Origin of the sequence: Vibrio sp. 10N.247.311.14 (assembly GCF_041467715.1) — a bacterium.
Classification (GTDB): Bacteria; Pseudomonadota; Gammaproteobacteria; order Enterobacterales; family Vibrionaceae; genus Vibrio; species Vibrio crassostreae_C.
On record NZ_JBFSVE010000004.1, the window covers coordinates 57,672 to 115,342 of the forward strand.

The following is a 57,671-nucleotide window of genomic DNA, read 5'->3' on the forward strand; positions in this document are numbered from 1 at the left end:
AATAAGCCTTTCTTCACTAGCGGACTTGAACGTCTGTATTGGCTGTTAATTACCGTGTAACGCGCCTGAGCATTGTCGACATCCAGTTGATAATCGGTAGGGTCAAGCTCTGCAATGATGTCTCCTTGTGAAACACGCTCACCTTCTTTCACATCAAGCTTATTGATTTCACCAGCGACTCGAAAGCTGAGATGAGCCTTCTCGGCAGCGTTTGCAACCGCTGGGAAATAGAGTTTGTCGCTAAAGTCGATGACTGAAATCTCGATAGCTTTAACCAAGGGCGTGTTATTCACTTCTACAACTTGTTTATCTTCACAAGCCGTAAGTAAAGCCAAACACGACAGTCCAGCGGTCACTTTAAGTGTTTTCATGTTATAGCCCCCTTTCCTTGATCCACTCTCGAACTTTAATGCCCGACTCAAGACCATTGACGCCAGAAGTCACAATGCGATCGCCATCGTTCAATCCAGAGACGATATGGCGTTTTTCATCGATGACAATGGCAACATTTTCAACAATGCCGTCGCTATTCACACGCCATACAGAGACATCATCCCCATCGGTCATCATTGCTGACGTTGGTATTTTGGTGGCCGCCGCTAACGATGAAACGAGATTTACCGAGCCAGACATACCGGGCAAAATACCCACATCGGTTGGTCTTTCCATTACCATGGTGACTTTGTACGAACCTGTTTTCGGGTCAGCTTCGGTATCCACTTCTTGGAAGGTTAAAACGTAAGAGTTTTCAGGAAACGCATCAAAAACCATGGTTGCATCCATCTCGAACCCTGATGAAAAGCGCGTAATAAGTTGGTCGGGTAATAAGAAGACGACTTTAAGAATTTGATTGGTTTGAATATTCATCACGCCTTGTTTAGCCGCAATGTATTCATGGTTTTCAGCAGGAATGATGGAAATGGTTCCGTCATACGGCGCAACCAAAGTGGTGTAGCGAAGATTCGCGTTAGCTTGATTAAGCACCGCGCGAGCTGAATTGTGGTTCGCTTTCGCTTGGTCGAAATCTTGCTCTGATACCACACGATCTTTACGAAGTTTGATCGCACGTTGATATTGAACATCGGCTAGCTGAAAATTCGCTTTTGCTTGCTTCTCGAGTAGTTGATATTCATCGGGATTTAACTTAGCAAGCTCGTCGCCTTTAGACACGTGCTGCCCAGCGGTCACATCGATGCTCTGCAATAACCCAGGAACACGGAATGCGAGTACCGCTCTGTCACCAGCTTCTGTGGTAGCAGGGAAATTACGCTCAAAGGCATTATTACCGACGGAGACAGTGAAGAGTTTGGCGGGTCTGGACTCAGGTTCAGGCACGGGAGGAAGCTCCTTACCACACCCAGACAACCCAGCTAAGGCAGTCAATAGGACAAGGGAGGCTCTATACATTGGTGATCATCCATATCTATAAATATTTTTATAACATAGATTAATCACATGTAACTTACCAGTCAGCGGAAGATTTATTTAGAGAAAATTATTAAAAAAAATAACGGCTTGGAATAAATTTTCCTAAACCGTTATCTAATCCTTTTTAGGTTTTACCACTACATGTTCTTAAATTCACGATTCACTTTAAACGTGTCTGAGGTGACATAAGCTTCCATGTTGCGGACACTGGTCTCTAACTTCTGGAAATCACCCTCTAAAGTGTTCAATAGCGACTCTGCAGTTTGCCCTTTTTCCCAAGGCTTTTGCTTGAGCGTATGCTCTTGTTTCGCCTTCATTTGGTCGACATACTGAGGTGGTTGTTTTTCAAGCATAAATGTCAAAGCTAAATACGCTAATAACACCAGAAAACTACCACCAAGCAGTGCTGCTGAGATAACTAAGATGCGAACCAACCACACTTCAAGGCCAAAATAGTTCGCTAACCCTGCACACACACCAGACAATTTGCCGTTAATCGTGTCGCGATACAGTTCTCTACTCATAGTTTCGTCTCCAGTTAGGCGACTCCGCATCCAGTATTTTTTCTAGCGTTTTCACTCGGTCTTGCATGGATTCGGCTTGCGCAGAAAGCTTATGCAGACGTTGAAGATTCGTTTCAGAAAGACCATTGCTGGATTTCTTCTTGCTGCGGTAATGTAAGAATAACCATAGCGGTGCCACGAAGATTAAAAAGACAATCAGTGGACCTGCAATTAGAAATGTTGACATAGACAACTCCTAGATTATTTATCGCGGTTTTCAACTTGTTGCTTCAGTTTCGCTAGCTCTTTTTCGATTTCATCTTGAGCTTGTAGCTCGGCAAACTCTTGGTCTAAAGATTTTGCGTTGCCAGTCTTAGCGTAAACGTCCGCTTCAGCTTCTAATTCATCCACTTTACGCGAGAATTGCTCAAACTTCGCCATTGCTTCGTTGGTTTTGCTTGAGTGCAGGTGTTTTTGAACATCACGACGGTTGCTTGCCGCATTGTTACGAATCATTAATGCTTGTTGCTTTGCACGAGTTTCTGCGATCTTTGTTTCAAGTTTACCAATTTCACTCGTCAATTTTTCGATGGTTTCATGAACCAAGGTTTGTTCGGTGTGAAGGCTCTTGATGATGTCTTCCAGTTTTTGCTTTTCGATTAGCGCCGCTCTCGCCAAATCTTCGCGTTGTTTGGTCAGGGCAAGTGTCGCTTTATTTTGCCAATCTAGAATCTGTGTTTCGATAGCTTCTACTTTACGCGCTAGCTCTTTCTTGTCAGCAATTGCTTTTGCTGAGTTGGTACGAACTTCAACTAAGGTGTCTTCCATTTCTTGGATAATAAGACGAATCATCTTTTCTGGATCTTCAGCCTTATCTAATAGTGCACTGATGTTTGAATTTACAATGTCTGCAAAGCGAGAAAAAATACCCATGAGGAACTCCTTAATTACAATGATGGCAAATGCGTTTCAAATCGTTGTGCGACTTTATCAATCCACTTGCTCAAAAATTTACGTTTGTTGTTAAACCTACCATAAATAATCCAAGTAGCGTGCCAACTTTTAAGCCATTTATTATCAGTTACTTACAATAAAATGGTGATTAACTCGAACCATGCTATGATGAATTTAGCCAAGTATTGGTATTTTTCACCACTATGGCTCTTACATGACCTCTCCAGCGATTAATTCATACAAGGACCCGCTATGCAGCAGAACCTCATTGGTGAATCACCTAGCTTTCTCTCTGTGTTAGATAAAGTTTCCCAACTCGCACCAATAGAAAGACCCATTCTGATCATTGGCGAACGTGGCACAGGTAAAGAGTTGATCGCACAAAGACTGCATTACCTTTCAAGACGTTGGGATCAACCTTTGATCTCATTGAACTGCTCAACCTTAAGTGAAGGTTTGATTGATTCAGAACTGTTTGGTCATGAATCGGGATCCTTTACGGGTTCGAAAGGGCGTCATCAAGGTCGTTTTGAAAGAGCAGAAGGCGGAACGCTGTTTCTGGATGAGCTGGCGACCACTCCCCTTGCGGTTCAAGAGAAACTACTGCGCGTTATTGAATACGGGCAATATGAACGTGTCGGTGGGCAAAAGGCGCTAAGTGCCAATGTCAGACTGGTGTGTGCAACCAATGCCGACTTACCAGACATGGCATTAAAGGGCGAATTCCGAGCAGACCTATTAGATAGACTGGCGTTTGACGTCATTACTATCCCTCCTTTGCGTGAGCGAAAAGAAGACATCATGCTACTGGCAGAATATTACGCCATTAAGATGTGTCGTGAATTGGAATTGGAGTTGTTTGTTGGCTTTGCCCCCTCTGCCGTTGAATCGCTTTTGGATTATTCTTGGCCAGGGAATGTACGAGAACTCAAAAACGTCATTGAGCGAGCTATCTATCAGCACGGAAAAGATCCATATCCTATTGAATATTTGGTGTTTAACCCATTTAAACCCGCATGGAAAACAGAGCAAGATTCCTCTCCGGAAACTGGCAATGAGCCGTCTAACAGCCATACTTCATCAGAGAGCTTGTTTTCTTTGCCGCTTGATTACAAAGCATGGCAAGAACAACAAGACATCAAGCTACTCAACCAAGCCCTCAAACAGAGCAAATATAACCAGAAACAAGCCGCAGAATTACTTGGGTTAACCTACAACCAATTACGTGGAATGGTGAGGAAGTACGCGATTGTCGGACAAGCTAACGATAAATAGCTGTCCACGCTTGATTATTATTTGGAGCCGAATAAATAAAATGTTAAATTGTCCGGATCTTGAGGCTCCTCTAACGCCTCGTTTCGAAAAGTATTTCTTTTTATGAAAGCACTAATAAGACTATCACTGAGCATCTGTACGCTGAGCTTTCTCGCTGGATGTGGTGAGAGTGTGAATCACGAGCAAATCCGTGAAAAAGGCTTCATTTATTGCGGCCAAGGTAATCCTAGTACCTTCAACCCACAGCTGGTTGATAGTGGCATTGCCGCAGAATCGCTGAGTCCTCAAATTTTCGATACACTGCTCACTCTTGATCCGATGACGTACCGACCAAAACAGAACTTGGCGACAAGTTGGTCTGTTGATAAATCAGGTACAGAGTACACGTTCAAACTGCGCCCAAATGTTGCGTTCCAAACGACAGACTGGTTCACCCCTACTCGTAGCATGAATGCACAAGATGTGGTGTTTAGCTTTGAACGTGTCATTGATAGTTCAAACCCATTTCATTATGTGGGTGGCGGCCTATACCCGTGGTTTGCCGGAATCGACTTCAAGACCCTGATTGTCGATATCACCGCGGTTGACGACCTAACAGTGAAATTCCAATTAAGTCGCCCAGACAATTCATTTCTCAATAACATCGCCACCAGCTATGCGGTCATTCACTCTAAAGAGTATGCCAATCAGCTCATTGCAGCGGATGAGAAAAATCGAATCGATTCCAATCCAGTCGGCACTGGCCCTTTCTACTTGGATGAATACCAAATCAACGACCTAGTGCGCTTGAAAAAGAACAAGCACTACTGGAAGGGTGAAGTACAAATGGACCAAGTTGTGTTCGATACTTCGCAACGTGGAACAGGCACACTTGCCAAGCTTCTGCGTAGTGAGTGTGACGTGCTCAACTCACCAATTTCTAGCCAAATCCCTATTATTCAGGCTCATGAAGAGTTGAAGATTTCTGCTACTCCGGCGGTTAATGTCTCTTTCATCGCGCTGAATACTGAGCACCCTGCACTGCGTGACTCTCGAGTTCGTAAAGCGCTCAACTTAGCCATCAATCGTCAGAACATTCTTGATTCTGTGTATTACGGTACAGGAACCAAAGCCTACACCTTGCTTCCTCCGACTTCTTGGGCTCACCAAAAAGACAGCGTTCAAGTTCGCTACGACCGAAACTATGCGGTTGCGCTTCTCAAAGAAGCTGGCGTTGAACCTGGGTTAGAGCTTTCAATGTGGGTACCACTAGAGCCACGCGCATACAATCCAAGTCCAAGAAAAACGGCAGAACTTATCCAAGCAAACTTAGCCGATATTGGTATTGAATTGAAACTCTATACCGACGACCGATTTGACCGCACACAGTTGTCCTCTATTTCCTCAACAGACTTGTTGCTTACAGGCTGGATAGGCAATACCGGTGACCCGGACAACTTCTTACGTCCGCTGCTCTCATGCAGCTCTGAGCGTGCAGGGTTAAACGTCTCGATGTGGTGTAATTCAGACTTTGATTTCCTTCTCGACTTAGCATTAGAGATCAATCAACAAAGGCACCGTGTGAACTTGTACCGACAAGCCCAAAACATTCTCAATGAAGAAGTTCCTGTGATTCCTTTGGCTCATGGCGTGCAATTTCGCGTGCACGATCGTTCGCTAACAGGCTTTAAAGCAAGTCCTTTCAATGCCCAACCTTTTGATCAAGTCAGAAGAGAGGTGCAGTAATGTTTTGGTATACATTAAGACGTGTAAACTTATTCGTTATTACGCTAGGAATTCTGACCTTGGTAGGTTTTTCCCTGCTTCGATTAGACCAATCCTCACCTTGGGCAATTCAAGATTTTTGGCCCGGTTGGATTAGCTATATCACTGAATTATCGACGCTAAACTTTGGCCTAAGCAAACACGGTGTGCCTATCATCGATGAGTTGGTCCTGGTGTTCCCTGCAACGCTAGAGCTGTGCTTCTTTGCCTTTATGTTGGCACTCATCATCGGTATCCCTTTCGGCACCATTGCTGGTATGAGACAAGGTAAATTTGTTGATACCACCATATCGTTCACCTCAATGGCCGGTTACTCTGCGCCTATATTTTGGGTCGCGTTGCTGATGATCATGGTGTTTTCACTGCACTTTGAAATGTTCCCAGTTGGTGGCCGATACGACCTACTTTACGAGATTGAACACGTGACTGGATTCGCGATGATTGACGCCTTTTTTGCCGAGGGTCGCTACCGTGCGCACGCACTACAAAGTGTTATCGAGCACATGGCGTTGCCTTGTCTTGTTTTAGCACTGGCGCCAACGACTCAGGTCATCCGATTGATGAGAGCGTCAGTGGCTGAAGTAATGACGCAAAACTACATCCGCGCTGCGCGAATTAAAGGTCTTTCCACTAGAGAGATCATCACGCAGCACGTGCTAAGAAACGCGATACCTCCGATTATTCCTAAGGTCGGTGTTCAGCTATCGAGTATGTTAACGCTTGCTATTGTTACCGAGTCTATCTTTAACTGGCCGGGCATTGGCCGCTGGTTATTGGATGCCTTATCGAATCAAGATTACGTTTCAATTCAAGCTGGTGTAATTGTAGTGGCTACCTTAGTTTTGACCGCTAATATTCTGTCCGATCTACTGGGCGCGATGATCAATCCACTGGTAAGGAAGGAATGGTATGCTAACAAATAACGTCTACCAAGAAGAACAGATTCCAACCCAGTTCGAACGTTTCTGGCGCAGCTTCCGCAGCAATAATCTAGCTATGTTTGGCTTGTGGTGTTTGGTGCTTATCATTCTGGTCACCGTCACTTCACCGTGGCTAGCCCCGCATGATGCACAAGAACAAACCGGTCACCTATTAACGCCGCCCTCTTGGGATCCTGCGGGAACGGTAGAATACTTTTTGGGTACGGATGACTTAGGCAGAGATATTCTCTCTCGCCTAATAATTGGCTCTCAGTTAACCTTCGGCGCCGCGGTGGTGATTACCTTTATCGCAGCCGTCATTGGTTGTGTGATTGGCGTACTTGCTGGTATGACGCGCGGTTTACTATCAAGCACGCTAAACCACCTGCTTGATACTGTTATGTCGATTCCATCTCTTCTGCTGGCGATTATCTTCGTGGCATTCCTTGGCTTTGGGGAGTTTAATATCTTGCTCGCCTTGTGCTTGGCACTGATCCCGCGCTTTATACGCTCGGTGTACATTGCCGTGCATGCTGAAGTAGAAAAAGACTATATTCTGGCTTCTCGCCTTGATGGTGCGAACGATTTTTACCTGCTATGGAACTCAATCCTTCCGAACATCCTTACCGTGATCGCTCTTGAAGTTACGCTGGCACTGTCAGTCGCAATTCTTGACATCACGGCTTTAGGTTTCCTAGGGCTTGGCGCTCAAGCACCGAGTACCGAATGGGGCTCCATCTTGGGTGATTCGGTCGAGTTGATTTACCTTGCGCCATGGACAGTTACCCTACCCGGCTTAGCTATTATGTTTACAGTTATCGTGATTAACCTCGTCGGTGAAGGTGTTCGCCAAGCGCTAAATGCAGGAATCGAATAATGCCGTTACTTGATATTCGACATCTAACCATCGAGATTGAGACCCCTCAAGGGATGGTTAAAGCCGTAGATCGAATGAGTATTACCCTCAATGAAGGGGAAATTCGTGGCTTAGTAGGTGAATCAGGCTCAGGTAAGAGTTTGGTTGCAAAAGCGATCGTCGGAGTATGTAAAGAAAACTGGAAGGTTTCTGCAGACCGAATGCGCCTTGGTAATATCGACCTACTGCAACTGACGCCGAAAGAAAGACGCCGAGTGATCGCCCGCGATATCGCAATGATCTTCCAAGAGCCATCAACGTGTCTTGACCCTTCTGAAAAAGTAGGTAACCAGCTCGTTGAAGCGATCCCTTCCCATTCGTTTGAAGGTCGTTGGTGGCAACGATTTAAGTGGCGTAAGAAGCAAGCGATCGCATTACTACACAAAGTCGGCATCAAAGACCACTCTCGCCTAATGGACAGTTACTCTTATGAGTTGACCGATGGTGAGTGTCAAAAAGTCATGATCGCCATGGCGATCGCAGCCAAGCCAAAAGTCTTGATTGCTGACGAGCCAACCAACGATTTAGACCCAATTACACAGTCTCAAATATTGCGTCTTTTGAGTCGTATGAACCAGATCAATAACACCACCATCGTGTTGATCGGCCATGACTTAACCACCATTACCCAATGGGCGACTCGCATTACCGTGATGTACTGTGGTCAATCGGTAGAATCCGCTGATACACCGAAGCTGTTGGATGCACCAAAGCACCCGTACACCGTTGCTTTGTTAAAAGCGATGCCAGACTTTAACGACTGGATTCCCCACAAGGAGAAACTCCAGTCTTTGCCGGGGTCAATTCCACCGCTGCAACATCTTCCTATTGGTTGTCGATTAGGGCCTCGCTGCCCATACGCACAAAGGCAGTGTGTCGAGATCCCACATACGAAACGTATCAAGAACCATAAGTTCAACTGTCACTTCCCTCTGAATATGGAGAAGAAAAAGAAATCATGAGTGCATTATTAGAAGTCAGTGATTTGTCTAAAGACTTTACGACTCGCTCTGGTCTTTTCCGTAAAAAGATTCATCAGGCGGTGAAGCCAGTTAGCTTTTCTCTTGAAGCAGGCCAGACAATTGGTTTTATCGGCCAGAATGGTTCTGGCAAATCAACATTAGCCAGAATGCTCGCAGGCATGGTGGAGCCAACCGCAGGCGAGATCCGCGTGAATGGCGAAAAGCTAGAGCACAAAGACTACTCGACTCGTTGTAAGCTGATTCGAATGATCTTCCAAGATCCGAATACGTCACTTAACCCGCGCATTCAGATCGGTCGAATTCTTGAAGGTCCATTAAAGCGAAACACCAACATGCCTCCAGAAGCTCGTATGCGTCGTGTGAAAGACACACTACTGCGCGTAGGCCTTCTACCGGAACATGCGTATTTCTACCCTCAGATGCTTGCTGCAGGCCAGAAACAAAGGGTTTGTTTGGCTCGTGCCTTAATACTTCAGCCATCCATCATTGTTGCTGATGAAGCTTTAAATGGTTTGGACATGGCAATGCGCTCGCAAATCATCAATCTGTTCTTAGAGTTACAAGAAGAGATGGGCGTATCGTTCGTTTATGTATCTCAACACCTCGGTATTGTTAAGCACATTACCGACAAGATTATTGTCATGCATGAAGGCAATGTGGTTGAGAGTGGGGAAACAGATCAAGTGCTAACCAATCCAACTCACCAAATCACCCAAAGATTGGTTGAGAGCCATTTCTCCAAAGCGCCGAACCACTAACCTGGAATCACGCTACATTTAGCAGAGGGGAAAAGTATGTATCGAACAGCTTCAATGCTTCCCCTCTTGTTGGTGCTGTTGTCCTTTAACGCGACAAGCACACCGCTCACATGGCTAGATAGAAGCTTCGTCGAAACTGCCTTTTATAACGTCGCGCTTCAACACGAATACTCCCAAGGCAACAAACCGCTCGCCAAGTGGAAACAACCGATCAAGATTTGGATCGATCATCGAGTGGGCGATGAGGAACTGCATCAAGAGATCACAGAGCTTCATATCAAACACTTATCTGAAGTCACCCAACATCCAATAACAATCGTCAGTAAAGAGTCCGAAGCGAACGTTAAATGGATATACACAAGGCAGAGCCAGTGGGTATCTGAGGCGAAATCGGTGCTCAAGCTCAAATCAACTCAACATTTAAATAGCGCCATCTGCACGGCGGGCTATAGAACCAATTCTAAAGGCGAGATTGTATACGCTGGGATTGTAATCCCGGTTGATCAGGCAAGATCGCGAGGTAAGCTGGTCGCCTGTATCGTGGAAGAGATCACACAAGTTCTAGGCCTGCCGAATGATTCAGATAAAGCCTACCCTTCTATTTTCAACGACCACACGCCAGAAGACTTATTATCGCCGCTAGACGTAGTGCTACTGCAATTGCTGTATGAACCAGAATTGAAAGCTGGAATGACAAAATCTGAAGTAAAACCTATCGTTCGAAAGATACTCAAGAGATACAGCAAAACAGGTGTGCTTCAGCAAGCTTCTAAAGCCGCACAGCAAGCGCCTTTGTATCAGTTGATTGGGTATTGACGAATATACGTTGGAAGTAACTTAGATGGGATAATTGAATGATAGCGCTGCCTAAGAAAGGCAACGCTGACTTACGATGTTACTGTATTACGAAAGAACTAGCGCTTAGCTGCCTGCTTTTTCAATTCGAAGTCGAACTCATCCGGGAACAAGATAACGCCTTCTTCTTGCTCGTTCGGGAATACTACAACAGCAAGTTCGTCGTCTTCTAGACCGTTCGTCCAGCGACTGTGCCATTTGTTCAACGAAATAGACTCAGCTTTACACTCAGACCAATCACCCGTTGCCCATGATTCTGCGAACTCTTGGTTTGGCCATACTGGAACACAATCTTCATCTTCTGTGTTCAGCATTACACAACCGTGTTCATCGGTTAAGATCCATACTTCACGGTTTGCTACGATTTCTTTCACACAGTATTTCAGGCGTTGCTCGCCCGTATACTTGTTGATTTCAGCGATTTTTTTATCGTCTAGCTGTGTAGTCATCTTAATTTCCTACTTTAGTCAGTAACTTTGCTCTTAAAGCTATTTTATGCCGAGTGTTGTTAACTTCAAACATTATCGATGAAGAAGAAAGTCTACTTCAAAGAAAAACGCCTGCTAAATAAGCAGGCGTTTAATATTAAGCGACTTGATTAAACAAGCTCACCTTGTAGCCAAGGCCAGCCTTGCTTCTTACGGCTTAGTGTATTTTCCATCATTAATACGCCGCCTTTCTCGTGCTTAAACAATTTCTCAGCCCACTCACCTTTGTATAGAAGACGAGTTTGAGCAGTAGTGATATCTGTTAGCATTACCGCAGCGAACGCTAGACCGTCTTTCTCACAACGCTCTTCAAGATCAGCTTCTAGCGCTTCGATCATGCCGTCTACTTGCTCAAGAGTCGCAAGTTCAACTTGACCAACAACAACATCACGACCGTTGAATGGGTAGCCTTTAAGGTCTTTTTCTACTAGCTGTGCAGCAGATAGGCCTTCGATGTTTGTTTTTGCGATTAGAAGCGCTTTGATGAATGCATCAACGTCAGTTACGCCAGCAATTTCAGCAAGCTCAGCAACCGCGTCTTTGTCTTTTTGAGTACATGTTGGAGAAGCGAAACCAACTGTGTCTGAAAGAATTGCAGACATCATTAGTTTAGCGATTTGTTGAGAGATTGCGTGACCTTCAATCTTGAACATGTTGAAAAGTACAGTGTTTGTACAACCAACAGGCCAGATCCAAGCTTCCATTGGGTTTACTGTCATCACGTCGCCTAGACGGTGGTGATCAACAATACCTACGATCTCTGCATCAGCAACATCATCTGGTGCTTGTGCTAGATCTGAGTAGTCTACTAGCCAGATTTTCTCACCAGCAACAGAAGTACGAAGCTCTGGCTTTTCAGCACCAGCGACTTCTAGAATGTGTTGAGTTTCGCGGTTGATCTCGCCTTGTCGAATTGGTGTCGCTTCCTCGCCACGAGCCTTAAGAAGCTCAGTTGCAACTAACGCACTACAAATACTGTCACTATCAGGGTTTTTGTGACCAACAACTAAAATCATGTTTCTTCCTATTACACTAACAATTATGACTCTACCTTTAGAGCCTCTCTTTATTAGCCATACTTTACCTCATTTTTTTAGATTGGTCATGTTTCGTGGGTTTAGCCAATAGTAACAATAGATAAAAAAACAACAAATGCAATTGATAATTATTATCATTCGTATATATTTATCTTAAGCCACTAATTTTGAGTAACACCTATGGATCGACTAATCTCTTTTTTGCCAAGCAGTAGTGCTGCGAAAACAACTCAGTTTTCACTGTCATTTAAGCGCCTGCTTTTGCCTGTCTCACTTGCAGCTTTGGTTGCAGCCCCAGCTACACGAGAGCTGACGGTGACTACTTTGTCAGACGCGTTTTGGGCAGTGTCTTGTTATGTTGCTTTAACCTTGGCTATTTACCACTGGTTAAGTCTGTACATAAACAAAGATAACGTCTTCAATAAGCTCGTCCATCAATCTCGTTCAAACCAAGTGGTATTCGCGGCTCTCATGGGCGCGTTGCCCGGCTGTGGCGGTGCGATAGTGGTAACCACACAATTTATCTCGGGAAAACTCGGATTTGGTGCGGTAGTTGCGGTGCTCGTCTCAACCATGGGTGACGCGGCGTTCCTGCTCATAGCGAGCGAGCCTAAGACAGGTTTAGCCATGATGGCGATGGGCGTGATCGTGGGTACTGCGTCAGGCCGAATCATTAACTTGTTTCACGCAGACGACTTCTTACGCCCAAAAAAAGCAGAGAAAAATGAAGTGGTGAGCAGCTGTGCTTCTCAATCTCAAGACAAAGAATCGGTCTCTAAAAAAGCGATAAACCTGCAAGGTTACCTGTGGTCTGTACTGATTATTCCGGGTGCTGCCGTTGCCCTACTTGGCTCTTTTCAAGTCGATGTGAACGAGCTGCTCGCTTTGCCTGAAATGTCGATGGAATGGGCGGGGACAGTTTTGCTGATCAGCTCGATGTTTCTGTGGGGGCTAACCCGTGAAATTGAGGATTACAAATCAGCCGTGAGTGAGGACGAAAAGTGTATAGGCTCTCACCCATTGCAAAAGACCGCTCAAGATACAAACTTTGTCACCGCTTGGGTGGTGGTTGCCTTTCTTTTCTTTGAATTTGGCTCTGTGATAGCAAATGTTGATTTTGCGACGCTATTCTCAAGCTGGGGCATCATGCTCCCCCTGGCTGGCGTGTTGATGGGTTTGCTACCGGGCTGTGGACCGCAATTATTGGTCACTAGCTTATACCTTTCAGGCGCCCTGCCACTTTCGGCTCAGGTAGGTAACGCAATTTCAAATGATGGAGATGCGCTATTCCCTGCGATTGCGATGGCACCGAAAGCAGCACTGGTCGCAACCTTGTATTCAAGTGTGCCCGCTTTAATCTGTGCTTATGGCTATTGGTTTATGTTTGAGATCTAACTTGATCAGAGTTAACTACATAGGCTTCTGTAAGGTCTGTACTTTGTATCGGCCTTTTTGTTTCCGCCTGCTTAAGTCTTTCCACAGGTTCTTTTTACATTCCCTTCCTGCTTCACTGCTTCTACCACCTCTCTCAAACAGCGCGTTACAGCCTGTCTCAAAAACGCCCTCTATTAGCCCTGTATAATGCTTATTTAGAAACACCAACACTGATATCAAAAATACAAAAAGCCCCTGTAAGAGTGCTTACAGGGGCTTTAATTCAAGCTTTAATCTTGGTTCTTAAGACAAGACTTAAGAAACTTCGATTGGACCACCGAATGAAGTTACTGGAGGCAGTTTGCCTTGGAACTTCTCGAAATCAACCAAACATGTGTTTGCTGACGTTGCTTGAGCAAGTTCAGACGTACCGATATCTTGAGTCAGTGTGTTTGGATCGCCGTATGTATCTAGCGCGCCCACTTTCTCGTTGATCGGACCGTACCAAGCACCTTCTTCGATACGAACAACACCAGGAGCGTAGCTATCCATTAGAACAGCACCTGCTAGTAGTTGACCACGGTCGTTAAACACACGTACTACATCGCCATCTTTGATGCCTTTCTTCTTAGCATCTACTGGGTTGATGTAGATTGGCTCACGGCCTTGTACCGCGTAAGTCGCACGCCACTCTTCAGATTCACACATCTGAGAGTGAAGACGCTTGTCTGGGTGACAAGATTGTAGCCAGTACGGGTGCTTGTCAGAGCCTGGACCACCGTGTGAACGTTCAGATTTCTCGAACCACATTGGGTGTTCTTGACAGTGCTCGTAACCCATGTTGCCAACAGTACGGCTTGTGATTTCGATGAAACCAGAAGGCGTGCCTAGTGCGTTGATCTCTGGATCTTCACGGAATGAAGCGTGACGAGTCCATGGCTTACCTTTGCCGAAGTCTAGGAAACCTTTCTCCCAGAACTCAGCAAACTCAGGCATTTCGAAGCTACCTTCGTTTGATGCGCGACATTCGTCGTACAGAGATTTAACCCACTGCATTTCGTCCATACCACGCGTGTAATCGTCGTAACGACCCCAACGCTTAGTTAGGCTAGACATGATCTCGAAGTCAGTCTTAGACTGGAACAGAGGATCCACTAGCTTGTGCATTGCGATCAAACCACGGCCAGAGTACGCGCCGTAACCATCGATATCGTTACGTTCCCACTGAGTACAAGCTGGAAGAACAATATCAGAGTGACGACAAGTTGCAGTCCAAGCGAAATCAACAGCCACTACAGTTTGTAGGCTCTTGAATGCTTTACGCATCTTGTTGCGATCTTGGTGGTGGTGCCACGGGTTGTTACCACTGAATACCATCATCTTGATGTCAGGCAGTGTCACTGTTGCGCCGTTTGCTTTGATCTTCTTACCTGGCTCTAACAGGCTATCTACCCAACGAGCAACAGGGATTACGCGGCTGTAACCGTTGTAATCAGTGTTAGTGTGCTTAGGCGATTGACCTTTGTCGATGTTCAGCGGGAATGAACCCGGAGCAGCGAAGCCAGTTGAAGATACACCGATACCAGAGTAGTGGTGACCGTAAGAGATACCACCGCCCGGAAGACCAATTTGGCCAACCATTGCTGCGATAACTGCACACATCCAGTAAGGCTGTTCACCGTGCTCTTGACGTTGGATACTCCAACCCACAAGGATCTGCGTACGACCGTTAACCAGCATCTTAGCGAAGTCACGAATAGAGTCCGCGCTTGCGCCACAGATAGCAGAAGCCCATTCTGGCGTCTTCTCAACTCTGTCTTTCGTTTCACCTTGAACGTACTTGATGAAATCTTCAAAACCTAGACAGTAAGTTTCGATGAACTTCTTGTCGTATAGGCCTTCGTTGTAAAGAACGTGAGCAACACCAAGCATGAACGCCACATCAGTTTGTGGGTTGATGTACATTTGCTCGTTTTCTAGGTAACGACCTGTTTTGTTTTTAACAGGGTCAACAGAAACAACGTTGATCTCTTTCTTAGCAACTTTTTCTTTCAGCTGTTCTAGGTATGCGAACGACTCGTGAGTCTCACATGTCCAACCTACTTGAAGGTTTTTAACTGGATCGTTACCCCAAAGAACAATGTTGTCACTGTTTTCTAGGATAAGTTCCCAAGATGTACCTTGTGCGTAAACTTCAGTAGAACCTAGCACGTAAGGCATGATCGTTTGACCAGCACCTGTTGAGTAGTCACCGATTTTCTTCACAGAGTAACCGTGAAGTGCCATTGCACGTTGCATGTGGTTAGTACAGCTATGGAACTGACCTGTTTGTCTCCAACCAGTTTGACCTGTGTGAAGCGCCCATGGACCGTAATCTTTCTGTACGCGCTCTAGCTCGCGGTAAACAAGGTCTAGTGCCTCATCCCAAGTCACACGAATAAAGCGGTTGTTACCACGCGTGTCTGCGCTGTACTTATGCTTCTTCAACCAATCTAGGCGAACCATTGGGTAACGCACACGTGATGGGCTGTAGATAATACCTTTAATACCTTTCAGCATCTCTGTTGGGTGCTGATCGATTTCTAGAGGTTTAATTTCTTGTACTTTACCCGCGTAAACGCGAGCTCGGAATGCACCCCAGTGAGAACCAGAGACTTTCCACGCACCGTCTGTTTCTGCTGCAGACGCTGATGCCGACGCCAATAAGCTTGGACCGATAACCGATGCCGCACTTGTAGTAGCGACACCTTTCAGAAAACTTCTTCTTGTAATTGCCATTGTGTTACTCCAATTGACGTCTTATTAGTGATGGCCTTCAGAAAAATCTGATGAGTGCTTCTGTAGATACTTAAGAACCAGTGCTTCTGTATCTGTATCGAAGTTAACGAATGCAATCATACCATCTAGCATGCCTACCCAACCGTTAGCGCTGAAGTGAGCTTCATCTGGCTGTGAGTGACACGTTGAACAGTTAGATTGGTACGCTTGACCCGCTGCGTTCCAGATTGGAGCGAAGTTATCAACCATAGACTCTTTCTTCATCCAAAGTGCTAGGTTAACTTCTTCCCATGGAAGGCCAGTAAGCTCATCTTCTTTCTTCTCACCAACAGTGATAACGTCACTTTGAGATACTTCTTTCGTCAAGATTGCAGTTGAGATGTTCATACCGAAGTCTTCTTGGATTACACGTCCGAAGCCTTTCGCTTTACGCCAACCGTCGATTTGAATCTTGATCATATCGCCTTTTTCGTCGATAACCGCAACTTTACTTGCAGGGCTTAATAGACCCGCTTCAACTTCAGCTGTTTCATCTGTGTACATTGGTAGGTGACGAATAGAGATCACGTCTGAACCATTTGCGTAAGATGTGCTGCTTGCTACGTTTTCTAGCTCGCCAACAATACCGCTCGCTGATGCCATATCTAATGGAAGGTTGTGAGCAATACCTTTGTGACAGTCAACACAGCTTTGATCACGCTCTGCCGCGTTCTTCATCTGGATACGCGCTGTTGGGCGCATGTTTTCGAAATCCATTGAATCGTAGTTGTGGCAGTTTTTACACTCTAGAGATTTGTTCGAAGAGAAGCGATCCCATTCGTGTTTAGCCAGTTCGATACGACGAGCTTCGAATTTCTCAGGCGTATCTAGGTCACCAAATACTTGAGCGAATACTTCTTTAGAAGCTTGCATCTTACGAGCGATTTTTGCTGTCCATTCATGTGGAACGTGACAGTCAGGACAAGTAGCACGTACACCAGAAGTGTTTTTCCAGTGAACCGTTTCTTGTAGTTCTACGTATACGTTGTCACGCATGGTGTGACAGCTTACACAGAATTCTTCTGTATTTGTGTGCTCTAGAGCTGTGTTAAAACCGCCCCAGAAAATAACACCGGCGATAAAGCCACCCATAGTTAGTACACCAAGACTGATGTGTACTGCTGGGCGAGTCATTGTGCGCCATAATTTAACTAAAAATGATTTCATGTTTAGCTCTCTTAAATATTGATTTTAAAAAATGTTGTTACAAGAGGGCATTACATGCCGCCGTGAGCACCTGGAGGTCCGAATACAAACACTTGCAGTGCCCAAACTAGGAAGCCGTAACCGCCTACAAAAGCCACACTTAATATTGGGAAGAGAACCACCGCGATGAAGAGGAAAGACTTCCACTCCAGCGAATGTTTTTCGCTAGTTTCAATTTTATTAACATCACTCATACATTTTGCCTATTTTGTATTTAGTAATTTCGAGTAACCCATTCTATGGGGCTAAAGTTCTTAAGTATCTAACGACAAATTTTAGACCATACTCAAAGTAGGGTTCAATCAAATCTCCCGTTATAACCCTTGCTAATCAATACTTTTTTGAGCTCATCCAAAGTTGTTTTTAGTTAAACAAAGTTATTAAAAAGTATTAACAAATGTGAAGAATTAAGTATATTTCACAAATGTTAAATTCCAACACCTGCGCAACCTTATTGTAACCAATTTTAACGTTTTACCTACTAAGTAGTAGCCAAAAATGCCTCAAAAAACCAATATTTTGTGGTTTGATTGTTAAATTATTGAGTATTTTTTAAAGCAACGGCTGAGAAGCTGAAATGCATCATTTGGCACTTTCAGATATGATGGGGACCTACTTAAAAGGAAACATTATGCAAGACGTTATTGATATATCTTGGTGGCAGTTATTGTTCTTCAGCTCACTTCTCTTGCTACCCATTACCATCAACCACAAGTTAAAACTCGGCCTTGGCAAAGAGGCTTCTATCAGCATCATTCGTATGGTTATTCAGCTATTTCTGGTGGGACTTTACCTAGAATACTTGTTCACTTTGAATAGTTTGTGGGTCAATTTGCTGTGGTTATTTACTATGATTATCGTCGGTGCAAGCTCGATTGTTGAAAAATCTAGACTGCCAAGAAACCTACTTTTGGCTCCTGTCGCCGTTAGCCTTGCGGTAACTTGTGTACCTATTGTCTTGTTCATCTGCTTTTTCATCATTAAGCCGACACCGGTTTTTAACGCGCAGTACCTTATCCCAATCGCAGGGATGTTATTGGGTAATAGCTTAAGCAGTAATATCGTGGCATTGCAGAACCTGTTTGGTGCCTTTGAAACACAGAAATCAGAATATGAAGCAGCAATCGCGTTAGGCGCGTCTCCTACTTATGCTGCTGCGCCTTTTGTACGTAATGCAATACAGAAAGCGATGTCCCCTATCATGGCCTCTATGGCAACCACAGGCTTAGTAACGCTGCCGGGAATGATGACTGGACAGATCTTAGGTGGTGCTTCACCGATGATCGCGATTAAGTATCAACTGATGATCATGCTGGCGATTTTCGTGATGATGAGCTGCTCTTTAGCACTTGCACTTCACCTCTCATTGAAGACATCTTTAACCAAAGAAGGGCGAGTTCTCGCTCAAATACAGCCTTCGAAATAGCCTCCCTGCTCCACTTAGATCTGGTTACTCACTGAATTTGAGACAGGTTATCCACAGAAACTGTGGATAACCAAATCAATATAGATCCTTTTTTGTCCATTTCGACCCAAGGGAAGATCATCGCCTTTGATCTTTGGGTGATTTCAAAGACATATACACACATGGTAATCAGCGCTGTTGCGTACTCAGATGATCATTAGAGAGATGAAGAAGTAGGTTTTCCACAAATAAAAAACGGCCTGCAATGCAGACCGTCTTGTAAATGTCATAAGTCAGTTCAGTGTTTTCACTGCGCCTTAACTCATCTCGTCAACTGAGTTAGTCACGCCATCTTTGTCGATAGCGCCACCTTTATTAGTCACGTAGGTAGATCAACCAGTACCACATGCCAACAAAGATACCGCCGCCAATGATGTTACCGATGGTAACGGGCAGCAAGTTGTTCATCAAAAAGTCCGCCATGTTCAGATCAACATAGTCCGCTGGGTTAGCGCCTGTCATTGTCCAAAATTCAGCCGGAGCAAATGTTTTGATGCCGATAGCTAAAGGCACTTGGAACATATTCGCAATACAGTGCTCGAAACCAGCCGATACGAACATCGCAACAGGCAAAATCATTACCGCAATTTTGTCAGTCAGTGTGCGTCCACTAAACGTCATCCATACCGCGATACAAACCAATACATTACACATGATGCCGAGCGCGATAGCTTGGATAAAATCGTGGTGCATCTTATGTTGGGAGATCGCCATTGCATTCAAACCCACTTGACCGTGGTCGAACATGTACTGTTTGGTCAGTAACATACAAGCCACCAGCAGCAATGCGCCAATCAAGTTACCTACATAAACTGTAGCCCAGTTCTTAACGAGCGTGCGCCAACTAATCTTGCCACTTGCACGAGCAACCAGAGTCAGCACCGAACTGGTAAATAGCTCACCACCGGTAACAACAACGAGAATTAAACCCAAGCTAAATGCAAGGCCACCTAATAGGCGAGTAATACCCCAAGGCAAATCACCAGCACCAGTCGTTACGATGGTGTAGAACACAAACGCAATACCGATGTGTATGCCAGCGGAAATCGCTAGGAGAAAAGATTTGATTGGATCTTTGGTTGCTTTACCTACGCCAATATCTGCAGCGCGCTCAGCCATTTGTGGCGGTAATAATGAGTCAAATTGGTTTAGATTCATGATGATTTACATTTTGAAACATGTCGTCGGGAGCGCGATAATCCTCTCTTTCATTTCTGAATTCAAGAGCTATTTTAGGCACAAAATAGCTCTAACAGCCTTGTTGAAAGCAAATAGTCCGAGTTATTCCAAATTCATACGACTTTAGTAGTAAAAAGAAAACTCTGCTGAATGATTAGTTATCAGCATAGAAAATAACACACCTATAAATATCAACAAGTTACGTTAAAACCAAAAGAATAACGTACACTAAAATGGCTCACAGAGCGCTTTTATTTCTAGATTTTGACATAGATCAACAGAACGTAAAAAAGCGCCCTAAGGCGCTTTTAACTCAATCACAAATAAAGAAATTAGTGATGCTAAACCGAAGGTTCAATCACTTCTTCTGATGATTGTTCTAGGGTTGAATCCTCTAGAGTAGATTCAACAGCCGGGGACATCACACCAGAGTCACTTTCGTTGGCAACTTTGCCACCTAAGCTTTTCAAACTATCCACTAACTCTTCTAAGCTTTTAATGTGAGCATCACTCTTGGTAATCTGCTCACCGAGCAACTCACTGTGCTTGGTTGCTTCAGACAGTTGCTGCGCTTGCTTCTGGTTTTCAGACTCCAGCTTAGCCAATTGCTCAGTCAAAGTTTCAATCTCTGACTTTAAAAGCCCTGTCATATCAGAGCTTTTTAACGCCTTAACACTCGCTACTATCTTCTGTGATTGCTGACGTAAACCAACATCACGGTAATCTTCATCATTAACGATTTGTGAAATGCTCAGTAGCTGGTTCTCGGCATTCAAAACCGACTGTTCGAACTGGTCGCCTTTTACGCTCGCCAGCACTTTGACTTCATGAGCGACACTGCGCACGTGGTTCAATTCAAACTCTGCAGCGTGAACCGCGTCTTCAATGATCGACTTTTCACGAGGGCTAGCTTTCACTTGGCTTTCGGCCAACGCAATTTGAGATGCTGCCTTAGCAAAGGTAAGCGGAGCAACGTCATCAAAATCTTCATCTTCCAAGAACTCTAATTCGTTCTTCAAAGGTTCGATGTATTTCTTATGCGCCACTTTAACTTCTAATAAGCGAGCATTGTTAAGAAATTCCACCTGCGCTTCTTGAGCGTCTTCAAGCTCATCGACCAGCACATACTCGAACAACTCGCTGTATTCTGAATACAAACGTTTGTAGCTCGAGGTAAACATGGTATCTGCGCCAAGAAACTTCAGGTAATCCATTTGGACAATCGAATCCGCAAGTACTCGATCAGCCTTCTTCTTTAACACTAAGATCGAGTCATAGTTTGATTTGATCAAAGCGATTTTTTCATCGAAGGCTTCAGCGTAAGTTAGGCTCGAAAAAATGGAGTAACTCTTGGTTATCCGAGTTTCGTCTTTAAGTAAGTCCGCATAAATGCTTTCAGCATCATCCCATGCGTCTAATAGTTCATTGTAATTCTCTGGTGCATAGAGAGACAATTGATCATGATCTTCAAGCTTAACTTCCCATTCGGAGTAAACGCTTTGGACAGACTGAAATGAACGGACCTCTATTGTCGATTCATTATTGTTGTTTGTGGTTTGGTTCGCGTCTGTCTGCTCTGAGGGTGTGCTTTGACAACCTGAGATAGCAAATAGCATACTGATCGTTAATGCTACTTTGTTCGCTCTCACTTATGCATATCCTTTTTATACAATATTCGCTCAATGCAAATTATTTCTAGTCACAATATATTACAACCACTTAGCAATAAACATCACTGATGATTTAAGTGGGTGCAAATCACCCAATATAACCAAAATAAACTCATCACTCGATGATTAATCAATCAATTTGGTATCACTTATCAATTCTCTTTATTTGCTATTGCCTGAGCCGAGAATGCGCACTAAGGTGAAGGTAGAGAACGTTATGAATATATAGGTTAATTATGAAGTACAACGCTGAACATATTGCTGATTTAAACCTCCTTCTTCAATTTGATGTAAGTAGTGCAGCTACTGGAATTAAAGTCCATCAAGAGGCTGCTCAAGAAACTCAAGACGCTGTTAAGCGCCTATTCGAAAAAAACCTTTGTACTCAGCCAGACGGCGGTTACCTAACAGATGAAGGTATCGAGATGGCAGAGCGCGCAGACAAGCTTCTTCGCGTACTAAACTAAAGCTCCATTGTTCTAGTAAAAACTCCACTTGCTTCGGCCGTGGAGTTTTTTCATTTTTGGGCAAAGCTTTGTTAGGCTTATTGTAAATTCGTCATTTGCAGTTGTGAGGAACACATGGCTTCTATATTTATTGTCGGTGCAGGATGGGTAGGTGCACCTTTATCTGAACATTTAGAAAAACATGGTAACCGAGTAGTGGTCACGAAAACGACCCAAGCGGGAGCAGATGCCATTGGTAGCGAACAAATTCCATGTGAAGTGTTTAGCTTTGATTCATCCGATCCACAACAGACTATCGGGCGACTCTATTCATTGTTACTCGAAAACAACACTGAAATTGTGATTGGCAGCTTCCCTCCTGGCTTTAGAAAAGGAGCAGGACAAGAGTATGCCGACTACTGGCAGCAACTCACCAATGCATGCCAAAAGGCCAACATTAAAAAGCTCATTATGGTTAGTTCAACTACGGTATACCCAACTAAGCCGGGTGTGCTGAACGAGCTGGATGCATCACTCCCCCTTTCGACCTCAGATAACGAGCACGCGTCTTTATTTTCCGATAACGCACGAATCATGCTGCAAGCTGAACAGTCAGTGATTGATTCCGGTATCGACTACACCATTCTTCGCTTTAGTGGCTTAATCGGCCCAAGCCGTCACCCATCACGCTTCGCAAGCAAGTTAAAACAAGTCAGCACTCAAGCTCCAGCCAACATGCTGCACCTTGATGATGCAATTGGTGCTGTCGATTTCGCTATCAGTCAACTGCACAATGAAATAGTTAACGTGACCACACCAAATACAGTCAGTAAGGCGGAGTTTTATGCCGCGGCACTGAAAAGCGCCAACAGCAGTGAGCCTCTGCCCGCTGTTGTTGATACCCCAGACAAGTTAATCTCTTCGAAGAAGATTCTCGACTTAGGTTATTCATTTAAATTCGAATCCACACTGGACGCACTTCATGACTGAACAATCTATAGCTAACAAAGATCCCAACATAAAACTGCATCGCTCAGTCGACACCCTTTGGAACTTTATGTCTATGGGTCACAAGGTTACGCCTTCCGACTGTATCTTTGTATTGTGTAGCAACGATACTCGCGTCGCTGAATATGCAGCCGAGCTTTATCACCAAAAGGTCGCGCCTTACATCGTTTTTTCTGGCGGTGTTGGACGCTTTACCGAAGGAAGCTTTGAGCGCTCAGAAGCAGAAGCATTCGCTTCTATCGCACGAGATTGTGGTGTGCCTGACTCTGACATTATCATAGAGAAACACGCGACAAATACTGGGGAAAATGTACGATTCACTCATGAGTTGCTGACAGAAAAAGGGTTATCGCCGAAGAGGTTAACCTTAGTTCAGAAGCCCTTCATGGAGAAACGTACCTACGCCACCTTCAGTAAACAGTGGCCTGACGAAACTTCCGAGATTACCGTGACGTCACGATGGCAAACTTGGGATGATTACTTTAACGAAGAGCTACCGTTAGACATGGTGTTAGGCGCATTAATTGCTGATTATGAGCGAATCAAAATCTACCCAGCGAAAGGCTTTCAGATTGAGATGCCGATCCCCGACGACGTTGACCACGCCTATCAAGCATTGAAGAAGCTCGGTTTCGAATAAGCAAAAGTTAGACTTTGAACAAAGTAAAAGCTCGGCAGGAAATAAAACAAAAGCTCGGCTTGGAAGAAAGCAAAACACAGGCCCAATAAACAAAAACGGTGACACTTGGTCACCGTTTTTCGTTCTTTCGCGTTAGCAATGTCAGCATCTGTAGGTCAGCTTATTTACCTAACGCTTCTTTGTAGTGCAGACGGCAAACAGAAACGTATTTATCGTTACCACCAATAGCTACTTGGTCACCTTCAGCAATCGCCACACCATGCTCGTCGGTACGAATGACCATGTTCGCTTTACGGCCACAGTGACAAATTGTTTTAAGCTCAACAAGTTTATCTGCCCAAGACAGTAAGTAACGGCTACCTTCAAACAGTTCACCCAAGAAATCGGTACGTAGGCCGTAACAAAGTACTGGGATATGCAGCTTATCAACCACCTCTGTTAATTGGTACACCTGCTCCTTCGATAAAAATTGGCACTCATCGATCAACACACAATGACGCTTTTCTTCCTCATTGAGCTTTTTGATCGCATCAAACATGTTGGTGTCATTTTTAAACAGCTGAGCTTCAGATTGCAGACCAATTCGTGAGCTCACTTTACCGATACCATAGCGATCGTCCAACGCTGCCGTAAAGATCACTGGCGTCATGCCACGTTCTTGGTAGTTGAATGAAGATTGAAGAAGCGTTGTTGATTTACCCGCATTCATTGCCGAGTAATAAAAATACATCTGAGCCACAGAAATATTCCTGTTAATTAAAAGTTGAAGATAGAAAAGGTGAAAATAGAGAATTCGTGCTAGAAAAAAGGGCTGAAAATCAGCCCTTTTTATAAGATTTACTTACGACGCCAAGTCGTACCTTCTGGGCCATCTTCCAGAACAATACCCAACTCGTTTAGCTTATCACGTGCAAGATCGGCGTTTGCCCAATCCTTTGAAGCACGAGAATCGTTACGCAGTTTGATCAACGCTTCGATTTCAGCCACTTCGTCGCCGTTACCTGCCGCATCGCCTTGTAGGAAGGCTTCTGGCTCTTGGTGAAGAATACCGATGATGTCTGCTAGTTCACGCATCAGTGCACCAAGTCCGCTTGCTCTTTCAATGCTTTCAGGCTTGATACGGTTGATTTCACGAGCCATTTCAAACAGTACTGAATAAGCTTCAGGTGTGTTGAAATCATCGTTCATCGCTGTAGAGAATCGAGTCACGTACTCTTCGCCACCAGCAGGAGCTGCTGTAAGGTCTAGACCACGAAGTGACGTGTATAGACGCTCTAGTGATGCGCGAGCTTGGTTTAGGTTATCTTCGCTGTAGTTTAGCTGGCTACGGTAGTGACCAGACATTAGGAAGTAACGTACCGTTTCAGCATCGTAATGTGCTAGAACGTCACGGATAGTGAAGAAGTTACCTAGTGACTTAGACATCTTTTCTTTGTCTACCATCACCATACCACTGTGCATCCAAGTATTTACATACTGAGTGCCGTGCGCGCAGCAAGACTGTGCGATTTCGTTTTCGTGGTGAGGGAACTGCAGATCTGAACCACCACCGTGGATATCGAAGTGGTTACCAAGAATAGACGAGTTCATTGCTGAACATTCGATGTGCCAACCTGGACGACCCGGGCCCCATGGCGATTCCCATGTAGGTTCACCTGGTTTAGACATCTTCCAAAGAACGAAGTCTAATGGACTACGTTTTGCAGATTCAACATCAACGCGAGCACCCGCTTGAAGCTGATCAAGGTCTTGCTTAGAAAGCTTACCGTATTCGTCGAATTTCTTTACTTCAAACATCACGTCGCCGTTGCTTGCAACGTATGCGAAACCACGTTCAATCAGCTTTTCAACAAGCTCGATGATTTCAGTGATGTATTCTGTCGCACGAGGCTCAACATCTGGACGCTTCATGTTCAATGCATCAAAGTCAGCGTGCATCTCACCGATTAAACGCTCAGTCAGAGAGTCACAAGACTCACCGTTTTCGTTAGCGCGCTTGATGATTTTGTCATCGATATCTGTGATGTTACGAACGAAGTTCAAATCGTAACCAAGGTAACGAAGGTAACGAGTTACTACGTCGAAAGAAACGAACGTACGACCATGACCAATATGACAGAGATCGTATATGGTTACCCCACAGACATACATGCCGACTTTGCCAGCTGTAATTGGTTTGAATTCCTCTTTCTGTCTTGTGAGCGTGTTATATATCTTCAGCATGATCTCTATCTATTTTATGGATTAATCAAAATAAGCTCGCAGTATAACAAGTCATACCTTAATAGGTAATCCCCAAAAGCAGGAATTACTTTAAACATCTGAGTTAAGTGAATGATTTGATGATTTGAAAGTCCGCCAACATGCGCTAGAATTCGAACTTCATATTAAAAAGACAGTAAGGTAACAATCATGATCATCCTTCACACAAATTTTGGTGATATCAAAGTTCAACTTAACGAAGAAAAAGCACCAGAAACAAGCGCAAACTTTCTACAGTATTGCCGTGACGGTTTCTACGACAACACACTATTCCACCGTGTTATCGATGGTTTCATGATTCAAGGCGGCGGCATGACTTCTGGCCTTAAAGAAAAGGCAACTCGTGCAACGATCAAGAACGAAGCAAACAACGGTCTAGCGAACAAAGTTGGTACGCTAGCAATGGCTCGTACTATGGAACCGCATTCAGCCAGCTCTCAGTTCTTCATCAACGTTAACGACAACTCTTTCCTAAACTTCCGTAGCGAAAGCCTAGACGGTTGGGGCTACTGTGTATTCGCAGAAGTTGTTGAAGGCATGGACATCGTAAACAAGATTAAAGGTGTTAGCACTGGTTCTATGGGTATGCACCAAGATGTACCTCTAGAAGAAGTGATCATCACTGGTACTACAATCGAAGCTTAATTCATCGCTTTCGGTTAGTATTGATGAGCCGATAAAATCAGGATATAGGGAGCGAATCGCTCCCTTTTTTTAGACCTATGAAAACATATTTTATATCAGATCTGCACCTTTCTCCGTCACGACAAGACATCACAGACTGCTTCTTAACCTTTATGAAGAAAGAAGCCGTAGAAGCGGATGCACTTTACGTATTAGGTGACCTTTTCGAATTCTGGATTGGTGACGATGATAAGAGTGAATTCGCGACTTCTATCCGCCAAGCGTTTATCGACTTAGTGAAAACAGGCGTGCCTTGTTACTTTACTCAAGGGAACCGCGACTTCTTAGTCGGCAAAAAATTTGCTAAGCAAACGGGCGTACAACTTCTCGACGAAGTTTCTACGATCGATATCTACGGGCAAAAAGCGGTAGTATTGCATGGAGACACTCTATGTACTGAAGATGTAAAGTACCTCGCCTTTCGCGAAAAAGTGCATCAGCCATGGTTACAATGGGTCTTCAACCGAATTCCATTTTTCATCAAGAAGAAAATTGTTTCAAAGGTTCAATCAGATATCAAAGATGACAAGCAGACCAAGTCTCTCGACATCATGGATGTGACACAGCAAGAAGTCGAAGATGTGATGGAACGAAACAATGTCGATCTGATGATCCACGGCCATACTCACCGCCCAGACATCCATACATTTAATGCTAACAATTGCACTAAAACCCGTATCGTACTTGGCGATTGGTATACGCAAGGCTCAGTGCTGGTGTTCACGCCGCAAAGTTTTGAACTACAGAATCGAGCGTTTAGCAATAGCTTTTAACATCACGCTTAAACTTTCACTTTGATTATTATTGTCGGTCAGACTTTCTTAGAAAGTGTATGGTAATTTCTAGTGAATTAGCTATTATCTCTCTACCAGAAATAAACCGAACACAGTACCAAGTTGAAATATTCATACGTAGCGCGTCAACCAATACTCGACACAGGCAAGAAAACCATAGGTTACGAGTTGCTATTCAGGGATGGTCCTAAGAACACTTTCCCTGAAGTAGAGCCGGAGCTCGCTACTAGCCGTTTGCTTTCCGATCACTTCTTATCGACCCACTATAATACGTTGGGTGATAAGCTTGGGTTCGTGAACTTCCCATATGCAAGCCTAATCAACTTAGTCCCTACTCTGTTCCCCAAAGAAAGCCTCGTTGTTGAGGTTCTTGAAGACTGCGAACCAACAGACGAATTACTTGAAGCAATCAAAACCATCTTTGACGCGGGTTATACCATTGCGCTAGACGACTTTGTGCCAAGTAAAGCTTGGAAGCGCTTCTTACCCTACGTTTCAATTATCAAGTTCGATATCCGTTTGACGCCAATTGCCAAAGCAGCGATGTTTATGAACTCTCTCAAAGGGCTAGATATCAAGTTCCTTGCTGAGAAAGTAGAAACGTACGAAGAATACCAAGAAGCGAAAAAAGCAGGCTTCACCTACTTTCAAGGTTATTTCTTTAGCAAGCCAGAGATGATCCAAACGCGTGCGCTCAACCCGGCATTCCTGACGACTGTTCAGCTGTTAAAAGAGATTGCGCACGACCCTATCGACTTTGGTGAAGTAGAGCGTTTGATTACGCTCGATGTGACCATGTCGTATAAGCTACTTACCTACGTAAACTCCGCTGGCGGTTCACCAACAACGATTCGTTCATTCCGCCAAGCGCTTATTTACCTTGGTGAACAAAAGCTGCGTAAGTTCGTTTCACTTGTGGCGATCGCATCAGCGAAAGAAGACAAGCCGGACTCACTCTACGGTTTAGCGGTATTACGCGCGCGTCAATGTGAGCTCTTAGTCGAGAAGATGAATGTGAAGGTTGAGCCAGGACAAGCCTTTTTGACCGGTATGTTCTCGCTACTGGATTCACTGTTTGACCAACCGTTGAAGCAAGTACTGGACTCAGTGCCAATCGACGATGAGATTAAACAGGCCCTTATCCAACGTAAAGGCGTGTTAGGTGCTGTATTGGCGATGGTCGTTGCTTATGAACAAGCTCGTTGGGATGAAGCGACTCGTATTCGCCAGCTTCTCAAACTGAGTGAAGCTCAACTTGGTCAAGCTTATGACGAAGCGACAACTTGGGCCCAAGAGCTATTGGCTCCAGCCCTGAAATAACATACTTCGTACTATAGCTTTAATAGTTTCAATAGAAACTAAGCTTTGGTGAGCGATCGTTTCTTGGTAAACTCCCACGCATTCATTTATGGCCTCTTAATAGAGGCCATTTTTACAGGACCTGACTATGTCTTTATGCCCATGCGGTAGCAACAATACTTACCAACAGTGCTGTGAATCAGCGCACCTTAACCACAGTGCCGTTGAAACACCAGAGCAATTAATGCGCTCTCGTTATTCAGCACACGTGCTGGGTTTGGTTGACTATGTTGTTGCGACTTACCACCCTAGCTGCAATGCAGAAGCACAAAGAGAAGGCATTGCCGAATCTATCAACAGTGATTGGGCAGGACTAGAAGTCATCGATACTGCGGTAGGCTCGCACCAAGACGAAGGCTTTGTTGAGTTTAAAGCTTACTTCAATGAAGAAGGCGCACAATACTGCATGCAAGAACGCTCTCGCTTTATACGTGAAGACGGTCTTTGGTACTACATTGATGGTACCTTCCCAGAGCAGGAACAAACTACACAACCAGAAATTGACCCACGCTTAAATCAAACCGTTGAGAGCTTTAAAATCGGCCGTAATGATCCGTGTATTTGTGGCAGTGGTAAGAAATACAAGAAGTGCTGCGGGTAACTCGTTCGACTAAGAAGTCAGATTGAGAGAAGAGATTCCTGATGTCGCTTAGGCTCCTCGGAATGACGCAAAGTCAGAGGTTAGAAAAGTGACGTAGGGCTTAGAAATCTTGAAAATTAAAAAACTAAAAAGCCCCGTAAACATGTTTGTTTGCGGGGCTTTTGTCTGTCTTTTACGCGGTTCTATTAATCTAAAGAGAGCTTACTTATGACGCTCTTTCAGCTTGTTTACCACATCATCCATCGATAAGCCTTGGTCTTGAAGAAGAACCATTAGGTGGTAAATCAAATCTGCTGATTCACACACTAACTCCGCCTTATCGCCCGACGTCGCCGCAAGCGCGACTTCAACGCCTTCTTCGCCCACTTTTTGCGAAATACGCTTGGTGCCACGGGCATATAGACTGGCAGTATAAGAAGATTCAGGATCGGCGTCCTTGCGGGCAGCCAATAGCTGCTCAAGCTGATGAAGCCACACCATCTGAGACTCTTCTTGCTTGTCTCCATCCCAACACGTTGTTGTACCTGTGTGGCACGTTGGACCAATGGGATTAACTTTAACCAGTAAGGTGTCGCTGTCACAGTCCAAGGCGATGTTTTGCAGTTGCAATACATTGCCCGACGTTTCACCTTTCGTCCAAAGACGCTCTTTTGTGCGAGAGAAAAACGTCACATTGCCAGTTTCACCCGTTTTCTCAAGTGCGGCTGGGTTCATGTATCCCATCATTAGCACTTGGCTTGACTGGTAATCTTGAACAATCGCTGGCACTAAGCCATCTACTTTTTCCCAGTTAATACGCTCTGACAATGCGCCTACTTCTGTTTTTGATAAGCTTACGGGTTCAAAACTCATAGTCGCACCTCTACATCTTGTTGTTTTAAATACTGTTTAAGTTCACCAATATTGATGACTTGTTTGTGGAATACCGAAGCCGCAAGTGCTCCATCCACGTTGGTCTTTTTATAAGCTTCAGCAAAGTGCTCCATTGCACCAGCTCCACCAGAGGCAATCAATGGCACATTACACACTTCACGCACCATGTTTAACTGATCGATATCATAGCCGTTACGAACGCCATCTTGGTTCATCATGTTTAACACAATCTCACCTGCGCCACGCTTCTGTACTTCCTGCACCCAATCTTTGGTTTCCCATTTGGTTGCTTTAGTACGCGCTTCATCGCCTGTAAATTGGTAAACCTGATATTTACCGGTTTCTTTGTCGAAGTATGAATCGATACCGACAACGATACACTGAACGCCAAACTTATCAGCAAGGTCAGTAATCAGCTGTGGATTAGCCAATGCCGGTGAGTTGATTGACACTTTATCCGCACCAAACTCAAGAATGCGCGCTGCATCTTCTGCTGATTTAATACCACCAGCGACACAGAAAGGGATATCGATCACTTCAGCTACGCGTTTCACCCAGCTTTTATCGACCACACGGCCATCACTTGATGCGGTGATGTCATAAAATACCAATTCATCGGCGCCCTCTTCTGCATAGCGTTGTGCTAGCGGAACGATGTCACCAATAATTTCGTGGTTACGGAACTGAACGCCCTTAACCACTTGTCCGTCACGGACATCCAAACAAGGGATTATTCGCTTTGCCAACATGCAAATGCCTCCTCTGCGGTAAACTTGCCATCAAGTAGCGCACGACCCACAATCACACCCGCAACACCGCTGCCTTTAAGCGCTTCGATATCAGCTAGGCTGCCAATGCCGCCCGATGATTGGAATTGCACTTGTGGGTACTGTTTACAGAGATCAACATAGAGCTCTACGTTTGACCCTTCTAGCGTGCCATCACGTGAAATATCTGTACACAGAACGTGTTTAAGGCCAACCGTGAGGTAATCTTCAATTAGCGCTTCAATGGTCACGCCTGAATCTTCTTGCCAACCTGAAATCGCCACTTTACGTGTGCCGCTTTCGTCAATGTTGATGTCCAGAGCCAGCACGATTTTTTCCGCGCCGTACTTTTCCATCCAACCTTTAACCAACTCAGGTTGCTTAACTGCTGTAGAGCCAACCACAACGCGCTGTGCGCCAGCTTCTAGTAGATCAACAACATCTTGTTCGTTACGCACGCCACCACCAATCTGGATGTTCGCAGGCGTGCTAGCCAGTAGCTTAGCAATCAAGTCTAACTGACGAGCCGTTGTGTCTTTTGCACCTGTTAAGTCAACAAGGTGAAGCCAGCCAGCGCCAGCTTGGTGATACAGGTTGAACTGCTCTGCTGGATCGACTTTGTATTCTGTTACTTGCCCGTAGTCCCCTTGAAATAAGCGAACAACTTGGCCTTCAATTAAATCTAACGCGGGAATAATCATTTACATTCCTTATCTGGCAACGGTAGCCGCTGCCTAATCCTTATTACAATTCCAAGAAGTTCTGAATCAGCTTAGAGCCAGCTTTTGACGAACGTTCTGGGTGGAACTGAACACCATAATAGTTGCCACTTTGCACTGCGGCAGTAAACGGATTGCCGTAATCACACTGTGCGATTGTGTAGTCACCCACTGGCATTGCGAAGCTGTGTACAAAGTAGAAGTACTCGCCCTCTTCAATATCTTTGAATAGAGGGTGGTTAGGTGTCGCGGTTACTGTGTTCCAACCCATGTGTGGTAATGGCAAATCACCCGTTTCAAGTAAACGAACTTCGCCATCACACAATCCTAGGCATTCAACTAATTCGTCAGCTTTTTGGCCTTTCTCTTGAGACAGTTTACCTAACAGTTGCATACCTAAACAGATACCCAGCAGAGGCTTCTCTATTTGTTTCACAAGGCTAACAAGGTCACGCTCTTGCAAGTTCTTCATTGCCTCACTTGCTGTACCTACACCGGGTAGGAACAGCTTGTCCGCAGCAAGAACAACTTTTGGTTCTTTTGAAATTTCAACGGCATAACCCAGGCGTTCAATAGCAAACTTCACTGAGGAAACGTTGGCACAACCAGTATCAATAATAACGACTTTTTGATCTTTCATTGTTTTTCCTTGCTAACGTTAGCCTTACAGAACGCCTTTGCTGCTTGGTAACTCGTTACCTTCAACTTTGATTGCTTGGCGGAGAGTACGGCCAAACGCTTTGAACAGACTCTCAATAATGTGGTGATCATTATTACCAGCTGAAGAAAGGTGCAATGTACAAGCCAATGTATCGGTTAGAGAGCGGAAGAAGTGAACCACCATCTCGGTTGAAAGATCACCCACTTGCTCACGGCTGAATTTAGCATCGAACTTCAGGTATGGACGACCAGAAAGGTCTAACGCACACTGAGCCAAACACTCATCCATTGGTAGGCTGAAACCAAAACGGCCAATACCACGTTTGTCGCCTAGTGCATCTTTCAATGCTTGGCCTAAAGCCAGAGCGGTATCTTCGACTGTGTGGTGATCATCAATGTGCAGGTCGCCCTTCACAGTCAGGTTCATTTGGAAACCACCGTGTGTCGCGATTTGATCAAGCATGTGGTCGAAGAAACCCATGCCGGTATCGATCTTGTTGCCACCGGTTTCATCAAGGTTTACTGCAACCTTGATATCGGTTTCTTTAGTAGTACGAACTACTTCAGCAATACGCGCATTAACCGTCAGATCTTTAACGATTTGTGGCCAGTTAAGCGTGCCTTCAGTTTCCGCATCCGGGCCATATTGAATACCGCGGATAGCCATGTTCTCTGCCAGTTGAAGATCCGTCATTCGGTCGCCAATCACAACAGAGTGTTGGAAATCGACTTTACCGCCTTGTAGGTACTCTTTAACCATACCCAGTTTAGGCTTACGGCAAGAGCAGTTGTCTTCGTCAAAGTGAGGGCAAATAAGCACGTCGTCAAACTTAACGCCTTGAGATTCGAAGAACTCCATCATCATATTGTGTGGTGCATCGAAATCTTCTTGTGGGTAGCTATCGGTACCTAGACCATCTTGGTTAGTCACCATCACTAGACGGTAACCAGCGTCTTGCAGTGCAAGTAGGCTAGGAATTACTCGCGGTTCGAATTTTAGCTTGTCTAAACGATCTACTTGAAAGTCAACTGGCGGCTCTACAATTAAGGTGCCGTCACGGTCTATAAAAAGTATTTTCTGTTGTTTACTCACTTGAACTTCCTTTTAATTTTAAATCTGGTGGCCTAGCTAAAATCAAACGCTAACCCAAAATATTGGTTTCACTTGCCAATCTGCGATTAATCAACTCAAACTGGCAAATGTTATTACTGGTAAGCCTTTCGTTACTGATAAAAGTTACGAATGAATCCAAGTGTCTTTTCGCACTCTTCGCGGTTACCAATACTAATACGAACACAGTCTTCAATAGGTGAATTACGCAAAATAATGCCCGTATCCCAAGCCGCTTTAAATAACTCATCGCCGTTCGGGAATTTCACCAGTAAGTAGTTACCCCAGCCATCAAAAACCGTCACTTGAGGCATACCTAATAGACCCGCCTGCAAATACGCTCGGTTAGCACTTAAATCCAGAACTTGGAACTTAGCTCGCGCGAGTCCTTGCTCTGAAAGTGCTTGAACGGCAATGTCAGCAACAGGGATTGGCACTGGATAAGGAGCAATCACTTTCAACAGTACATCGATAAGCTCTTTGTTCGCTAGCGTAAAGCCACAACGTAAGCCCGCCAAAGCAAAGGCCTTCGACAAGGTGCGCAGAATCGCTAGGTTTGGATATTGCTCAAGCAAATCAACGGTTGACGCTTCTGGACAAAAATCGATATACGCTTCATCCATCACCACAATCGCTTTGTCTTGTGTCATTTCAAGCAACTTGATGATGTCTTTGCGATCAACCAAATTACCGGTTGGGTTATTTGGGCTACAAACAAACACCACTTTTACGTTGTCGAGCTGAGCTTCGATAGCTGGAAGATCCAATTGCCATTCAGAAGTCAGAGGCACAACCTTACGCTCAACACCAATCGTCTCTGCACTGATTGCGTACATACCGTAAGTGGGTGGGCAGTAAAGAATAGCGTCTTCGTTCGGCTCACAGAAAGCACGAATCAATAACTCAATGCCTTCGTCAGCACCACGCGTTGTCAGAGTTTGCTCTGATTTCACGCCTGCGTATTGAGCGTAAGCATCAATCAGCTCTTTTGGCTGACATTCGCTGTAACGGTTAAGACGAGACAAGTTCAGGTTGTACTCGTTATCAAACGGAGATTCGTTGGCGTTTAGCCATACATCACCAGTACCGCCTATGCGTCTTGCAGACAAGTAAGGTGTTAGAGCCTGAACTTGTTTTCTTGCTAACTTTTCCATGCCCTACCCTTATTTCGCTTTATTTAACTTTTCAACTCGGATAGTCACAGCGCGTTTGTGTGCATCCAAACCTTCGGCTTCCGCCATTGTTACTACTGTTGGCGCTAGGCCTTTCAACCCATCGGCTGTTAGCTCCTGCACCGTCATTCGCTTAGAGAAATCAGCCAAACCTAGGCTTGAATACGTCTTGGTATAACCGTAAGTCGGAAGAACGTGGTTTGTGCCGGATGCGTAGTCACCTGCAGATTCTGGAGACCAGTCACCAAGGAAAATTGAGCCTGCATTATCTAGCAATGGCAGCAATTCACGTGGGTTCTTGGTTTGAACGATCAAGTGCTCAGGACCGTAGAAATTCGAAATCGCAATCGCTTGAGTGATCGATTCAGCAATGATGATTAAGCTTGAAGCCAATGCTTGCTGAGCGATGTTCGCACGAGACAGTTCTTTCAGTTGCTTTTGAACCGCTTCTGTTACTTGGTCTGCAACCACTGGAGATGGAGTTACCAATACTACTTGAGAGTCAGGCCCGTGTTCCGCTTGGCTCAACAAATCCGCTGCAATGAAGTCTGCATCAGCCGTTTCATCAGCAATCACTAACACTTCAGATGGGCCAGCTGGCATATCAATAGCTGCTCCGCGGAAGTCATTACTCACTTGGCGCTTTGCTTCCGTAACGTAGGCATTACCTGGGCCGAAGATCTTATCGACTTTAGCCACACTCTCGGTACCGTAAGCCATTGCTGCAACCGCTTGACCACCACCAACGTTGTAAACTTCGTCGATCTTACAAAGCTTAGCGACATACAAGATTTCATCAGCGATTGGCGGAGGTGAACAAAGCACAACCTTACGACAACCTGCGATTTGAGCAGGAACACCTAACATAAGAACCGTTGACGGAAGTGGCGCACTGCCACCGGGAATATAAAGGCCAACAGTATTAATCGCGCGCGTCACTTGCTCACACACAACACCAGGCTGTGTCTCAACCTTAATTGGCTGCGGCTTTTGAGCTTCGTGAAACTTCGCAATGTTGCTATAAGCTTGCTCTAACGCTTGCTTCATCTCTGGTGTTAGACGAGCACACGCCTCTTCAATCTCACCCGAACTGACTCGGATAGATTCTGGAGTTACACCATCAAACTTTGCAGTCAGCTTTTTAAGCGCGGCATCGCCTTCATTTCGTACTTTTGCAATAACATCAGAAACAGTCGCTGTGATGTTTGCACCTTCAGTAATAGCTGGACGCTCTAATACCGAGTCTTGCTGTGATTCACTTAAAGATTGCCAAACAACGGTTCTCATCGTCACTACCCCATCATTTTTTCGATTGGTAATACTAGAATCGAGCTTGCACCCAACTCTTTCAGCTGTTCCATTGTTTCCCAGAACAAGTTCTCTGTACTTACTAGGTGCACGGCAACTTTGTCTTTGTCTGTAGATAGAGGAAGAACCGTTGGATCTTCAGCACCAGGCAGTAGTGCTTTGATTTGCTCTAGTTGAGAGGTTGGCGCGTGAAGCATGATGTACTTCGACTCTTTCGCTTGTTGAACACCCTGCATACGAGTCAGTAGTTTTTCAATCAGTGCGGTCTTGTCTGCGTCGAAGTCGCCAACACGTTGAATCAGTGTTGCTTTCGATTGGAAGATAGCTTCTGCTTCTTTTAGGCCGTTCGCTTCAAGCGTTGCACCTGTAGAAACTAAATCAGCGATAGCGTCTGCAAGGCCAGCGCGAGGCGCGACTTCAACCGAACCTGTTAGCATACAAGTGCTGAACTCAACACCCTGCTCGTCCATGTAGGCTTTAAGTAGTTGTGGGTAGGTTGTCGCAATACGTTTGCCCGCTAAGTCTTGTGGGCCGTTGTATTCTTCGTCTTTATTAATAGCGATTGAAAGGCGGCAACCACCGAAGTCTAAACGACGTAGTGTGCGGAACTCTGAAGGCTCTTTAAGAGCAACACGATCTAGACGAACTTCTTCTAGTTCATTTTCACCGATGAAACCAAGGTCAACTACACCATCCATGATAAGACCTGGGATGTCGTCATCACGAACGAGTAACAAGTCGATTGGCATATTTAGTGAGTGAACCACTAGGCGCTCACCCATGATATTAAATTTAACACCACATTTTTTAAGTAGGTCTTGGCACTCTTTACTTAAGCGACCTTTCTTTTGAATTGCGATTCTTAGGCGTTGTGTCTGCATTGCTGTATCCCTGTGCAAATATTTGAATTTATTGATTATTTAAAAGCGCTAAAACTAAAAAACCCTCGGGGACTTTGTCATCCCGAGGGTTTAAATCTAAATTCTTTTGACTTAACCTCCGGGAGTAATCTTGCTCCCGGGTATACGTAAATCTCCCCGAAAGACTAGATAGGGTGATGATGGTGATGAATGTTCATTACTAATTTACGCATACTTATCAGCTCTTAGGTTGTTTGCTGTCTTGTCTCCACACTAACTAAGCTGACATCCTTTTTCAACCATTTATTCGAACTTTTTTCACGAAACTTAAAATTAAATTAACAGGCACAAAAAAGGGAGGCAAACGCCTCCCTGATAGTTTACTGATTAACTTTCAATTTTAGCTTTTGCACGTCGCCATTTTGCAGCGAGAGAAGTAAGCCAATGCAAAACATACAGCAACAAACGTTAGAGACGCTGCGCCAAATGCGATGCCAATTGAAGATGTCATACCTAGAGTGATGAAACCAATGCACGATACGAACGCTACAGACAACGCGTATGGAAGCTGAGTCGAGACGTGGTCGATGTGGTTACAACGAGCACCAGTAGAAGACAGAATCGTCGTATCTGAGATTGGAGAACAGTGGTCACCAAATACTGCACCCGCTAGAACCGCACTTAGCATTGGAAGAATCAGTGCGATATCCGATGCTGCAGCCATATCACCCGCGATTGGTAGCATGATACCGAACGTACCCCAAGATGTACCTGTAGAGAACGCCATAACGCCCGCTAGAAGGAACAACATAACCGGTAACCAGTGGTAATCAATGCTGCCTGTTACTAGAGACGATAGGTAAGAACCCGTTTTCATGTCGCCGATAACAGAACCGATAGTCCATGCAAACACAAGAATCAGAATCGCGCCAAACATAGAGCTAGCACCGATCCACATTGTTCTTGCGATATCAGTCATAGATAGCTTTTGCTTGAATACTGTCGCTAGTGCTACTAGTAAGCCAATAACACCACCGTAAACAAGAGACTTACCTACATCCGTGTTTTCGAATGCGCCTAGAAGGTTGAATGCTTGGCCATCAGCAGCCAGCGCTTGGCCGCCTGTGTAAAGCATTGCAGCCACTGTCGCTACAATTAGCGATACGATTGGCATAACAAGATCAGAAACTGAACCGTTTTCGCTCTCTTCGATATCTAACTCTTCGTTTAGATCGTGAGCTTGCTTTTGATCGTTGTCACCTTCAAAGCCACGGCCTTGAGATGCTTCGATCTCATGCTCACGCATCTTACCAACGTCTAGACCGAACCATGCTACTGCGAACACCATTAGTAGTGCGAATACAGCGTAGAAGTTCATTGGGATAAGACGAACGTAAGCACCCAGTGCAGAATACTCTGTCACACCGTGTGTCACTAAGATGCCACCAATGATCGTGATGATGTAAGCACCCCAGCTAGAAGCAGGCATGATCACACACATAGGAGCAGCAGTTGAATCTAGGATATAAGCAAGCTTAGCGCGAGATACATAGAAGCGGTCTGTTACAGGACGAGAGATAGCACCAACCGCTAGGCTGTTAAAGTAGTCATCAACAAAGATGAATACACCTAAGAAAGCAGCAAGTAGTTTTGAACCACGTTTGCTCTTAACGCGAGACTGTGCCCACTCCGCGAATGCGCGAGTACCGCCAGACAGTGTTAATAATGCCGTTGTCATTCCAAGAATAATTAGGAATGCAATGATGCTCATGTTCCAAGTGTTGATGCCACCATCTTCGATGAAAACACCAGATGCTTTAGTAAACACGTAGCTAGCTGCGTTACCTACTGAGTAATCAGCAAGTAGAATCGCACCCATGATGATACCAACACCCAAAGAAACCAATACACGGCGGGTAACAATAGCAAGGCTCAAAGCCACAAGGGGCGGAAGCAAAGATAAAGGTGATGTTGCAAAATCTATTAAATTCATGATCTTCAAAAACCAGTTTTTTATTTGGCTAGAGATCTACTGCAGACAAACTTGATACGGCTGACCAAGCTCATGTTGAACTAAGCGAAAGGGAAGTGAACACTTCACCCAACCCTACAGTAGCGCTCCATAGTTTAAAATTAAGACTATGGCAGTGTTGTACCTATTGAGCACAACCCCAGCAAATTGCTTAGATATACAATTTACTTCGGCAATTACACCTTTCATTCCCGTTCATTGGCATCACCCCAACGGAAGTTACTTTTTATAATTGCACCTCTACGTGCGATAACATTATTAACCGTGCAAACCAGAGTTTAACAACAAATTAACCAACACCTCGCATCAGGTAGCCGCAATTGTACTCATCAAGAGCAACAATGCAACATATCATTCCGAGAAAAATAGCTTTTTGTTAATGAACTAATCAATAGAAGAATAGTCTACATAAGTTGACTACTCCACCTGTCACATATCATTTTTTAAGATATTCTTAATAATTATTATAAATTCAATAGAAATACTGCTCTGAATTTTCAACTATTCATCTCACTTTTATATTTAAATATGTAATAGAAGAAATACTATTTGTTTTATTCCTAGGCTCTGTTTATTATTAGGAAGATTATTTAGTTTACCTTGATGGAAAATATCATGTCTGAATTAACAAAAACTCTATTAAATATCCGCAGCCTTCGTGCGTTCTCACGTGAATTAACTCTTGAGCAACTTGAAGAAGCGCTAGACAAGCTGACTATTGTTGTACAAGAGCGTCAAGAGTCTGAAGCTGAAGAGCGTGCTGCTAAAGCAGAGCAAGAAGCTAAGCTTTCTGCTATTGCTGAACAAATTGCAAAAGACGGAATTGATGTTGCCGATCTTATTGCTGCACTTTCTGGTGAAGCAAAATCTAAGACAACAAAAGCTAAACGCGCTCCTCGCCCAGCGAAATACAAATACGTAGACGCAAACGGCGACGAGAAGACTTGGACAGGTCAAGGCCGTACGCCTTCAGCTATCCAAGAACAGCTAGATGCTGGTAAATCTCTAGAAGAGTTTGCTATCTAAACATTTAGTTTACTTAGTGAGTAATCAATTACACGCTAAGCGATAGAATTAATATTTAAGTCGACCAAAGTATTATTTACGACTTCAATATATTCAGAAACAAAAAAGGCTCCTTTCGGAGCCTTTTTTATATTTGTACTATCAGTATTAGAAACCAACTGATACTGATAGTACTACTGATTAAAGAAAGTAACTTATCTTTCCCAGTACGCTTCTTCTAGGCTATCTTCTCTTTCAGGAAGGCCACGAGATAAACGTGGAGAGTGTTGAACCAACACTTCATAGCTAGCACGGTTAGAATATTTACAAACTTGTGAGAACGAAGAGTACGTCAAGAATGAATGTTGGTGTTTACTTGAGTTTGGCACGTTTTCTTTGTGGTACTTATTAGCAGCCATATCATGTAATAAAGCTGATAACGCAGCATCACCTGCACCATTGGTATTTTTGATCTTTTCTGGTCCACCCATGTATGGCGCAATGTGCGAATACACTTTAGTTGGGTTTTCACATAAATCTTTATGCGCAGGACGGCTAAATTCAAAACGGTTGAATTCCGCAATTGAACCTGGAAGTAAAGGCAGTGACGTTTCACGCTTAGCTGCATCTTCTGTATAACCAGCCATAAATAGGCCAACAGGTCCCGCAGTACATAGAACAAGGTCTACCCAGTCTAGCGCTTTATCTGATGCAGCCAGTGGATCGCTTTCACCCGTTAACGCTTCAGCTTCGTCTTCATTCATTGCAACAACCGTTACGTGTTGCTCAAGGAAATCTTTCCAGAATTCTGGATCATCTTGAATAACGAACTTAGTACCTAGTGTAAGAACGACTGGCACATCGTATTTCTTCGCGTATTCGATCGCTTTCATTGTTGCTTCAGGCATCGGGTCGCCTGGCTTACAGCGAACTAAATAAGCCGTTAAAACTAAAGCAGAAGCACTTTTGAAGATTTTTTCAGGAATGCTTTCTGGTTTTAATTGGTTCATTTGTCCTTCGCTAATTGCGAAAGTACGTTCACCGTCTTCTGTAATTAATGCAAAGCAGCGACCAATTGCGCCATCTACCCCTTGTAAATGGTTCAGATCCATTCTGCTTGATGTATTACATAAATAGCGGTAACCGTAACTACCAATCTTAATATCTTGGCTCATTACACCAAGCAGTGTTGAACGGTCATCCGCCAATACTGAGTAATTGTGTAATGTGTTACCAATTGTGCCACCAGCGTATTCATTGGTAATCAGGCACTGCTCTTTTAATTCTTGATACAAAGATTCAGCGGCTGCGTCGCCAATAACCAGTGAATGTCCCTTGCTCAAACCATACTTCTCAATAAGTTCAGAACTCACCTTTGCTTCAATATCCACCAATGTTTGGTCAATACCGATAATATGAGTGCGTGACATTCTTTTACTGCTTTGAGCTTGGCTCACTAGAGGATCACGAGCGTGAACCGGAAAGTAGTGCTTTGATTTACGTTGTCCAGGGAATTTCATAAGGCTAGTCTAAGTCAAGGGGAAATAGGTGGCGGATTCTACCGCGCTATATTTAACGCGGCAATCTTTCAAACTATAGCAAACGTTTGCTGAAGGTTTTTTTTATTCGCCTTCCATAAAGCTTAAATCAGGCAGCATGCCCAAATGCTCCGCGTAACGTTTTTGATTAAACTCCGCGCCGTTTTTCATAACGTCAAATACTTCAATTGCCAGTGCACATGCCATAGCCGCAATTGCTTCTTCACGTGGAGTGCCTGTCATCATTAAACGCATCAACGTCTCTTTCACTTTCACTGGTTCGCCATCTTCAAGCTGGTTCTCGATGATCTCAATCAGCTCTTCTTCTTGCATAAATTCATTTTGTTCAGACATTTTTTTATCTCAGGTCTTGGATTTCGAGCGACTATGCCACATATACTTCTGACATCCTAGCGACTCACCTCGCTCTCATGCGATTCTCTAACAAAGTCAGCGCACTATTTGTGCAAATGAAACTGTGATTCCGGTCTCGGATCTGTCACGGCGTTTCTCTTTCTGTTAGAATCTGCGACCAAGTAATAGTAACGGTGTTTAGACATGTCAGATATCAGCTCTGGAAACAGCGAAAAGAAAGTAATTGTCGGTATGTCCGGCGGTGTAGATTCGTCAGTATCGGCGTATCTTCTTCAGCAACAAGGCTATCAGGTAGAAGGCCTTTTCATGAAAAACTGGGAAGAAGACGATAACGAAGAATACTGCACGGCAGCTGAAGATCTTGCTGATGCTCAAGCGGTATGTGACAAACTAGGTATCCACCTTCACACTATCAACTTTGCTGCAGAATACTGGGACAACGTATTCGAATACTTCCTTGAAGAGTACAAAGCAGGTCGTACACCTAACCCAGATATTCTTTGTAACAAAGAAATCAAATTTAAAGCATTCTTAGAGTTTGCGGATGAAGTGCTAGACGCAGACTACATTGCGATGGGTCACTACGTTCGTCGTACTTTCCCAACTCAAGAAGAGCTTGATGCTGGCGTAAAACCAGAAATGCTACGCGGTCTAGACAGCAACAAAGACCAAAGTTATTTCCTATACACGCTAAGCTCAGATCAAGTGGCACGCAGCCTATTCCCTGTCGGTGAATTAGAGAAGCCAGAAGTGCGACGTATTGCTGAAGAGCAAGACTTGATCACAGCTAAGAAGAAAGATTCAACAGGCATCTGCTTTATCGGTGAGCGCAAGTTCACTGAGTTCCTAGGCAAATACCTACCAGCACAACCGGGTAACATCGAAACACCTGAAGGCCAAGTGATTGGTCAACACCAAGGTTTGATGTACCACACGCTAGGTCAGCGTAAAGGCCTTCATATTGGCGGCACTAAAGGTGGGGGCGGTAACGAAGAACCATGGTTTGTTGGTGAAAAAGACCTTAAGCGTAATGTACTTATCGCAGTACAAGGTAAAGACCACCCTCTTCTGAAATCAGAAGGCTTGATCGCATCTCAACTTCATTGGGTAAATCGCACACCAATTACTGAAGTTATGACATGCACGGTAAAAACACGTTACCGTCAAACAGATATTCCTTGTACAATCATCCCAATTGATGATGAGAACATTAAGGTTATTTTTGATGAGCCACAAATCGCAGTGACCCCAGGTCAATCTGCAGTGTTCTACCAAGGCGAAGTATGTCTTGGTGGTGGTATCATCGAAAAGCGCATCTAATCAATCAAACGACAAACGATAGAAGACAACTAGGAGTTACTACGTGGCTAATACACTTTATGACCGTACTATTGCTTTCGCCGGAATTTGCCAAGCTGTGGCTTTGGTTCAACAAGTAGCGAAAGACGGCCATTGTGATAAAGATGCCTTTGAAGCTTCACTCAGTGCCATTTTAAATACCAACCCATCGAATACCGTGGGCGTATTTGGACGTGAAGCGAACCTAAAGCTTGGCCTTGAGTGCTTAGTAAAAGGTATCGATAGTACTCCAGCAGGTAGCGATATCACGCGTTACATCATCAGCTTGATGGCGCTTGAGCGTAAGCTATCTTCTCGCAACGACTCTATGTCTCAGCTTGGTGACCGCATTCAAACTGCAGAGCGCCAAACTGAACACTTTGATCTGTTTGACGAGCAAATGATCAGCAACCTTGCAAGTATCTACCTTGATGTCGTCAGCCCTATCGGCCCTCGCATTCAGGTTTCTGGTACTCCGTCTGTACTTCAGCAGACATCGAGCCAACATAAGGTTCGCGCACTGCTTCTATCAGGGATTCGAAGCGCTGTGTTATGGCGTCAAGTTGGCGGTAAACGTCGCCACCTTATCTTCGGTCGTAAGAAGATGATCGAGCAGGCTCAAATCCTACTAGCTCGAATGTAGTTTATTAGCTCGCGCCTCGTCGCGAGCTTGTTTTTTGTATCAACACAACTCTCACGCAAACGATTGCGCAATGTGCGTGACAATTGAGATTGTTACTGGTATAAACCTCTCAAAATTTAGAAAACTCAATTCAGGAGAACACCATGGAACTGTCAGCATTGACTGCTGTTTCACCAGTAGACGGCCGTTACGGAAGTAAGACTATTGCATTACGCAGCATCTTTAGTGAGTTTGGACTACTAAAGTACCGCTCTATCGTTGAAATTCGTTGGTTACAAAAGCTTGCAGCAACTGATGCAATCAAAGAAGTACCAGCGTTCAGTGCAGAAGCTAACCAGTTTCTTGATGAACTAGCCGCTAACTTCAGCGAAGAAGATGCTCTACGTATCAAAGAGATCGAGCGCACGACTAACCACGACGTTAAAGCGGTTGAGTACTTCTTGAAAGAGAAAGTTGCGGGCGTTCCTGAGCTTCACGCAGTTAACGAATTCATTCACTTTGCATGTACTTCTGAAGACATCAACAACACCTCTCACGCGCTTATGCTTAAAGAAGCTCGTGACACAGTGATTCTTCCAGAAATTCGTAACGTAATCGATGCTATCAAAGCACTTGCGAACGAGTACCGTGATATTCCTCTTCTTTCTCGTACACACGGTCAGCCAGCTTCTCCTTCGACTATGGGTAAAGAGATGGCGAACGTTGCGTACCGTATGGAACGTCAATTCAAGCAAATCGAAAGCGTTGAGATCCTAGCGAAAATCAACGGCGCTGTAGGTAACTACAACGCTCACCTTTCTGCATACCCTGAAGTTGAATGGCACCAATTCAGCGAAGAGTTCATCACTGAATCTCTTGGCGTAACTTGGAACCCGTACACAACTCAAATCGAACCTCACGATTACATCGCTGAGCTATTCGACGCTGTTGCTCGTTTCAATACAATTCTTCTAGACTTCGACCGTGACGTTTGGGGCTACATCGCTCTTGGTCACTTCAAGCAGAAGACTATTGCTGGCGAAATCGGTTCTTCGACAATGCCGCATAAAGTAAACCCAATTGACTTCGAAAACTCTGAAGGCAACCTTGGCCTAGCTAACGCAGTATTTAGCCACCTTGCACAAAAGCTTCCAGTTTCTCGCTGGCAACGTGACCTAACTGACTCTACGGTTCTTCGTAACCTAGGTGTTGGTGTTGGCTACGCAATCATTGCATACACTTCAACTCTGAAAGGTATTAGCAAGCTAGAAGTTAACCGTGAAGCGCTACTTGCTGAACTAGACAAGAACTGGGAAGTACTAGCTGAACCAGTACAAACAGTGATGCGTCGCTACGGTATCGAGAAGCCATACGAGAAGCTAAAAGAGCTAACTCGCGGTAAGCGTGTAGATGGCGAAGGCATGCGTGCATTCATCGACGGTCTTGAAATCCCTGCAGACGAGAAAGTTCGCCTGAAAGAGATGACACCAGCGAACTACATTGGTCAAGCAATCGAGCTGACTGACAAACTGTAAGGTTCGAATTTCGAATCACAGAATAGACTAAGGCTTCCCATGTGGAAGCCTTTTTGTTGAGCGGAACAAAGTGTATTGAGCACAAGAGACGTCAGCAAAATAATACAAAGCAACCCAGTATCATTACCCTACTCATCTCAATCCGTGCGATATCAACCAATCAATATCGTAATGCTTCATCACCAGTAACCCTCTATCGCCAGACACCTATTCCTCGAATACTTACTGTCTTAGATGCCAAGATCAAAAAAGACCTCCCGAAGGAAGCCTTTCAAATGTATCTTGTCGAATAGCGACTGAAGAATACGTAGCGATTACATGTTACGTAGAGAAGCAATACGCTTGTCTAGCGGCGGGTGGCTCATTAGAAGCTCTGTTAGAGACTTCTTACCGTTGATACCAAATGCCATCATAGAACCTTCTAGTTGTGGCTCATGGCTCACCTTTAGGCGCTCTAGCGCTGCAATCATCTTCTCTTTACCTACTAGGTTCGCTGCACCTGCATCGGCATGGAATTCACGATGACGGCTGTACCACATCGTAATGAAGCTTGCTAAGAAACCAAATACCAATTCCAACACCATAGACACACCGAAGTACACCATCATGTTGCTGCCACCCTCTTCTTCGTTGTCATTCGACGCAACAATGTTGGCGATGAAACGAGATAGGAAGATAACGAACGTGTTCACTACACCTTGCATTAACGTCATGGTCACCATATCACCGTTCGCGATGTGGCTCACTTCATGCGCTAATACTGCTTCAGCTTCATCACGCGTCATGTTGTGCAGCAGGCCTGTTGATACTGCTACCAATGAATCGTCACGCTTAGCACCTGTCGCGAATGCGTTGATGTCTGGCGAGTCGTAGATCGCCACTGTTGGCATACCAATACCAACTTGTTGAGATTGACGGCTTACCGTCTCCATCAACCAATGTTCTGTTTCGTTACGTGGGCTTTCAATGACCATGCCGCCTACCGAGCGTAGCGCCATTTTCTTCGACATCATTAATGAAATGAATGAGCCGCCAAAACCAAATACCGCAGCCATCACCAATAAACCTGAGAGGCTACCGGGTTGCATACCTGTAACTGCGTATACAACATTAAGAACAACACTTAGTACCAATACAACCGCTAGGTTAGTTGCAAGGAACAACATTACTCGCTTCATTACTTATCTCCGCATGAAAGCTGTTTTTATAAAACTTATTGTTATAGACAAGGCAGACAGCAATAGATTCCAACCTTGAAGACTTATACTTACTTATACATATAGTCTTAGATTAAGAAAACAAGGTTAAGCATTAAATTGCAACATTTGATTACGAGACCATATCCGAATTAAATCCACTCTATTAGACCTAAGTCGTATGGTGTCGATATAACAATCCGTTTACAGTGACTTCAGATGATTTATTGGCTAGTCCATGTACAAAAAGGAAAGGATCATGGTTGAAGGTACTAACACTCAAATGGCTATCGATTTACTGTGCTGTCACCTAGGGATTACTGAAGAAGAAGCGAAAAAGCAGGTTGGAATCCTAACACCGCAAACGGCACAGACAAAAATCACAGAAACTCAGCAAGCTTTAATGGGACTGACTAAAGAACATTAGTTCTAAGCTTGTTTATTAAAAGACCGGTTGTTTATCAACTCAAGGTCTAAAGGCTTAAAATAGCAAAAGGGCTGCAATCGCAGCCCTTTTCTTATTTAGTACATAACGTGGTAATTAAAGCGCAAGCAAAGGCTGCACATCAATGTACTTACCAATGTTTTTAGACTTCGCTTTTGGGACGTAAGGGATTTCACCTAACTTAGGTGCACCTAACTTATCTTCAAGCATCGCAATAATATCTGCGTAGTGCTCAGTACCTGGATTGATACGGTTTGCGACCCAACCTACTAGGTTTAGGCCATCAGCACGAATCGCTTCTGCCGTTAATAGAGCGTGGCTCAAACAACCAAGTTTAATACCCACAGTCAGTACCACTGGCAGTTGCTCTTTTTTAACCCAGCTAGAAAGATATTCATCGTCTGAAACCGGGACTCGCCAACCACCAGCACCTTCAACTAACACGATGTCAGAGTTTTTCTTATGCTCTTCTAGCTTCGCTGATAATACCGCCTCATCAATTACAACACCATCATGCTTAGCAGCGATGTGAGGCGATGATGGTAGCAACAATGCGTATGGATTGACGTCTTCGTAAGCAATATCTTGCGTCGCCGCTTCTTGAAGATGCAGTGCATCACTATTACGTAGTCCTTCAGGGGATTTTTCACTCCCTGCAGCAACTGGCTTGTAACCAATTGTTGATAAATCTTGTGCGGCCAAAGCTTGAAGAATCGCTTTTGAAACCACAGTTTTTCCCACTTCGGTATCCGTACCTGCAATGAATAATGCATCAATCATAATTGAATAACCCCTAAACAAACTTGATATGTTGCTGGTAAGAAACCTTGATGGTTCTTAAACTCTCGATATTCCCGATCAACAAGCTGCAACATGCGACGACTTGTTAAACCTTGTGAGCGACCACTTACGTGATTAGCGCCGATACCTTTAAGGTCGCGCATCAGTTCAAACGCAGTGTCGTACCAAACGGTGATGGTGGGCAAGTCTAGTTGATGAACGGTACAGCTAGATTGCGCTAACGCAATTTTTACCTTATTGATTGTAATAAAATGGTTAACGTGTTGATGTGCGTCAATTTTGGACCACGACTTTTTCAGTTCAAACAGCGACCCATCAAGCAAAGTTGAGAAAATAACACGCCCACCAGCCGCTGTAACACGCTTCATCTCTCTCAAAGGCGACGACAAATCGTCACACCATTGCAACGCAAGGCTAGAGAAAACGATGTCAAAGCACCCATCTTCAAACGGCAATTGTTCGGCATCGGCTTGTTGATATAAAGATACAGATGCACCACACCGCTTCTCTGCTGTTGCTAGCATTCCAACAGAAAGATCAGCGCAAACCACTTCGGCGCCTCGTTTTACAAGTTGCTCGGAGAAATAGCCAGTACCACAACCTAGATCCAGCACCTTAAAGCCTGACAGATCGCTGGGTAATTTATCCAGTAATCGGTGGCCAACATCGCGTTGAAATTCAGCGTGTTTGTCATAGGTTGTTGCCGCTTTACCAAAGGCTTCGGCAATCGCACTCTTATCTTGGCCAACGTAATTATGCACTACTGCTTCTTGTGACATTTACTGAGCCTCTTTATTTGATTCAAAGCTTGGATGGATACCCGGTTCAGTGCTTAAGTCGATGTTTCGTTCAATGGCTTGATGCAACGACCTGGTTAACTGGAGAATCTGTTTTGGGCTATGGTTAGCTGTTAACGTGATTCGTAATCGAGCAGTTCCAGCAGGTATGGCTGGCGGCCTTATTGCGGTCACCCAAACTTGGTTTTGCTTTAACTCTTCAGCTATTGATAATGCCGCTTGTGCTTCACCTATCACAAATGGCTTAATCGGAGTCTGAGTATCCACAAAGCCTTTCAAGCCGCTCACCTGCTCTGCATAGAGAGACCCTAACTCAGTCAGCTTTTCTCGGCGCCACTCTTGAGTTTGAGTCATCTTACAGGCATGAGATAAAGCCACCGCTTGTGAAGGTGGCATCGCCGTCGAGTACACATGATGACGAGCAAACTGAGTTAAGTAATCACCCACTTCTGACGAACAAAGAATCGCAGCACCAGAAACGCCAAATGCTTTGCCAAAGGTCACCACCAAAATATCGGGGGAGATTTGTGCTGCACTGCAACTCCCAGCTCCTTTATCACCTAATACGCCGATACCGTGGGCATCATCAACCGCCAACCAACTGTCGTATTGATGAGTCAGGTTAGATATCTGGCTGAGAGGCGCTTGATCGCCGTCCATGCTGAATACGCCCTCAGTGACGACCAAGGATTGTAGAGATCGGCTTAATAGAGACTCTAGATGCTGCGTGTCGTTGTGTTTAAAGCGTTTCATTGCTGCAGGACAAAGCATCCCCGCTTCCATCAAAGAGGCGTGGTTAAGTTTGTCTTGCAGCAGAGAGTCGTCTTTTTCGAGCAGAGAAAACAACAAGGCTTGGTTCGCACTGAAACCAGAACTAAAGAGAATGGCACGTTCAAAGCCCAACCATTCACAGAGTTGAGCTTCTAAATTTCGATGGGCAGGACTAAAACCCGTGACCAATGGCGATGCCGCACTGCCAGCACCATAAAGGGAAAGCCCCGCTTGCCACGCCTCTACCAATTCAGGGTCGTTCGCCAAGCCTAGGTAATCATTACTCGAAAAATTAATAAAGCGAGAACCTTCGCAATTAAGCAAAGGACCATTACTGTTTTCGAGCACTTTAAGTTGACGAGTTAGCCCCTGCTCACGGCGTTGAACAAGGGCATCTTTGATACGGGATTTAAACAGTGGCATCGTAGAACATGTCATCTTTCGTTGGACGAGCAGCAACGCGCTCCACTACTTGATCTAACAGTTCGTTTTCTTGAATTTCATCAGGCTTCTGAGCCACTTGTTGGCTGTTGATGCCTAACTTCTTAAACAGCTGCATGTCCGTGTCTTCATCTGGGTTTGGCGTAGTCAGTAGCTTACAACCGTAGAAGATAGAGTTCGCGCCAGCCATGAAGCACATCGCCTGCATCTGTTCATTCATATTCTCGCGACCTGCAGATAGACGAACCGCTGACATTGGCATCATGATACGAGCAATCGCAATCAACTTAATGAAGTCAAAAGATTCAACATCATCGACGTTTTCCATCGGTGTGCCTTTCACTTTCACGAGCATGTTGATTGGCACACTCTCAGGGTGTACCGGAAGGTTCGCTAGCTCTACCAGCAGGCCTGCACGGTCATTGGTACTTTCGCCCATACCAATAATGCCACCAGAACAGATCTTCATACCGGCATCACGTACGTGAGATAGCGTATCTAAACGATCTTGGTAAGTACGAGTGGTGATGATGCTGCCGTAAAACTCGGGAGACGTATCAAGGTTATGGTTGTAGTAATCCAAGCCTGCACCCGCTAACTCGCCAGCTTGATCAGGGGTTAACATGCCTAGTGTCATACAGGTTTCTAGACCCATACCTTTCACACCTTTGATCATATCAGTCAAGTGAGGCATATCGCGTTCTTTCGGGTTTTTCCACGCCGCGCCCATACAGAAACGAGTCGAGCCCGCGTTCTTGGCTTTTTGCGCCGCATCCAAAACACGCTCTACTTCCATTAGGCGTTCTTTGTCGACATCCGTTCGGTAGTGAGCACTTTGAGGACAATACTTACAGTCTTCAGGACAAGCACCAGTCTTAATCGATAGAAGCGTACTCACCTGCACGTGGTTGTGCTCTTGGTACTGTCTATGAACCACTTGAGCTTCAAACATTAAATCCATAAACGGTTTTTCAAGCAGTGCTGTTACTTCAGCAACTGTCCAGTCATGACGAACTTCCACGTGTCGATCCTTTTTTATTATTTGATGTTTCATCTCTATCAATAGAGATTGCATTTATGCTTGGCTAGTCTACCGACAAGCTTTAGACTGTCAACACATTGATAATATCAAAAGTTTACATCTGGTTATTTTTTAATCACACCAAGAATGGAAGTTACTATGGATCTCGCCTTTGATCGCCAGCATATCTGGCATCCCTACACATCAACGTTAACACCTCTGACCTGCTACCCAGTCACCAACGCAGACGGTGTTTACCTAGAATTAGAAGGCGGAAAACGAATTATTGATGGTATGTCATCTTGGTGGTCAACCATTCACGGCTACAATCATCCAGAGCTAAACGCTGCAGCTCATAGTCAAATCGATAAGGTTTCACACGTTATGTTTGGTGGCATCACCCACCAGCCCGCTATCGATCTATGTAAGAAGCTTTTGAATCTCGCGCCAAGTAATCTTGAGCATGTATTTTTGGCCGATTCAGGTTCAGTTGCCGTAGAGGTTAGCCTCAAGATGGCATTGCAATATTGGCACGCTAAAGGACAACCTCGTTCAAAGTTCCTCACACTAAGAGATGGCTACCACGGTGATACCTTTGCGGCGATGTCAGTGACCGACCCTGACAATTCGATGCACAGCCTCTACAAAGGCTTTTTGCCGGAACATATTTTCGCTGATTCGCCAAAAACAGGCTTTTGGGATGAGTGGAACTCAAGTGACATCGATAGTTTTCGAGAAAAGCTGGCAGCACACCATCAAGAAGTCGCAGCGGTGATCTTAGAGCCTATCGTTCAAGGGGCTGGCGGCATGCGCATCTACCACCCTGAGTTCCTAAAACAAGTTAGCTTGCTGTGTGATGAATTCAACGTATTGCTGATCTTGGATGAGATTGCGACCGGATTTGGCCGCACAGGGGAACTGTTCGCTTGTGAGCATGCCGATGTTCAACCGGACATATTATGCGTAGGCAAAGCTTTAACTGGTGGCTATATGACATTGTCAGCGACGCTTGCGAGTAAGGAAGTTGCTGACACGGTATGTGGTGGTGAAGCAGGCTGCTTTATGCATGGGCCAACCTTTATGGGCAACCCATTGGCTTGCGCAGTCGGTGCGGCAAGTTTATCCATCATCGAGCAAGGCCATTGGAAAAATCAGACTCAACAGATTGAACAGCTCTTTTCTGAGTTGTTACCACCGTTGCGAGAACATGAACTGGTTAAAGACGTGCGTTGGTTAGGCGCTATTGGCGTCGTTGAAACTCACACACCCGTCGATATGGAAGCCATTCAAGCTCACTTTGTAGAGCAAGGCGTTTGGATCCGTCCGTTTGGTAAGCTAATTTATATGATGCCTCCGTTTATTATCAAACCACAACATATTGAGCAATTGGTCGCTGCTATCGACACTGCATTACAAAATACTCATTGCTTTAAATAAGGCGTTTATTGCTCTAAACAAGAGCGACGATTATTTCTATATATCTTCATTAATAAATCATTTAATTAAACTAAAAGGCCTTACATAAAAGTAAGGCCTTAACTGCTTGAAGGTAACCGTCAGTTTAACGTAATTGGCTATCTTTACTTGCTCGACGGTTAAACAATGAATGTCGATGTGCGTCATGCTCTAATATTGACTGACATTCTATACACAAACGAACGCCTTTGATCGCGCGTCGTCTTTGTTCCGGAATCTCATCACCACACTCATCACAATAACGCAAACCCTCACCACCTCGAAGGTTTCCTCTTACACGAGAGATCTCATCATCAATGGTATTTTGTATTTGCTGGCTGACACTATCGTCACCAGCCCATCCTACGGCCATAAGCCCTCCTCAGTATTTGAACGAGAAAATCTATACCTACCGCGGTAAGAGCATATTATAGCCACATTTAAGGATTGTAATAATTATCAAAATCAATAAAACACTATTACACATAGGTAACAAAAATTATTTATTTCTCGCCACTGCACTATTCTATAGGCAATAAAAAACCCAGCCTGTTGGCTGGGTTTTATAAGTAACCTAATGCTTAATCAATCTAATTAACCGATGTGCGTTACGCCGCCCATGTATGGTTGAAGTACTTCTGGGATAGCAATACGGCCATCTGCTTCTTGGTTGTTCTCAAGGATAGCAACCATAGTACGACCAACAGCAAGACCAGAACCGTTTAGTGTGTGTACAAGTTCAGGTTTTTTCTCGCCTTTACGACGGAAACGAGCTTGCATACGACGCGCTTGGAAATCCCACATGTTTGAACAAGAAGAAATCTCACGGTAAGTCTCTTGTGCTGGAACCCATACTTCTAAGTCGTAAGTTTTCGCAGAACCGAAGCCCATGTCACCTGTACATAGAATCACTTTACGGTAAGGAAGCTCTAGAAGTTGAAGTACTTTCTCAGCGTGGCCAGTTAGCTCTTCAAGCGCTGCCATTGAGTCTTCTGGCTTAGTGATTTGTACTAATTCAACTTTATCGAATTGGTGCATACGGATAAGACCACGAGTGTCACGACCATAAGAACCCGCTTCAGAACGGAAACACGGCGTGTGAGCTGTCATCTTAAGTGGCAGTTCAGCTTCATCAGTGATCGTGTCACGAACCATGTTCGTTACCGGTACTTCCGCAGTAGGGATAAGCGATAGAGTCTTAAGAGGTACGTCACTTACTTGCTCAGTTAGCGGGCTTGTGTGGAACAAGTCTTCGCCGAACTTAGGAAGTTGACCAGTACCGTAAAGGCTATCGTGGTTCACTAGATACGGTACGTACATTTCTGTGTAGCCGTGCTCATCAGTGTGAAGGTCCAGCATGAACTGAGCAATAGCACGGTGTAGACGTGCAAATTTGCCTTTCATCACGATGAAACGAGAACCCGAGATTTTAACTGCGCTAGCAAAATCAAGACCGCCAGACATTTCGCCAAGATCGACGTGATCTTTCACTTCAAAGTCGTAAGTCTTAGGTTGACCCCAACGAGAAACTTCTACGTTATCGTCTTCATCTTTACCATCTGGCACTTCTGCATCAGGTAGGTTAGGAATAGACATTGTGATCGTTTCTAGCTCAGATTGAAGATCAGCCAATGCTACTTTAGCTTGGTCTAGTTCTGCGCCTAAGTTGCCTACTTCTGCAAGGATACGCTCAGCTTCTTCATGGTCGCCTTTTGCTTTCGCTTGACCAATGGACTTCGATCGAGAGTTACGTAACGCTTGTAGCTCTTCAGTTTTCATCTGAAGGGACTTACGTTTTTCTTCAAGTTCACGAATTGTCTCTACATCAAGGGTGAAGCCTCGACGTGCTAATTTTGCCGCTGTTTCATCCAGCTCAGCTCGAAGTAATTTAGAATCCAGCATTGCTAATCCTATGCTTTAGTTATTTGAATATTCAGTAGCTTGCTACTGAATCACTGCTAAACCCCTAAAACTGGTGTTATTTCGACCAATTTATAACGATTTAATTGAAATTTTATGACTAGGTAACGATATCCAAAAAAGACTACTTTTCATAGCGTTTTTGTGGGCTTTTTGCGTCCAAATCCGCCAGATAATCTAGCTTCTCGCCAATTTTGGTCTCTAAGCCTCGTTTTGTTGGGAAATAGTATTGCTTCTCTCCCATTTCAGGAGGCAGATACTTTTCACCAGCGGCGTAGGCTCCTGGTTCGTCATGAGCATAACGGTATTCTTGCCCGTAGCCCATGTCCTTCATCAAAGTTGTCGGTGCATTTCGCAAATGATGCGGCACTTCATATTCAGGAAGATTGTGAGCATCTGTTAACGCTTGCTTCCACGCGGTGTAAACGGCGTTACTCTTTGGTGCACATGCGAGATAAACAACCGCCTGAGCAATCGCACGCTCCCCTTCAGCAGGGCCAATGCGCGTGAAGCAATCCCAAGCCGACATCGCTACCTGCATGGCGCGAGGATCAGCGTTACCGATATCTTCAGAAGCAATCGCCAGCAAGCGTCTAACGATATACAAAGGATCACAACCCGCAGCAATCATTCGTGCTGACCAGTACAAGGCCGCATCAGGGTTTGAGCCACGAATTGACTTATGAACCGCGGAGATTAGGTCGTACCAAATATCACCCTTGTTATCGAAACGAGCGACTTTCTCACCAGCCACTTCAGCCAACAACTGCAAGGTTATCGCTTTCTCGCCTTTATCGTTGTCTTCTGCCATGTCATACAGCAGTTCAAGGTAGTTAAGCGACATACGCGCGTCGCCGTTAACCAGTTCTGCAAGGCGATCTAAAACATTATCAGCAAAATCAACAGGCACATCACCTAACCCACGTTGCTTATCTTCAATCGCTTGGCGAATGACAAGAGAAATATCATCTGTGTTCAGGGACGTCAGTTTGTAGACACGCGCACGTGACAACAAAGCGTTGTTCAGTTCAAAAGATGGGTTTTCTGTCGTCGCACCAATAAAGGTCACGGTGCCATCTTCGATATGAGGCAGAAAAGCATCTTGCTGACTTTTGTTAAAGCGATGGACTTCGTCCACAAACAGGATGGTCCTGCGCCCTGCTTGCTTGTTCTCGCGCGCTTTTTCAATTGCAATACGAATGTCTTTTACGCCCGAGGTTACCGCCGATACGCGTTCCACTTCAGCATTCGCATAGTTTGCTGCAACTTCGGCTAACGTCGTTTTACCGGTGCCCGGAGGCCCCCACAAAATCATCGAGTGGATATGGCCCGCTTCCAACGCTCTGCGAAGTGGTTTACCTGGGCCTAATATATGCTGCTGACCGATGTACTGTTCGACAGTTTCCGGTCTCATACGAGCAGCAAGGGGACGAAAATCTTCGTCCCCCGCAAAATCTAAGCTGTAATTACTCAATTGCAATCTCTTGATTCGTTGATGGCATTAATGCCTATCGACGTACTACCAAACGATCTGCTTGTTTAGATCAGTTTCTTTGGTCGTCGACCTCGACACCTTCCGGTGCCACAAAAGTAAAGCGGTCTGCTGCAGGTTTACCCAAATCAACATTGCTAAAGGTAAACTCACCTTTTTGACCGTCTTGTTCAATCACATTAAAGCCCTGAACAATGCCCTTTTCGGTGATATTAATCTGGAAGTCGCCCTGATTAGAATCGACAGCAGTTGGCGTTAGCGTGAATTGGTTACCCGTTTGCGCCACATTATAGTTATCCCAATCACTTTCTTGGTTACGTGTAAGCAGGACAAAAGGTGTCTGTGATGTCGCTTGCTCTTGCCAATAAATGCTCACTTGCTCAATGAACGGGCTGTAGTACCACAAGCTTTGGCCATCAGATACCAACAAGTTTTCATCAGGGAACGTGGTCTCCCAGCGGAACAGGCTTGGGCGTGCAATCTCTACCGTGCCCTCACCTTCCATAACAACATCACCATCAGGGCTGGTCACGACTTGTTTAAAGTCAGCGCTGAAGCCTGCGTTTAATGCCAAGCGGCTACTCAACTCTTCTTTCGGAGAAGCAAACACTGAGAAGCTCATAAATAAAAGTGCGAATACTTTTTTCATCAATAATCCTGTTAGAACATAAGTCGGTCATATTTTCGATTTGACCGACTGAATAGTTATGAGTTCCTACCGGAACTAATCTTTTGGTGGCGCTGGTGCTAAGACTTCTCGGTTACCGTTATGACCTGGAGCACTTACGATACCTTGAGCTTCAAGTTGCTCGACAATACGTGCAGCACGGTTGTAGCCAATCTTGAATCGACGCTGTACGCCTGAAACTGAGCCACGACGTGAATGAACAACGTGCTCTACCACTTGATCAAACAGAGGGTCGACCTCTTCATCACCTTCCATCTTCTCACCCGGAAGCAAGGTTTCTGGGGTTTGTTCGCCGTTGGTGATTTCATCAATATAGTTTGGCTTACCACGCGCTTTCCAGTTATTCACGACTGCGTGTACATCGTCATCAGATGCAAAGGCACCGTGAACACGAGTTGTATGGCTAGAACCAGGAGGCAAGTAAAGCATATCACCCATGCCCAATAGTGATTCCGCACCACCTTGGTCAAGGATAGTTCGTGAATCCGTTTTAGTTGATACCGTAAAGGCCACACGGGTTGGAATGTTCGCTTTAATAAGACCAGTAATAACATCCACTGATGGACGTTGCGTCGCTAGGATCAAGTGAACACCCGCCGCACGTGCTTTTTGTGCCAAACGTGCAATCAGTTCTTCAACCTTCTTACCAACCACCATGATTAGGTCGGCAAATTCATCAACGATAACCACAATGTAAGGCAGTTTCTCAAGCAATGGCGCTTCTGGGTCCATGCTGTCGCCCGGCTTCCACAGTGGATCGTGAATTGGGTGACCCGCTTCCGCTGCCATCTTAAGCTTATCGTTGTAACCTTTAATGTTACGAACGCCTAATGCTGACATCAGCTTATAACGTCGTTCCATCTCGCCAACACACCAACGAAGGGCGTTCGACGCATCTTTCATGTCGGTTACCACTTCAGACAATAGATGAGGAATACCCTCATAAACCGATAGCTCAAGCATTTTCGGGTCGATCATGATGAAGCGAACATCTTCCGGTGATGCTTTGTAAAGCATACTCAGAATCATTACGTTCACACCTACCGACTTACCAGAACCGGTTGTACCTGCAACCAGAACGTGAGGCATTTTCGATAGATCAGCAATAACGGCTTCACCAGCGATGTCTTGTCCTAGAACCACTGTCGTTGGCGATTTCGCTTCTTGGAACTGAGGGCTAGCAACCACGTCTGAGAAGAATACCGTTTGGCGACTCATATTCGGCAGTTCTAAGCCAACATAAGGTTTACCCGGAATCACTTCTACGACACGTACTGCCAATGCAGAGAGCGAACGCGCTAAGTCCATAGAAAGGCCAGAAATACGGCTTACTTTCACACCTG

At 44.8% G+C, this 57,671-nt stretch carries 57 protein-coding genes, 1 riboswitch and 1 other annotated feature (2 of these 59 cut by a window edge); of the genes, 22 read left to right on the forward strand and 35 right to left on the reverse strand.

Annotated elements, in window-relative coordinates; genetic code table 11:
* From AB6F11_RS02635 to pspA, 5 genes are all read right to left on the reverse strand, one after another.
* Positions 1–371 carry the start of an efflux RND transporter periplasmic adaptor subunit gene (locus AB6F11_RS02635; protein ID WP_102393827.1) on the reverse strand. The gene continues 715 nt to the left of window position 1, outside the view, so only the first 371 of its 1,086 coding nucleotides appear in the window; its start codon is at positions 369–371; its stop codon lies off the left edge, out of view.
* 1 nt (position 372) lies between these two features.
* Positions 373–1,407, reverse strand: a complete 1,035-nt coding sequence (locus AB6F11_RS02640; protein ID WP_029236444.1) for an efflux RND transporter periplasmic adaptor subunit — start codon at positions 1,405–1,407, stop codon at positions 373–375.
* Between the two features lie 158 nt (positions 1,408–1,565).
* A complete protein-coding gene (pspC, locus tag AB6F11_RS02645; protein WP_017065334.1) occupies positions 1,566–1,952 on the reverse strand; it encodes an envelope stress response membrane protein PspC in 387 nt (128 codons plus the stop codon).
* Positions 1,945–2,178: an envelope stress response membrane protein PspB gene (gene pspB, locus AB6F11_RS02650; protein WP_102393828.1), complete on the reverse strand. Its 234-nt coding sequence runs from the start codon at positions 2,176–2,178 to the stop codon at positions 1,945–1,947. The genes pspC and pspB overlap by 8 nt, the downstream gene beginning before the upstream one ends.
* Before the next feature lie 14 nt (positions 2,179–2,192).
* Positions 2,193–2,864, reverse strand: coding sequence for a phage shock protein PspA (gene pspA / locus AB6F11_RS02655; RefSeq protein ID WP_010440091.1), 672 nt, complete (start codon positions 2,862–2,864; stop codon positions 2,193–2,195).
* 273 nt (positions 2,865–3,137) lie between these two features.
* Between pspA and pspF the strand changes: the two genes are divergently transcribed.
* From pspF to AB6F11_RS02690, 7 genes are all read left to right on the forward strand, one after another.
* On the forward strand, positions 3,138–4,160 hold the full coding sequence (pspF, locus tag AB6F11_RS02660; RefSeq protein ID WP_017060309.1) for a phage shock protein operon transcriptional activator: 1,023 nt from the start codon (positions 3,138–3,140) through the stop codon (positions 4,158–4,160).
* 102 nt (positions 4,161–4,262) lie between these two features.
* Positions 4,263–5,885 carry an ABC transporter substrate-binding protein SapA gene (gene sapA, locus AB6F11_RS02665; protein ID WP_102393829.1) on the forward strand — a complete coding sequence of 541 codons (1,623 nt, stop codon included), beginning with the start codon at positions 4,263–4,265 and terminating at the stop codon, positions 5,883–5,885.
* Complete coding sequence (locus AB6F11_RS02670; protein WP_102393830.1) at positions 5,885–6,847, forward strand: ABC transporter permease subunit; 963 nt, start codon at positions 5,885–5,887, stop codon at positions 6,845–6,847. The genes sapA and AB6F11_RS02670 overlap by 1 nt, the downstream gene beginning before the upstream one ends.
* Positions 6,834–7,721, forward strand: coding sequence for a putrescine export ABC transporter permease SapC (gene sapC, locus AB6F11_RS02675; protein WP_052879883.1), 888 nt, complete (start codon positions 6,834–6,836; stop codon positions 7,719–7,721). The genes AB6F11_RS02670 and sapC overlap by 14 nt, the downstream gene beginning before the upstream one ends.
* Positions 7,721–8,722, forward strand: coding sequence for an oligopeptide/dipeptide ABC transporter ATP-binding protein (locus AB6F11_RS02680; protein ID WP_017060305.1), 1,002 nt, complete (start codon positions 7,721–7,723; stop codon positions 8,720–8,722). Before sapC ends, AB6F11_RS02680 begins: the two co-directional genes overlap by 1 nt.
* Positions 8,719–9,501: an ATP-binding cassette domain-containing protein gene (locus AB6F11_RS02685; RefSeq protein WP_017060304.1), complete on the forward strand. Its 783-nt coding sequence runs from the start codon at positions 8,719–8,721 to the stop codon at positions 9,499–9,501. The genes AB6F11_RS02680 and AB6F11_RS02685 overlap by 4 nt, the downstream gene beginning before the upstream one ends.
* 36 nt (positions 9,502–9,537) lie before the next feature.
* Positions 9,538–10,317, forward strand: a complete 780-nt coding sequence (locus AB6F11_RS02690) for a DUF2927 domain-containing protein (RefSeq protein ID WP_029235328.1) — start codon at positions 9,538–9,540, stop codon at positions 10,315–10,317.
* A gap of 98 nt (positions 10,318–10,415) precedes the next feature.
* Here the strand turns inward: AB6F11_RS02690 and AB6F11_RS02695 are convergent, their stop codons facing one another.
* Both AB6F11_RS02695 and AB6F11_RS02700 read right to left on the reverse strand, forming a co-directional pair.
* Positions 10,416–10,805, reverse strand: coding sequence for a DUF2750 domain-containing protein (locus tag AB6F11_RS02695; RefSeq protein WP_004734596.1), 390 nt, complete (start codon positions 10,803–10,805; stop codon positions 10,416–10,418).
* A gap of 149 nt (positions 10,806–10,954) precedes the next feature.
* Positions 10,955–11,860 (reverse strand): manganese-dependent inorganic pyrophosphatase, encoded by a 906-nt coding sequence (locus AB6F11_RS02700; protein ID WP_102393831.1) that lies wholly within the window; start codon positions 11,858–11,860, stop codon positions 10,955–10,957.
* A 201-nt stretch (positions 11,861–12,061) separates the two neighbouring features.
* Between AB6F11_RS02700 and AB6F11_RS02705 the strand changes: the two genes are divergently transcribed.
* Positions 12,062–13,276, forward strand: a complete 1,215-nt coding sequence (locus AB6F11_RS02705; protein WP_102393832.1) for a putative manganese transporter — start codon at positions 12,062–12,064, stop codon at positions 13,274–13,276.
* A gap of 294 nt (positions 13,277–13,570) precedes the next feature.
* Here AB6F11_RS02705 and torA read toward each other — a convergent pair whose 3' ends face one another.
* The 3 genes from torA to torE are packed head-to-tail and all read right to left on the reverse strand — an operon-like array spanning position 13,571 to position 17,472.
* Positions 13,571–16,033: a trimethylamine-N-oxide reductase TorA gene (torA, locus tag AB6F11_RS02710; protein ID WP_017067667.1), complete on the reverse strand. Its 2,463-nt coding sequence runs from the start codon at positions 16,031–16,033 to the stop codon at positions 13,571–13,573.
* Positions 16,034–16,057: 24 nt separating this feature from the next.
* Positions 16,058–17,239, reverse strand: a complete 1,182-nt coding sequence (gene torC / locus AB6F11_RS02715) for a pentaheme c-type cytochrome TorC (RefSeq protein ID WP_102393833.1) — start codon at positions 17,237–17,239, stop codon at positions 16,058–16,060.
* Between the two features lie 50 nt (positions 17,240–17,289).
* On the reverse strand, positions 17,290–17,472 hold the full coding sequence (torE, locus tag AB6F11_RS02720) for a trimethylamine N-oxide reductase system protein TorE (RefSeq protein ID WP_017060298.1): 183 nt from the start codon (positions 17,470–17,472) through the stop codon (positions 17,290–17,292).
* 437 nt (positions 17,473–17,909) lie between these two features.
* On the opposite strand from torE, the gene AB6F11_RS02725 reads away from it, so the two are divergent.
* A complete protein-coding gene (locus AB6F11_RS02725; protein WP_050645084.1) occupies positions 17,910–18,704 on the forward strand; it encodes an ABC transporter permease in 795 nt (264 codons plus the stop codon).
* Positions 18,705–19,058: 354 nt separating this feature from the next.
* Here AB6F11_RS02725 and focA read toward each other — a convergent pair whose 3' ends face one another.
* Together focA and AB6F11_RS02735 are read right to left on the reverse strand one after the other, a co-directional pair.
* Positions 19,059–19,901, reverse strand: a complete 843-nt coding sequence (gene focA / locus AB6F11_RS02730) for a formate transporter FocA (protein WP_017060282.1) — start codon at positions 19,899–19,901, stop codon at positions 19,059–19,061.
* 362 nt (positions 19,902–20,263) lie between these two features.
* On the reverse strand, positions 20,264–21,571 hold the full coding sequence (locus tag AB6F11_RS02735) for an ATPase (protein WP_102319775.1): 1,308 nt from the start codon (positions 21,569–21,571) through the stop codon (positions 20,264–20,266).
* A gap of 257 nt (positions 21,572–21,828) precedes the next feature.
* On the opposite strand from AB6F11_RS02735, the gene AB6F11_RS02740 reads away from it, so the two are divergent.
* The 3 genes from AB6F11_RS02740 (at position 21,829) to AB6F11_RS02750 (ending at position 23,686) form a co-directional block, all read left to right on the forward strand.
* Positions 21,829–22,059 (forward strand): TIGR02647 family protein, encoded by a 231-nt coding sequence (locus tag AB6F11_RS02740; protein WP_017060280.1) that lies wholly within the window; start codon positions 21,829–21,831, stop codon positions 22,057–22,059.
* 114 nt (positions 22,060–22,173) lie between these two features.
* Positions 22,174–23,028, forward strand: a complete 855-nt coding sequence (locus AB6F11_RS02745) for an NAD(P)H-binding protein (protein ID WP_017060279.1) — start codon at positions 22,174–22,176, stop codon at positions 23,026–23,028.
* The gene (locus tag AB6F11_RS02750) at positions 23,021–23,686 is read left to right on the forward strand and encodes a YdcF family protein (protein WP_102319774.1); all 666 of its coding nucleotides are present in this window, start codon (positions 23,021–23,023) and stop codon (positions 23,684–23,686) included. The genes AB6F11_RS02745 and AB6F11_RS02750 overlap by 8 nt, the downstream gene beginning before the upstream one ends.
* Positions 23,687–23,846: 160 nt before the next feature.
* Here AB6F11_RS02750 and AB6F11_RS02755 read toward each other — a convergent pair whose 3' ends face one another.
* Together AB6F11_RS02755 and cysS are read right to left on the reverse strand one after the other, a co-directional pair.
* Positions 23,847–24,425 (reverse strand): thymidine kinase, encoded by a 579-nt coding sequence (locus tag AB6F11_RS02755; RefSeq protein ID WP_017060277.1) that lies wholly within the window; start codon positions 24,423–24,425, stop codon positions 23,847–23,849.
* A 98-nt stretch (positions 24,426–24,523) separates the two neighbouring features.
* Entirely contained in the window at positions 24,524–25,909 is a 1,386-nt protein-coding gene (gene cysS, locus AB6F11_RS02760; RefSeq protein ID WP_102319773.1) for a cysteine--tRNA ligase, read from the reverse strand.
* A gap of 189 nt (positions 25,910–26,098) precedes the next feature.
* Between cysS and AB6F11_RS02765 the strand changes: the two genes are divergently transcribed.
* The 4 genes from AB6F11_RS02765 (at position 26,099) to AB6F11_RS02780 (ending at position 29,386) form a co-directional block, all read left to right on the forward strand.
* Entirely contained in the window at positions 26,099–26,593 is a 495-nt protein-coding gene (locus AB6F11_RS02765) for a peptidylprolyl isomerase (RefSeq protein ID WP_017060275.1), read from the forward strand.
* Between the two features lie 77 nt (positions 26,594–26,670).
* Positions 26,671–27,405: a UDP-2,3-diacylglucosamine diphosphatase gene (gene lpxH, locus AB6F11_RS02770; RefSeq protein WP_065675744.1), complete on the forward strand. Its 735-nt coding sequence runs from the start codon at positions 26,671–26,673 to the stop codon at positions 27,403–27,405.
* 123 nt (positions 27,406–27,528) lie between these two features.
* Positions 27,529–28,746 carry an EAL and HDOD domain-containing protein gene (locus AB6F11_RS02775; RefSeq protein ID WP_102319772.1) on the forward strand — a complete coding sequence of 406 codons (1,218 nt, stop codon included), beginning with the start codon at positions 27,529–27,531 and terminating at the stop codon, positions 28,744–28,746.
* Between the two features lie 127 nt (positions 28,747–28,873).
* Positions 28,874–29,386: a YchJ family protein gene (locus AB6F11_RS02780; protein ID WP_102319771.1), complete on the forward strand. Its 513-nt coding sequence runs from the start codon at positions 28,874–28,876 to the stop codon at positions 29,384–29,386.
* A gap of 201 nt (positions 29,387–29,587) precedes the next feature.
* Here AB6F11_RS02780 and hisIE read toward each other — a convergent pair whose 3' ends face one another.
* From hisIE to AB6F11_RS02825, 9 genes are all read right to left on the reverse strand, one after another.
* Positions 29,588–30,238 (reverse strand): bifunctional phosphoribosyl-AMP cyclohydrolase/phosphoribosyl-ATP diphosphatase HisIE, encoded by a 651-nt coding sequence (gene hisIE, locus AB6F11_RS02785; protein ID WP_017060271.1) that lies wholly within the window; start codon positions 30,236–30,238, stop codon positions 29,588–29,590.
* Entirely contained in the window at positions 30,235–31,008 is a 774-nt protein-coding gene (gene hisF, locus AB6F11_RS02790; RefSeq protein WP_017060270.1) for an imidazole glycerol phosphate synthase subunit HisF, read from the reverse strand. Before hisF ends, hisIE begins: the two co-directional genes overlap by 4 nt.
* Positions 30,990–31,727, reverse strand: coding sequence for a 1-(5-phosphoribosyl)-5-[(5-phosphoribosylamino)methylideneamino]imidazole-4-carboxamide isomerase (gene hisA / locus AB6F11_RS02795; protein ID WP_012604374.1), 738 nt, complete (start codon positions 31,725–31,727; stop codon positions 30,990–30,992). Before hisA ends, hisF begins: the two co-directional genes overlap by 19 nt.
* A 43-nt stretch (positions 31,728–31,770) precedes the next feature.
* Positions 31,771–32,385, reverse strand: a complete 615-nt coding sequence (hisH, locus tag AB6F11_RS02800; RefSeq protein WP_102393834.1) for an imidazole glycerol phosphate synthase subunit HisH — start codon at positions 32,383–32,385, stop codon at positions 31,771–31,773.
* 24 nt (positions 32,386–32,409) lie between these two features.
* Positions 32,410–33,498: a bifunctional histidinol-phosphatase/imidazoleglycerol-phosphate dehydratase HisB gene (hisB, locus tag AB6F11_RS02805; RefSeq protein ID WP_102393835.1), complete on the reverse strand. Its 1,089-nt coding sequence runs from the start codon at positions 33,496–33,498 to the stop codon at positions 32,410–32,412.
* 131 nt (positions 33,499–33,629) lie between these two features.
* Positions 33,630–34,670, reverse strand: a complete 1,041-nt coding sequence (gene hisC, locus AB6F11_RS02810) for a histidinol-phosphate transaminase (RefSeq protein ID WP_017060266.1) — start codon at positions 34,668–34,670, stop codon at positions 33,630–33,632.
* Positions 34,671–34,679: 9 nt separating this feature from the next.
* Entirely contained in the window at positions 34,680–35,981 is a 1,302-nt protein-coding gene (gene hisD, locus AB6F11_RS02815; RefSeq protein ID WP_017065318.1) for a histidinol dehydrogenase, read from the reverse strand.
* Positions 35,981–36,877 carry an ATP phosphoribosyltransferase gene (hisG, locus tag AB6F11_RS02820; protein WP_017060264.1) on the reverse strand — a complete coding sequence of 299 codons (897 nt, stop codon included), beginning with the start codon at positions 36,875–36,877 and terminating at the stop codon, positions 35,981–35,983. Before hisG ends, hisD begins: the two co-directional genes overlap by 1 nt.
* 53 nt (positions 36,878–36,930) lie before the next feature.
* Positions 36,931–37,066, reverse strand: a sequence feature (His leader region).
* Positions 37,067–37,256: 190 nt separating this feature from the next.
* Positions 37,257–38,849 carry a Na+/H+ antiporter NhaC family protein gene (locus tag AB6F11_RS02825; protein WP_017060263.1) on the reverse strand — a complete coding sequence of 531 codons (1,593 nt, stop codon included), beginning with the start codon at positions 38,847–38,849 and terminating at the stop codon, positions 37,257–37,259.
* Positions 38,850–38,961: 112 nt separating this feature from the next.
* Positions 38,962–39,139: riboswitch (Lysine riboswitch) on the reverse strand.
* Positions 39,140–39,503: 364 nt separating this feature from the next.
* Between AB6F11_RS02825 and AB6F11_RS02830 the strand changes: the two genes are divergently transcribed.
* A complete protein-coding gene (locus AB6F11_RS02830) occupies positions 39,504–39,914 on the forward strand; it encodes an H-NS family nucleoid-associated regulatory protein (RefSeq protein ID WP_017060262.1) in 411 nt (136 codons plus the stop codon).
* A 194-nt stretch (positions 39,915–40,108) separates the two neighbouring features.
* Here AB6F11_RS02830 and AB6F11_RS02835 read toward each other — a convergent pair whose 3' ends face one another.
* Both AB6F11_RS02835 and AB6F11_RS02840 read right to left on the reverse strand, forming a co-directional pair.
* Positions 40,109–41,413, reverse strand: a complete 1,305-nt coding sequence (locus tag AB6F11_RS02835; RefSeq protein WP_017060261.1) for an inosine/guanosine kinase — start codon at positions 41,411–41,413, stop codon at positions 40,109–40,111.
* Positions 41,414–41,515: 102 nt separating this feature from the next.
* Positions 41,516–41,785, reverse strand: a complete 270-nt coding sequence (locus AB6F11_RS02840) for a hypothetical protein (protein ID WP_010439986.1) — start codon at positions 41,783–41,785, stop codon at positions 41,516–41,518.
* Between the two features lie 204 nt (positions 41,786–41,989).
* On the opposite strand from AB6F11_RS02840, the gene mnmA reads away from it, so the two are divergent.
* From mnmA to purB, 3 genes are all read left to right on the forward strand, one after another.
* Positions 41,990–43,126, forward strand: a complete 1,137-nt coding sequence (mnmA, locus tag AB6F11_RS02845) for a tRNA 2-thiouridine(34) synthase MnmA (protein ID WP_017060260.1) — start codon at positions 41,990–41,992, stop codon at positions 43,124–43,126.
* A 43-nt stretch (positions 43,127–43,169) separates the two neighbouring features.
* A complete protein-coding gene (gene hflD, locus AB6F11_RS02850; protein WP_017060259.1) occupies positions 43,170–43,787 on the forward strand; it encodes a high frequency lysogenization protein HflD in 618 nt (205 codons plus the stop codon).
* Between the two features lie 143 nt (positions 43,788–43,930).
* Positions 43,931–45,301, forward strand: coding sequence for an adenylosuccinate lyase (gene purB / locus AB6F11_RS02855; RefSeq protein ID WP_019822492.1), 1,371 nt, complete (start codon positions 43,931–43,933; stop codon positions 45,299–45,301).
* Between the two features lie 314 nt (positions 45,302–45,615).
* Here the strand turns inward: purB and htpX are convergent, their stop codons facing one another.
* Positions 45,616–46,479, reverse strand: coding sequence for a protease HtpX (gene htpX, locus AB6F11_RS02860; protein WP_029235495.1), 864 nt, complete (start codon positions 46,477–46,479; stop codon positions 45,616–45,618).
* Between the two features lie 277 nt (positions 46,480–46,756).
* Here htpX and AB6F11_RS02865 point away from each other — a divergent pair, with 277 nt between their 5' ends.
* Positions 46,757–46,924 carry a hypothetical protein gene (locus AB6F11_RS02865; protein WP_017060256.1) on the forward strand — a complete coding sequence of 56 codons (168 nt, stop codon included), beginning with the start codon at positions 46,757–46,759 and terminating at the stop codon, positions 46,922–46,924.
* A 114-nt stretch (positions 46,925–47,038) separates the two neighbouring features.
* Here AB6F11_RS02865 and bioD read toward each other — a convergent pair whose 3' ends face one another.
* The 4 genes from bioD to bioB are packed head-to-tail and all read right to left on the reverse strand — an operon-like array spanning position 47,039 to position 50,773.
* The gene (gene bioD / locus AB6F11_RS02870) at positions 47,039–47,722 is read right to left on the reverse strand and encodes a dethiobiotin synthase (RefSeq protein ID WP_017060255.1); all 684 of its coding nucleotides are present in this window, start codon (positions 47,720–47,722) and stop codon (positions 47,039–47,041) included.
* Positions 47,719–48,522 carry a malonyl-ACP O-methyltransferase BioC gene (gene bioC / locus AB6F11_RS02875; protein ID WP_017060254.1) on the reverse strand — a complete coding sequence of 268 codons (804 nt, stop codon included), beginning with the start codon at positions 48,520–48,522 and terminating at the stop codon, positions 47,719–47,721. Before bioC ends, bioD begins: the two co-directional genes overlap by 4 nt.
* Positions 48,523–49,734: an 8-amino-7-oxononanoate synthase gene (gene bioF / locus AB6F11_RS02880; RefSeq protein ID WP_102393836.1), complete on the reverse strand. Its 1,212-nt coding sequence runs from the start codon at positions 49,732–49,734 to the stop codon at positions 48,523–48,525.
* Positions 49,721–50,773, reverse strand: a complete 1,053-nt coding sequence (gene bioB / locus AB6F11_RS02885) for a biotin synthase BioB (RefSeq protein ID WP_102319768.1) — start codon at positions 50,771–50,773, stop codon at positions 49,721–49,723. Before bioB ends, bioF begins: the two co-directional genes overlap by 14 nt.
* A 159-nt stretch (positions 50,774–50,932) precedes the next feature.
* On the opposite strand from bioB, the gene bioA reads away from it, so the two are divergent.
* Positions 50,933–52,210: an adenosylmethionine--8-amino-7-oxononanoate transaminase gene (bioA, locus tag AB6F11_RS02890; RefSeq protein WP_102319767.1), complete on the forward strand. Its 1,278-nt coding sequence runs from the start codon at positions 50,933–50,935 to the stop codon at positions 52,208–52,210.
* Positions 52,211–52,334: 124 nt separating this feature from the next.
* On the opposite strand, the gene AB6F11_RS02895 is transcribed toward bioA, so the two are convergent.
* The 5 genes from AB6F11_RS02895 to AB6F11_RS02915 form a co-directional block, all read right to left on the reverse strand.
* Entirely contained in the window at positions 52,335–52,601 is a 267-nt protein-coding gene (locus tag AB6F11_RS02895) for a DksA/TraR family C4-type zinc finger protein (protein WP_017060251.1), read from the reverse strand.
* Between the two features lie 221 nt (positions 52,602–52,822).
* Positions 52,823–54,130 carry a serine--tRNA ligase gene (gene serS, locus AB6F11_RS02900; RefSeq protein ID WP_017060250.1) on the reverse strand — a complete coding sequence of 436 codons (1,308 nt, stop codon included), beginning with the start codon at positions 54,128–54,130 and terminating at the stop codon, positions 52,823–52,825.
* Between the two features lie 142 nt (positions 54,131–54,272).
* Positions 54,273–55,628, reverse strand: a complete 1,356-nt coding sequence (locus tag AB6F11_RS02905; protein WP_017060249.1) for a replication-associated recombination protein A — start codon at positions 55,626–55,628, stop codon at positions 54,273–54,275.
* A 64-nt stretch (positions 55,629–55,692) separates the two neighbouring features.
* Positions 55,693–56,289, reverse strand: coding sequence for an outer membrane lipoprotein chaperone LolA (lolA, locus tag AB6F11_RS02910; RefSeq protein WP_017060248.1), 597 nt, complete (start codon positions 56,287–56,289; stop codon positions 55,693–55,695).
* Between the two features lie 75 nt (positions 56,290–56,364).
* Positions 56,365–57,671, reverse strand: the end of a protein-coding gene (locus AB6F11_RS02915; RefSeq protein WP_102393837.1) for a DNA translocase FtsK. It continues 1,864 nt past the right edge of the window; the window shows 1,307 of its 3,171 coding nt (coding positions 1,865–3,171); its start codon lies off the right edge, out of view; its stop codon occupies positions 56,365–56,367.

What these genes read in the sequence shown, in the direction of transcription:
- AB6F11_RS02640 (WP_029236444.1), bottom strand. Translation starts at nt 1,407, where the DNA reads ATGTATAGAGCCTCCCTTGTCCTATTGACTGCCTTAGCTGGGTTGTCT.
- pspC (WP_017065334.1), bottom strand. Translation starts at nt 1,952, where the DNA reads ATGAGTAGAGAACTGTATCGCGACACGATTAACGGCAAATTGTCTGGT.
- pspB (WP_102393828.1), bottom strand. Translation starts at nt 2,178, where the DNA reads ATGTCAACATTTCTAATTGCAGGTCCACTGATTGTCTTTTTAATCTTC.
- pspA (WP_010440091.1), bottom strand. Translation starts at nt 2,864, where the DNA reads ATGGGTATTTTTTCTCGCTTTGCAGACATTGTAAATTCAAACATCAGT.
- pspF (WP_017060309.1), top strand. Translation starts at nt 3,138, where the DNA reads ATGCAGCAGAACCTCATTGGTGAATCACCTAGCTTTCTCTCTGTGTTA.
- sapA (WP_102393829.1), top strand. Translation starts at nt 4,263, where the DNA reads ATGAAAGCACTAATAAGACTATCACTGAGCATCTGTACGCTGAGCTTT.
- AB6F11_RS02670 (WP_102393830.1), top strand. Translation starts at nt 5,885, where the DNA reads ATGTTTTGGTATACATTAAGACGTGTAAACTTATTCGTTATTACGCTA.
- sapC (WP_052879883.1), top strand. Translation starts at nt 6,834, where the DNA reads ATGCTAACAAATAACGTCTACCAAGAAGAACAGATTCCAACCCAGTTC.
- AB6F11_RS02680 (WP_017060305.1), top strand. Translation starts at nt 7,721, where the DNA reads ATGCCGTTACTTGATATTCGACATCTAACCATCGAGATTGAGACCCCT.
- AB6F11_RS02685 (WP_017060304.1), top strand. Translation starts at nt 8,719, where the DNA reads ATGAGTGCATTATTAGAAGTCAGTGATTTGTCTAAAGACTTTACGACT.
- AB6F11_RS02690 (WP_029235328.1), top strand. Translation starts at nt 9,538, where the DNA reads ATGTATCGAACAGCTTCAATGCTTCCCCTCTTGTTGGTGCTGTTGTCC.
- AB6F11_RS02695 (WP_004734596.1), bottom strand. Translation starts at nt 10,805, where the DNA reads ATGACTACACAGCTAGACGATAAAAAAATCGCTGAAATCAACAAGTAT.
- AB6F11_RS02700 (WP_102393831.1), bottom strand. Translation starts at nt 11,860, where the DNA reads ATGATTTTAGTTGTTGGTCACAAAAACCCTGATAGTGACAGTATTTGT.
- AB6F11_RS02705 (WP_102393832.1), top strand. Translation starts at nt 12,062, where the DNA reads ATGGATCGACTAATCTCTTTTTTGCCAAGCAGTAGTGCTGCGAAAACA.
- torA (WP_017067667.1), bottom strand. Translation starts at nt 16,033, where the DNA reads ATGGCAATTACAAGAAGAAGTTTTCTGAAAGGTGTCGCTACTACAAGT.
- torC (WP_102393833.1), bottom strand. Translation starts at nt 17,239, where the DNA reads ATGAAATCATTTTTAGTTAAATTATGGCGCACAATGACTCGCCCAGCA.
- torE (WP_017060298.1), bottom strand. Translation starts at nt 17,472, where the DNA reads ATGAGTGATGTTAATAAAATTGAAACTAGCGAAAAACATTCGCTGGAG.
- AB6F11_RS02725 (WP_050645084.1), top strand. Translation starts at nt 17,910, where the DNA reads ATGCAAGACGTTATTGATATATCTTGGTGGCAGTTATTGTTCTTCAGC.
- focA (WP_017060282.1), bottom strand. Translation starts at nt 19,901, where the DNA reads ATGAATCTAAACCAATTTGACTCATTATTACCGCCACAAATGGCTGAG.
- AB6F11_RS02740 (WP_017060280.1), top strand. Translation starts at nt 21,829, where the DNA reads ATGAAGTACAACGCTGAACATATTGCTGATTTAAACCTCCTTCTTCAA.
- AB6F11_RS02745 (WP_017060279.1), top strand. Translation starts at nt 22,174, where the DNA reads ATGGCTTCTATATTTATTGTCGGTGCAGGATGGGTAGGTGCACCTTTA.
- AB6F11_RS02750 (WP_102319774.1), top strand. Translation starts at nt 23,021, where the DNA reads ATGACTGAACAATCTATAGCTAACAAAGATCCCAACATAAAACTGCAT.
- cysS (WP_102319773.1), bottom strand. Translation starts at nt 25,909, where the DNA reads ATGCTGAAGATATATAACACGCTCACAAGACAGAAAGAGGAATTCAAA.
- AB6F11_RS02765 (WP_017060275.1), top strand. Translation starts at nt 26,099, where the DNA reads ATGATCATCCTTCACACAAATTTTGGTGATATCAAAGTTCAACTTAAC.
- lpxH (WP_065675744.1), top strand. Translation starts at nt 26,671, where the DNA reads ATGAAAACATATTTTATATCAGATCTGCACCTTTCTCCGTCACGACAA.
- AB6F11_RS02780 (WP_102319771.1), top strand. Translation starts at nt 28,874, where the DNA reads ATGTCTTTATGCCCATGCGGTAGCAACAATACTTACCAACAGTGCTGT.
- hisIE (WP_017060271.1), bottom strand. Translation starts at nt 30,238, where the DNA reads ATGAGTTTTGAACCCGTAAGCTTATCAAAAACAGAAGTAGGCGCATTG.
- hisF (WP_017060270.1), bottom strand. Translation starts at nt 31,008, where the DNA reads ATGTTGGCAAAGCGAATAATCCCTTGTTTGGATGTCCGTGACGGACAA.
- hisA (WP_012604374.1), bottom strand. Translation starts at nt 31,727, where the DNA reads ATGATTATTCCCGCGTTAGATTTAATTGAAGGCCAAGTTGTTCGCTTA.
- hisH (WP_102393834.1), bottom strand. Translation starts at nt 32,385, where the DNA reads ATGAAAGATCAAAAAGTCGTTATTATTGATACTGGTTGTGCCAACGTT.
- hisC (WP_017060266.1), bottom strand. Translation starts at nt 34,670, where the DNA reads ATGGAAAAGTTAGCAAGAAAACAAGTTCAGGCTCTAACACCTTACTTG.
- hisG (WP_017060264.1), bottom strand. Translation starts at nt 36,877, where the DNA reads ATGCAGACACAACGCCTAAGAATCGCAATTCAAAAGAAAGGTCGCTTA.
- AB6F11_RS02825 (WP_017060263.1), bottom strand. Translation starts at nt 38,849, where the DNA reads ATGAATTTAATAGATTTTGCAACATCACCTTTATCTTTGCTTCCGCCC.
- AB6F11_RS02830 (WP_017060262.1), top strand. Translation starts at nt 39,504, where the DNA reads ATGTCTGAATTAACAAAAACTCTATTAAATATCCGCAGCCTTCGTGCG.
- AB6F11_RS02835 (WP_017060261.1), bottom strand. Translation starts at nt 41,413, where the DNA reads ATGAAATTCCCTGGACAACGTAAATCAAAGCACTACTTTCCGGTTCAC.
- AB6F11_RS02840 (WP_010439986.1), bottom strand. Translation starts at nt 41,785, where the DNA reads ATGTCTGAACAAAATGAATTTATGCAAGAAGAAGAGCTGATTGAGATC.
- mnmA (WP_017060260.1), top strand. Translation starts at nt 41,990, where the DNA reads ATGTCAGATATCAGCTCTGGAAACAGCGAAAAGAAAGTAATTGTCGGT.
- purB (WP_019822492.1), top strand. Translation starts at nt 43,931, where the DNA reads ATGGAACTGTCAGCATTGACTGCTGTTTCACCAGTAGACGGCCGTTAC.
- htpX (WP_029235495.1), bottom strand. Translation starts at nt 46,479, where the DNA reads ATGAAGCGAGTAATGTTGTTCCTTGCAACTAACCTAGCGGTTGTATTG.
- AB6F11_RS02865 (WP_017060256.1), top strand. Translation starts at nt 46,757, where the DNA reads ATGGTTGAAGGTACTAACACTCAAATGGCTATCGATTTACTGTGCTGT.
- bioD (WP_017060255.1), bottom strand. Translation starts at nt 47,722, where the DNA reads ATGATTGATGCATTATTCATTGCAGGTACGGATACCGAAGTGGGAAAA.
- bioC (WP_017060254.1), bottom strand. Translation starts at nt 48,522, where the DNA reads ATGTCACAAGAAGCAGTAGTGCATAATTACGTTGGCCAAGATAAGAGT.
- bioF (WP_102393836.1), bottom strand. Translation starts at nt 49,734, where the DNA reads ATGCCACTGTTTAAATCCCGTATCAAAGATGCCCTTGTTCAACGCCGT.
- bioA (WP_102319767.1), top strand. Translation starts at nt 50,933, where the DNA reads ATGGATCTCGCCTTTGATCGCCAGCATATCTGGCATCCCTACACATCA.
- AB6F11_RS02895 (WP_017060251.1), bottom strand. Translation starts at nt 52,601, where the DNA reads ATGGCCGTAGGATGGGCTGGTGACGATAGTGTCAGCCAGCAAATACAA.
- serS (WP_017060250.1), bottom strand. Translation starts at nt 54,130, where the DNA reads ATGCTGGATTCTAAATTACTTCGAGCTGAGCTGGATGAAACAGCGGCA.
- lolA (WP_017060248.1), bottom strand. Translation starts at nt 56,289, where the DNA reads ATGAAAAAAGTATTCGCACTTTTATTTATGAGCTTCTCAGTGTTTGCT.